This window comes from Streptomyces sp. NPDC013455 (genome assembly GCF_040632975.1).
GTDB lineage: Bacteria > Actinomycetota > Actinomycetes > Streptomycetales > Streptomycetaceae > Streptomyces.
Window position 1 is genome coordinate 399458 of sequence record NZ_JBEYCX010000004.1, and the last position, 46296, is coordinate 445753.

Here is a 46296-nt window from a genome sequence, read left to right on the forward strand (position 1 = left end):
CGCGAACAGGTCCCGGAACTCCCGGTCGATCCCCGGCGTGTCGGGCGCACCCGCGCACAGCACGACCTGGGCGGCGGGATCGATCTCCCGTACCGCGCGCAGCAGGTGGGGCACGCCTTTCTGCCGGGTGATCCGGCCGACGAACAGCACGTACGGGCGGTCGGGGTCGATGCCGTGCCGGGTGAGCGCGTCGGTGCCGTGATCGGGCCGGTAGAGCCGGGTGTCGATGCCGTTGTGCACGACGTGGACCCGTGCCGGGTCCAGCGCCGGGTAGCAAGCGAGGACGTCCTCCCGCATGGCGCCCGACACGGCGATCACCGCGTCCGCGGCCTCGATCGCGGTGCGCTCGGCCCAGCTCGACAGTGCGTACCCGCCGCCCAGTTGCTCGGCCTTCCAGGGCCGCAGCGGCTCCAGCGAGTGGGCGGTGACCACGTGCGGGACGCCGTACAGGAGTTTGGCGACATGCCCGGCGAGGGCGGCGTACCAGGTGTGCGAGTGGACCAGTTCGCGGCCTTCGAGGGCGGCGGCCATGGCGAGGTCCACGGAGAAGGTGCGCAGCGCGTCGTTGGAGCCGTCGAGCACGGACCAGGAGCGGTGGCGTACGACACCGACCCCGCGGCCCTCGCCCCAGCAGTGCACCTCCAGGTCCACCAGGGCGCTCAGCTCGCGGGCGAGGAACTCCACGTGGACACCGGCGCCGCCGTACACGTCCGGGGGGTACTCCCGGGTCAGCAGTCCCACTCGCACCCGACAACCCCTTTGTCCCGGTGGCACGTTCTCCTCATGGTCACCCAGATGCGGCCCGCGGGGAAGAGCGCGGTGGGCGGGTGAGGCAGCAGTCGCCGCAGAGCCCGCCGCCGGGCACCCGGTAGTACAGGCAGCAGCTGCGGCGCCGGAAGGCCGTTCCGGTGCGGGTGCCGGTGGCGACCAGCAGCGGGTGGGCGAACAGTTCGCCGGTGAGGGCGCGGGTGCGGGCCGCCACGTCGCTGCGGCCGTGCGCGCGGGCCCAGCGGCCCAGCTCGCGGGCGGTCGCGGCGAGCGCCGAGCCCGCGTTGCCCCGGAGCAGACCGGCGGCGACGCCGTACCGGGCCCGCAGGGCCGCCGCCAGGGGCTCCAGGTGGCCGTGCAGCACCGCGTCGGCGAGCGTCGCCGCGTCGCCGGGCCGGGGACGCAGCCCGGTGAGCCACAGATCGTCGGGGGCGGCGGCGTGGACGTCCCAGCGCAGCAGGCGCGGGTCCAGGTCGGGCAGCCGGCCGTACAGGACCGCGCAGCCCAGGGCCGCCGACCAGAGCCGGGCGGCGAGCCCCTGCTGGGCGATGGAGGCGGCGACCCGGGGCTCGCGCGTCCCGAGCCGGTCCGCGACGGTGCTCACCCGCACGGTCACCGGATCGCGGTGGCCGCCGCGGGTGTTCCCGTCGTACACCTCCGCGAGGGACGGCAGCCGGCCCGCGCTGCCCCCGGGTCCGGTCGGGGGAGCACCGGCCTGCGCCGCACCGGCGCCGCCGGCCGTGCCGGGGAGTGTGCGCAGCACGAAGAAGCCGCCGAGGGGGCGCAGCGCGGCGAGATCGGGGTCGAGGTCCATGACAGGTACGGGTACCAGGTGCGCCGTCCGGCCGGACGGGCGGGCCCCCGCCTCCGGTTCACCCGTCCCAGGGATGATCGCCCGGCCGGTGTACTCCATCGGCAGTAGGACGCATTGCGTGCTCAGGTACGACGACGCGCAGGGCGCGGGCGGGCAGAGTGTTCGCCATGGAAGCCGACCGTACGCCGCGCCGGGCCCAGGACGCCCGCCGCCCCCGAAGGAGACACCGATGAGCGCCCTGGCGTTGTCCGTGCTCCTGTCGGTCGTCTCCGCCCTCGCCTACGCGGGCGGAGCGATCGCGCAGGAGCAGGTCTCGGTGTCCTCCCCGGACAGCGCGTACCTGCCGCTGCGCCGGCCGGGCTGGTGGGGTGCGCTGGCGCTCAACGGTCTCGGCGGGGTGCTGCACGTCGTGGCGCTGGCCTACGGGCCGCTCAGCCTGGTCCAGCCGCTCGGCGCGCTGACCATCGTCTTCGCGCTGCCCATGGCGGCGCTGTGCGTCGGCCGCAGGGCCGGCGCGACCGCCTGGCGCGGCGCCCTCATGGCCACGGTGGGCCTCGCCGTCCTGCTGTCCCTGGTCGGCTCCTCCGCCGGGCACTCCCTCGACCCGGCCCAGCGGCTCGCGGTCGCCCTGGTCACCGGCGGGGCGGTGGTGGCGCTGGCGTTCGCCGGGCTGGCCGCGCACCGGCACCCGGCGGTGCGCAGCGTGCTGCTCGCCACCGCGTCCGGTATCGCGTTCGGCATGGCGTCGGTGTTCACCAAGACCGTCGCCGTCGACTGGGGCGGGGGCACCGGCCTGGCCGCGCTGTCCTCGCTCGCGGCCATCGGCGTCTTCGCGGCCGCCGGCGTCCTGCTGTCCCAGGCCGCGTACCGGGGCGGCGGCCTCGCGGCCCCGCTGGCCACGCTGACGGTGGTCAACCCGGTGCTGGCCGCCGTGGTCGGCATCCTGATGTTCGGCGAGGTGTTCCGCTACGGCACCACGGGCACCGTGCTCGCCCTGGCCTGCGGAGTGGTCACGGCGGGCGGGCTGATCATGCTGACGACGGAGCGGCTGGAGCAGGAGGTACCGGGACCTGCGGCGGAGCCGGCGGAACGGACGCCGGCGGCACCGGACCCGGCAGGACCGGCACCGGCTGTACTCGGCTTGGCGGTACAGGACTTGGCCGTACCGGACGTGGTCGTACCGGACGTGGTCGTACCGGACGTGGTCGTACCGGACACCGCTGTACCGGAGCCGGCCGTACCGGCCGCGGCCGTGCCCGCTGCAAACGGGCCCGTGTCTCCGTCGCCCGGCCCCTCGGCCGAGGCGCCCACCGCGTCCACCGTGCCCACCCCGCCCGGTACGCCCACCGCCGCCACCGCGGCGCACGCCCTGTCCGACATGCGCCCCGGCGTGCCGCAGCAGCGGCAGGCCGTGGAGGACGCGGTGGGGCGGGCCGCGTTCGCGGAGGCGGACGAGGAAGTGCTGCGGGAGTTGCTCGCACCGGGGCGGGTAGGCGGCGGCGCGGACGCCGGCCGTGGCGAACCGCGGGCCGCCGCCGTGCTTCCCGCGTCGTACACCCCGCTGCCCGTCGGCGTCCATGTGCCGCTGCCGGTCCTGCACAGGCGGCGTACGCGTGTCAGATCCTGACGCCGCCGGCCCGGAGGTAGGCGAGCGGGTCGATGTCCGAGCCGAAACCGGGCCCCGTCCGCACCTCGAAGTGCAGGTGCGGGCCCGTGACGTTGCCGGTGGAACCGGAACGGCCGATGCGCTGGCCCGCGGTGACGTTCTGACCGGCCCGCACCGCGATGGCCGACAGGTGGGCGTACTGGGTGTAGCGGCCGTCGGCGTGCCGGAGCACCACCTGGTAGCCGTACGAGCCGCCCCAGCCCGCGGCCACCACGTGCCCGGCGGCCGCCGCCTTCACGGAGGTGCCGGTCGGGACGAGGAAGTCGACGCCCGTGTGGTAGCCCTTCGACCAGTGGGAGCCGGCGACGTGGTAGCCGGTGCCGACGGAGGCGGACACCGGCGCGACGACCGCGTGCCGGGCCGGTGCCGTCGGGTGGTGCGTGGTCGGATGCTCCGAAGGCGCCTTCTTCTTCGGGGTCTTGGCGGGCCCGGTCCTGGTGGCGGTGGAGTCCAGGGCCAGTCGCTGGCCCGGCACGATGAGGTCGGGGTCGGCACCGATGGTGGTGCGGTTTCCCGCGTACAGCGTCCGCCAGCCGCCGCGTACGTGGTGGTCGCCGGCGATCTCGGAGAGGGTGTCACCGCGCACCACCGTGTACATCTCGGCGCGGCCGGCCCGGGACTGGGGGGTGGTCTGCGGCGCGACGTCCTTGGCGGAACGGGGCTGCGCCGGAGCGGACTTCGTGGCGGCGCTCGCGGCCGGGCGCGTGGCCGCGGAGTCCGGGTGTACGCCGGGACCGCCGCCGCCCCGGGCCAGCCCGGCCCGCGCCGAGCACACCGGCCAGGCGCCGGGCCCCTGCCCGTCGAGCACCCGCTCGGCGACGGCGATCTGCTCGTCCCGGGTGGCCAGGTCGGCGCGCGGCGCGTAGCGGGCCCCGCCGTACGCCTCCCAGGTGGACTGGGTGAACTGGAGTCCGCCGTAGAAGCCGTTGCCCGTGTTGATGCTCCAGTTGCCGCTGGACTCGCAGGCGGCGACCTTGTTCCAGGTCGCCGCGTCGGCGGCGTTCGCGGTGCCGGCGGCGACCAGCGGGAGCGCGAGGCCGGCACCGCCCGCCGTGACGGTGAGTGAGGCGCGGTTGATCCTGTTCGGCTGGTACCGGCGGTGCCGGCCGCGTACGGCCATGTCCGAATTCCCCTCGGCATGCGTCAGGAGGGGAAAACGTAAGCGCGGCGAACAGGCCATGACAAGACTGGGAATCGGCCGCTTGCCAGGGGCAAGTGGCCGGTAACGGACCTTTCTTGGGCGCCCGGCCGACGCGACGTGCCGCTGACTGAGGCGGAGGGCGGCCGCGCTGCGTACACATGCGTGGCGGGTCGGATGTGCGCTCGCCGTAGCGGCACGTCAGGATGGGCGAGGACCCGTACTGACGGAGCCGTAGTCACGAGGCAAGCAGGGAGCGAGCGGTATGAGCACTTCAGCGCAGATCGGTGTCACGGGCCTCGCGGTCATGGGCCGCAACCTCGCCCGGAACTTCGCCCGCAACGGCTACACGGTCGCCGTGCACAACCGTACGGTCTCTCGGACGAAGGCGCTGGTGGAGGAGTTCGGGCACGAGGGGGACTTCGTCGCGGCCGAGACCGCCGAGGAGTTCGTGGCGGCGCTGGAACGCCCGCGCCGCCTGGTGATCATGGTGAAGGCGGGTGAGCCGACGGACGCGGTGATCCAGGAGTTCGCGCCGCTGCTGGAGCCCGGTGACATGATCATCGACGGTGGCAACGCGCACTTCGCCGACACCCGGCGCCGGGAGCGGGAACTGCGCGAGCGGGGCATCCACTTCGTCGGCACGGGCATCTCCGGCGGGGAGGAGGGCGCGCTGCACGGGCCGAGCATCATGCCGGGCGGTTCGAAGGAGTCGTACGAGTCGCTGGGGCCGATGCTGGAGAAGATCTCCGCGAAGGCCGCCGACGGCGCGCCGTGCGTGACGCACGTGGGTCCCGACGGTGCCGGGCACTTCGTGAAGATGGTGCACAACGGCATCGAGTACGCCGACATGCAGCTGATCGGCGAGGCGTACCAGTTGCTGCGCGATGTCGCCGGGTACTCCCCGGCACAGATCGCGGACATCTTCCGCACCTGGAACACCGGCCGGCTGGACTCCTACCTGATCGAGATCACCGCCGAGGTGCTGTCCCACGTGGACGAGGCCACGGGCAAGCCGTTCGTGGACGTGGTGGTGGACCAGGCCGAGCAGAAGGGCACCGGCCGCTGGACGGTGCAGATCGCCCTGGACCTCGGCGTCCCGGTGTCCGGCATCGCCGAGGCGGTCTTCGCCCGTTCGCTGTCCGGTCACGCGGCGCTCCGCGAGGCCTCGCGCGGGCTGGCCGGGCCGACGGCGACGGCCCTGGGCGAGGCGGAGGCGGCGGCCTTCGCGGACCGGGTGGAGCAGGCGCTGTACGCGTCCAAGATCGTGTCGTACACGCAGGGCTTCCACGAGATCGCGGCGGGCAGCGCGGAGTACGACTGGGACATCGACCTCGGCCGGGTCGCCTCCATCTGGCGCGGCGGCTGCATCATCCGCGCGGCCTTCCTCGACCGCATCCGCGCCGCGTACGACGCTCGCGCGGACCTGCCGAGCCTGCTGTCGGACGAGACGTTCGCCCGGGAGATCGCCGCGGCACAGGACGACTGGCGCGAGGTGCTGATCGCCGCGACGCGGCAGGGCGTGCCGACGCCCGGGTTCGCGGCGGCGCTGGCGTACTACGACGCGCTGCGGGCGGAGCGGCTGCCGGCGGCCCTGACGCAGGGGCAGCGGGACTTCTTCGGCGCCCACACGTACCGCCGGGTGGACCGGGACGGCGCGTTCCACACCCTGTGGGGCGGCGACCGGTCGGAGGTGCCGGCCTGAGCCGCTCCTCCTGAAGGGCACGCTCCCGGGGGCGGGCGGGGGCGATTTCGGGCTCGGCGGCGGGGGCGCCTTGGTGCGCTCCCCGGGTTTCGGGCGCGGGGCGCCTTGTCTGCGCCCCCGGGGTCGAGGGCGCAGACCGTGCCGGGGGGAACGCCGGTGCCGGCCGGTGGGGTCAGGTGAGGGGTGGGCCAGGCTCGGGGTTCGGTACGGGTTCCGGCCCCGGGGGGATCGGGGACGGTGACGGTTCCGGCGGGCCCGGAGCCGGGGGCGCCGGCGGCGGGGTCGGGTCCGGGCCCGGCGCGGGCGGGGTGGGCTGCGGGGCCGGTTCCGGTGGCGGGACCGGGGTGGGATAGGGGTCCGGCGGGGTGGGGCCGGGGCCCGGCGCCGGGCCGGGCGGGACCGGATCGGGGTACGGGTTCGTCATGGTGTCCTCCGGGCAGTCACGGGACGTCGCCTCTGGACTACTCCCCCGCCTACCCGATCACCGCGCGGCCACTCACCCGACTCACCCGAGGGCAGCACCCGACGGGTCCAGGGGAGTGGCCGGCGCAGGGGCCGAAGGACAGTGACCGGTGGCAGCGGCTGACCGACAGTGACCGGTGGCAGCGGCTGACCGACAGTGACCGGTGCCAGCGGCCGGCGGCAGCGGCCGTCGGTCAGGCCCCCACGGCCTGCGGGCTGCGCTGCTGGTCCGAGCCGGGCACCGGCTCGGACGGGTCGGCGCCAAGGGACACGATCCGGTTAGCCGCGTCGACGTGCACGACCCGGGGCCGCAGCTGACGCGCCTCGGCGTCGGTGACCTGGGCGTAGCTGATGATGATCACCAGGTCGCCGGGGTGGACGAGATGGGCCGCCGCCCCGTTGATCCCGATGACCCCGGACCCGCGCTCGCCCTCGATGACGTACGTCTCCAGCCGGGCACCGTTGGTGATGTCGACGATGTGCACCAGCTCGCCGGGCAGCAGGTCGGCGGCGTCGAGGAGATCGGCGTCGATGGTCACCGATCCCACGTAGTGCAGGTCGGCCTGGGTGACGGTGGCGCGGTGGATCTTGGACTTGAACATGGTGCGTAGCATGTTGAACTCCTGGAAGACGGCTCCCTGCCTGCTTCGTGCAGGTCAAGGGCGGTCTCGACCTTACACCGACATCCCCGTGAGATGTTTGTGAGCAACATCGCTCCGGTCAGGGAGACGGCTTCCCACCTGGGCTTTCCGTTCGCTCAGGCATCTGTTGGGGACGATCGCCCCAGAACGCGCGGGGACTCATGCTGACCGGATGCTGACTTATCTGGCGAGCTATCAGATATGCGGGAAACCTCTCTGCACACGGACGACGTCTGCCCACCACCACGAGGGTGGTGGAGTAGCGGCGGGACTTGGTGGAGAAGTGGCCGCGGAAGCCGAGCATGTGGGCCCAGGCGCGCAGGCGGAGGTGTTCCAGGTCTTTGCGTGCGCCGAGGGTCCAGGCTGTTCGGATGAGGCGGCGGGCGTGGTCGCTGATGTCGAGTTGGGCGAGTTCGGCGGCGAACTTGAGTGGGCGGTCAAGAGCGCCGGTCGCGGTCTCGGCTCCCTTGGTGGCGTACTTGGCGATGTACGCCGCTACGGCCCGCTCGGTCAGCTCCTGGCCGTCGTTGAAGTCGGCGGAGCGGATGGTTCGGACGTCGAGCTGGCGGCCGAAGGTGAAGGTGTGGGCGCGGTCGTCGATGACCGGGCCGTCGACGCGGACCTTGGCAGCGGCGACGCGGATGGCGTCGGTGAGGAGTTCGGCCGTTGCCCAGGGCGGGGGCGGGGTGTCTCCGCCGCTGGCGCCGTCGAGGCGGATCACGGCGTGGAAGTGGACGGCTCCGCGCTTCTGGTACTCGGCGACCTTGGCGAAGGAGACGCGGGCGTGGTCGCGGAACCGGCGCTGTGACAGGCCCGCGCGCTTGGCGACCTCGCGGCGGAGGTAGGTCGAGAAGCGCCGCCAGAGCTGTCCGGCGTGGGCGTTCCAGAGGACGGCCGTTTCGTAGTCGTAGGTGTCCGGGTTCAGCGGGGTGCCAAGGGTGTCGTCGTCCTGGTCGTGGTGGGTGCCACAGCGGCAGGGGCGGCCGTCGGTGCGTGCGGTTGTGCACCGGGCCGAAGCCGGGGGCGGTGAACGTGGCGAAGACGCGGGGATGGGCGGCGACGTGTTCCGGGGTGCCCTTGCCACCACGCAGTCCGGCGGTGATCAGATGGAAGGTGTCGCGGCGGTAGACCTCGGCGCAGGCCGGGCAGCGGGTGGTGCGGCGGTTCTTGCAGCGCACGAGGAGTTGGCCGGCCGGGAGAGTGGCCGAGTCGAGGTGGTGGAGGACGCGGCCGATCTCACCGGTGGTGGTGTCGACGCCGTACTCGGTGCGGTGGCCGTCGAGGCGGATCGGGTGGGTGCAGCCGCCGAGCCCGGAGAGCTGCCGGAGGATACCGGGCAGGGTGCCGTGTTCGGCCAGCCTTGCGAGTTCCGGGAGCGGGGGCGGGGTGGTGCGGGTGAAGATGGCGGTCTCCTTCTGGCTGGATCGGTCAGGAGGGAGGGGCCCGGGGCGGCCGGATGCTTGGCCGTGTCGTGGCCGCCCAGGGTCAGGCCGGCCGGTCAGCGCCGGTGCTGGTCGCGGACCAGGGTGCGCAGGACGACGGCGGCGACGCCCACGGAAATCGCCGTGATAGCGACGGCCGCCAGAAGCGCGGTGAGGACGACTCCACCGACGAGCACCGCCACGACCGTCTTCTGATCGATGGGGAGCGACGGCAGGCCGCGTCGGACCGGTGCCGGGCCGGTCGGGATGTGGGTGTGGGCGGACGGCGGGGTGGGGTTGTCCGGGTACTTGGGCAGGAACACGGTTGACCTCCTTTTATCTACTCGTCTAGTCATGTGAGCCGTTTACGACGCTCACGCCGGAGCGCGTGCCGGACTCGATGGAGGGGGCGAGGAAGGTGTGCGAGAGCCAGAAGCCGAACAGGGCGATCAGGACGACGATCCAGGTGCGGACGCCGAGGAACTTGATCGCTCCCCAGGCGAAGAAGCCGAGGACGACGACGAGCGGCAGGCTGACGGTCACGGTTGTCCGGGTCCTTTCAGCGGACGGGGCAGCGGTGGGTGCGGGCGGCCAGTTCGGCGGCGGCGCGGCTGTCGTAGTCGGCGGAGAAGCCGCAGCGCGGGGCGGTGCAGGCGGCGGTGTGCTTCTCGCGGCCCCGGCCGTCGTAGGAGGTGCCGACCTGGACGGGGCCGATGCGGGTGACGTTGCGGAAGCTGCGGTTGGCGGACACGCGGTCTCCTCTCAGAGGTGGGCGGCGATGGCCTCGGCCATCGGAACCGGGACGCCGAGGCGGGCGCGGAGGGTCAGAGTGTCGATCGGGGCGCCGGTACGGGCGTGGTGCTCGGCGGCGACCTTGCGGGCGTGGGCGACCAGGGCGGAGGGGACGACGGGTACGGGCGAGTGCTGCGGTGGCCCCTCGGTGACGCGTTGTGCGGGTGGTTCGGGCGCGGTTTCGGGCTCGTCCTCCTGGTCCTCGATGACCTCCGGTTCGGGGTCCGCCTTGGGCGTGCCGTGAGCGAGGAGGGTTCCGCCGAGGAAGGCGACCGCAGGCCAGCCCGCGACGAGGATGCGCAACCAGGCCGGGACGTGGCCGAGGTCGAGGAGGCCGGCGGTGGCGACGTTGGCACCGAGGGAGGCGGCGAGGGCGATGACGAACCAGCACCAGGCCGCCGCTTTGCCATGACCCGAGCGCAGTCGACGCCAGGCGGCCACGAGCAGCAGGTCGACGGAGACGAGGTAGGCCCAGGCCTTCCATCCGTCTTGTCCGGCCGCCACGGCGACGTCGTGCAGGTGGGCGAAGGACAGCGCGGCGGCGATGAGCGCTTGGACGAGCACCGCGTCGACGCGGGCCAGGTGGGCGCGCATGATGCGGCTCCTTCCGGAGTCGGGCGGGGGAAGGTCAGTCGGCTACCGGGTGAGGCAGGACGACCGGGGTCGCGCTCTCGACCGGACGCACGGGCACGTCTGGCCGGAAGGGCCTCAGCGCGGTGAGGTCGGGCACGAGGTTCGCCGCCCTGCGGCAGGTCTTGGCGGCATCGCCCAGGGAGAGGTACGGCGTGCGGATGCGGGACCAGCCGCCGGAGGTGTCACCGGCCACGGCCAGGCCGGGCCGTTCCGGGGCGATGGAACAGGCGGCCACGACCGCTTCGGGGGCGATGTCGCCGAGCGCCATCTTGGCCGAGGATTCGTCGTTGACCCGATGGCAGACGCGGCCGGTGAGCTGGGCGCGGAGCATGGTGGCGCCCTTGCCGAGTTCAGCGCCGAAGCGTTGCCCGCACACCTCCAGGTACATGCCGGCCGCGCGGCCGAGCTGGGCGAGGCGGATGAGCTGCGTGACCATCTCGTCGCGCCGTTCCTCGTCCTCCCTCGTGGCGACCATGAAGAGTTCGGCCACCTCGTCTACGAACAGCACTACCGGCACCGGACGTTCGTGCTCGGGCAGGCCCCAGATGTCGGAGGTGATTTCCTCGTCCGGGGTGCCGGGGGCGATGCCCTGCCGGACCTTGATCAGGTCGTATCGGTCCTCCATTTCCTTGACCAGTACGGGCAGCAGTTCGGCCGCCTGTTGCGGGTCGGTGACGAATGCGGAGAGCCGGGGTGCGAAGGGGGCCAGTTCGACGCCCCGCTTGCAGTCGATCCCGACGAGGGCGACCGGCTGAGGGGCGAGCCCGGCGATGAGGTGGCGCAGGTACATGGACTTGCCGGACAGCGTGGCGCCCAGGGTGAGCTGGTGGGGAATGGTGCGGTAGTCGCGTACGAACGGCATGGCGTCCTCGCGCAGGGCGACCGGCACCTTGAGGAAGCCGCCCGCGACCTTGCGTGGCATTCGCACTCTCCGTAAGACGTCATAGCCGACAAGCCGCAGCTCGACGACCCCCGGCTTGACGGTCGTGACGTACACGGCGTGAACGCCCCAGGCGTGCCGCAGCCGTTCGGCGGAGGCGGCGACGTCGGCGGGTTCCTGGCCTGGCGCCAGGCGGAGGCGTATCCGCAGCCCGGTCGTGGTGGGCCGGATGAGGCCACGGCGCGGCGGTACGGGCCGTACCTCGCGCTGTGTCATGGCCTTCACGGCGAGCACCCGCAGCCGGGAGGGTGCCACCGTCAGGCCGCATGCCTCCATGACCGAGCCGTACGAGCTGAGCAGCCGGATGGTGGACACCGGCAGGCCGACCGTGGACCAGTACGCCGCCGGGTGCTTGGCCCGGGCGTAGGCGGCCCCGCCGCCGAGCGCGGCGACAGGACCACCCACTTCGAGAAGCGTCGTCAGGTCGGACATCAGGCCGCGGCCCCGGAGACGGCCGGGAAGGCGGCCGGGGTCACTGCGGCGGCCCGGTAGGCGATGCCGTGGCGCTGCTGACCGTTGAAGACGGACTCCCACGGCCGGGCGACGAGGCCCGGCAGCGAGACCGGGGCCCCGAGGGTCAGCCCCTCGGAGATGCCGCCTTCCGGAACGGTGACCCTGATCAGCGACGACTCGCCGTCCTCGATGTAGACGACGCCGATGGTCATCAGCGCCTCACCGCTGTTGGCGTCCTTGGCGATCTCGCCGGTCTGCCGGTCGCGGACCTTCAGCTCGGGGGCCTCGGTGAGGAGGATCGTCGCTCCGGAGGTCTCCACGCGGATGGTGCGCAAGGCACATTCCTATCTACTCATCTATACAAGATGGGTTCTGTGAGTCCCTTGATCGGGATCGCGCACTCACCTTGCCGCACAACTTGCCCACTCGTCTATACGAGTAAGCGTGTTGGGGTGTACGAGTTCGGAGAAGCGTCCCCGCGCACCACCGCAAATCATGACGATCAGGTCGCAGGAAGCTGGTACGAGAGGACGTACGCGTCCGCCGCCATCACCGTGTCGCAGACTTCGACGGCCCGCCCCTCGGTGTCGAAGGCCGTCCGGATGAGATGGATGACCGGCACGCCGGCGGCCAGCCGGAGCGTCTTCACCTCTGCGGGCGAGGGCATCCGGGCGCGGATCTCTTCCTCGAAGTGGTCGAGGCGGTGACCCAGCTCTTCCAAGCGGGCGTAGATGCCGCCGGGGCCGGGGTTGGGTTCCGCGATCGGGGTCCCGCGGGCGATGTCGAGCGGGAGGTAGGAGGTGGCGAACTCCACCGGCCGCCCGTCGAGCAGGTACCGGCGCCGACGAGCCAGCACGCGCCGCACCGAGCCCAGCCGGGCGGAGACGTCCTGGCTGGCCTTTTCCTCCTTGACCTCCAGGCTGTCCACCTGGGGATGACTGCCGGCCGCGTCGGCCTCCACGATGAACGCGGACTTGCCCTGCTCCCTGTGTCGCCGGGCGAAGCGGTCCGAGGCGAGCCGCCGCACGGGCGGTCGTGGTCGCACGAAGACTCCCCTGCCGTGCTCGGCGTGCACCAGGCCTTCCCCTTGGAGGATGGAGAAGGCGTTGCGGACCGTCATCCGGGACACCCCGAAGTGGTCGACAAGGTCGGCTTCGGAGGGCAGCTTCTCACCCTCGCGGAATCGCCCACGGTCGATGGCCTCGCGCAGCTGGTCGGCGATCTGCCGGAAGACCGCACGATCGCTCGTGGGGTCGAGATCACCGAGGAGGCCCGAAGGAAGAGGGCTCACGTGAGTACTCCTTTAGGTATCTAGACGAGTGGGCGAGTGTTGTTGCTACGGTGGAGAGCCTAGCCAGCCGAGAGGGCCGAGGAACGTGAGCACTGAACGCCCGCACTCCGTGAGCGTCGCCGGGGTCGTCGTGGACGACCAAGGCCGGGCCCTCCTGATCCAGCGCCGGGACAACGGCCACTGGGAACCGCCGGGCGGCGTCCTCGAACGCGAGGAGACCATCCCGGAAGCCCTCCAGCGCGAAGTCCTCGAAGAGACCGGCATCAAGATCGCTCTTCCGGCGACCCTGACCGGCGTCTACAAGAACATGACGGGCCTGATCGTCTCGCTGGTCTTCCGCTGTGAAGCCGCCGACGGCGTGCCCACCACCGGTGACGAGACCCGCGCACTGCGCTGGGCCACCCGCGAAGAGGTCACCGAGCTTGCCGACGAGGCCTACGCGATCCGCGTCCTGGACGCACTCGACGCGACGACCCCGCCGGCCATCCGCGCCCACGACGGCGTGAAACTCGTCTAGCCCGAACCCGCTGCACATGGCGGCCTACCAGCGTAAAGGAACTTGTATGCACGAGTATACGAGTAAAGCCCGGGTCTGGGGGCTGAGTTGCCCAAAATTCCCCGAAGAGGTGAGCCGGGCCCGTCGATGGACCCGTGACATCCTGCGCGACTTCCCCTTAGCGGAGGACGCCGAACTGATCGTGAGCGAGCTGAGCGCGAACGCGATCCTTCACACGGCGAGCGGCCGGGAGCACGGCAGCTTCCACCTGGCCGTCGCGGTCTCCGCTCAGGTGGTGGCGGTCTCGGTCACGGACGACGGCGGCACGGGGACGGCCCCGAACGTCGAGCCCCAGGACCAGGACGCCGAGCACGGCCGGGGCCTGGGCATGGTCAGCGTCATCGCTCACCGGGTCGTCGTGCACGACAGCGACCAGGGCCACACGGTCACCGCGGAGCTGTACGCGGACGCCCGGCGGGGAGGCCACCCGTGCTGATGAGGCCACCGCAGCGGGGCTACTGGTGCGAGTGCTGGACCGAGGACCTGACTGAACAGCGGGGGCCGGCACTGCTGGGGTCCTTCGATGCTTACTCGGCACCCCAGGCCGACCGTTGGGTGTCGGTCGCACTCCGCACGATCTCACCGGCACTGGACGCGGACGCCTCCGACGAGGCGTGGGAGTGGCTGTACGAGGGCCGCATCGAGACCCGACGAGCCTTGCTGCGCCCCGAACCGTGCACGGTGTCCGTGACCCACGCTGATACCCGCATCACGTGGACGATTCGACCGGTGCTCTTCCTCCCACTCGCGCACCGTCAGGCGACTGAACTTCCGGCGTGTGCACACGACTTCAAGCCCCGCCAGACAGACTGAGTTACAACTTTCTCTACGGGTTCAAGGCGGCTCGCTCCGCTCCCCGCGCGCGGCCCGGCCCCCGGCCGGGCCTGCGCTCCTGTCTCCGCCCCGCTCCAGCCCGGCCGGCGCCCGTGCCGCGCGCACAGCAATCAGCCACCTGACGCCAGAGAAGGGGCACGTCGTGGCTGGGGCGGTCGGCTCCACGGCTTTAGGCAGCCACTTTGGCGCGAGCCTCGCAGATCATGGCCCCAACGTCGTGCTTTACCGGGCAGGTCCACTACCTGCCCGACGCGCCGGAAGCTTACGGGGCCATGATCACTCGCGCCAAAGCAGCTCCAGCCTAAAGCCGCTCCACCGACCTGTTGGCAGAGTTACCGTCGCTTTCGAAGCTTCTTCAACAGCTCACTTGCTTTGGCCTCAAGCCTCTCGGCCTCCTGCGCTTGCCGCGAGACGGCACTGATTCGCTCCTCATCCGTCTGATACGGATAGGTCAGAGACCGCCGCATGTCGCGGTAGTAGGAGGCCACACCCTCCAGTTCGAATCGGAGAAGATCGTCACGGACTAGATGGGCCAGCTCCTTGATTCGGTCGGCCACCGCATCACCGCCAGCCTGAGCGAACCAAGCCTCATCCCTGTAGCCGACGGTGGTGCTCAGGGCGACGTCACGGACTTTGCCGATCAGCGAAATGAGCTCTTCGGGCCCAGCCCTACGCGCACGCCGGTTCTCACGCTGCTGGCTCCACGCTGCCCAAAGGCCAGCCGGGCCACCGATTGCACCGACGATGCCGCCAGTGGCACTCAACCAGTCCGTCGCCGCCGACATCGCCCCTCCAACCGTGCGCGCTACGTGTCCGTCGTACCGGCAAACCGCAGGGATCCAGGGACACGCACGGAACAGTACGACCGCAACCGGCCCCCGACCAAGACTGCTGGTCAGGGGCCGTTTTTACTGCTCTCAACGCGGCGGGTGTGGTATTTGCACCCATGGTGACATCGCTGCCACGATGGTTTTCAAGATCCCATGCGGTTGTCCTCATTGAGCACTGGCGGCCTCACGGCAGTCGGCTCTCGCGGTGAGAGGTCACCCTGCCTGCATCCGCCAAATCAGCCAGCTGACGACTGCGCCGCCGAGCGTGTACGCGGCGCCCTTAAGGGCGTTCATGAGAACGATGCGCAGGTAGCGACGGATGCGGCGGCGCCACCGGGTCGTAGAGTGTGGAGCAGGACGTCCCGTAGAGGGGAGTCCAAGGGAGTGCTTGTTCAACGGGTACTCCGAAAAATCCAGTGATGTGTGCTGGTGATGCCGCACCGCTCCGCCCGGGCGCCAACCACATGCGGAGCGGTGCGGTCTTCATTCCTTCGGGACCGTGCCCGAAGGAACCTCAGTGTCGGCCTGCTCGTCGGGCGTCGGATCTCCGAGACCGCGAGGAGTGAAGGGTGGCAACAAGCCGTACACGGGACGCGAGCCCCGGCCTGATCGAGTCTTGAGGGTGTCGAACCACTCGTCGTCGAGGTGAACGAGGATGCCGTGCTTCCGCAACTCGTTGATGCCCTTGCCGGCAGTGTCGGCCGAGATGCCGTACCACTCGGGCATCCGCTCCTGGGGGAGGGTGAACTCGAGCTTCCTTTGGGTCAAAGCGATCAGGAGAATGGCCTTCCCTGGAAGGGATAGCGTGTTGTGCCAACCCTTTTCCCAGTACTCGTACGGTAGCTGGAAGTAGGGGTCTCCTAGATTTTCACCCGGCGACGTGTACGGCCGCCCAGAGCCGTCTTCGTGCAGTTTCGTGATGGTTGACTTGCCGCCCTCACCGCGAGCTCGTGAGATGAGGTGCAGTTCCTTGAGGACTTTCCACGCGCGAGACACGGCGGTGGTACCTGCTGTCTCATCGAAGATGCCCACCGATCGGGCCCACGTCGTGGACCACTCGGTGACGGAGAAGTCTCCGCCACTAGTCACAGCACTGAGCAACAGATACAGGTCCAAGGGTCGCTTAGCGGAGCGGCGTACTAGATAGGCCAGAGCACCGGGTGACTTTGTGCCGCCCTTGTTCATCCCCCTCTGGAGGAAGGCTCGACGGATCGGCACTGTACGGGTCGGACGTTGAGAACGATCAAGGATGAGCTTGATGGTCTCAGGTTGCCCCAGAGGCGCTTCCCTTGGCGTCTGAGGTGAGTTGAGACCGCGAGGAGGGGTCGTCATGCTGGAAGCATGGCACGAACTTGATGCCTGTCGCCCGGTTGAGAAGACATCTTGGGCGACATCGACTTGCCGTTTCAGCGGATGCCATATGATGCCTGGATCATGTCTCGTAGGACACCTGGTTAGATGACAAGTAACGATGACACGTTACTGTGCCGAGTTGCGGGGCGGCGGCGAACTGGCCAGCTCCCACAGAGAGCTTGACTCGCGACCCACGCGCCGCGAACTTGTCTAAGTTCCGCTGCGCCCGCCCCGCAGGTTCCGCTACAGCACCGTGGAGTGCCGTAGAGCAGTGCTCTCCGAGCGTGGGGCGGTACAGCAGCGAGGTACCGCAACCCCAGTAACCCTCCCTGCCTAGTCGCGACCACGAACGGCCGTAGGGCAGCTGGTATGACCGCCACTGACCGATCCGCATAGAGCTGCCCCATAGAAGCCCCTGCCGGCTTCGCCCTCCCCTGCACACGGCTCATGAACGGAGCCGGTCTATACCGCGACCCCGACAACGGCAACTGGCATACCTCAGAAGGCCAACTGGTCGTGAGGGCCCTGCGAGGCACCAGGCCCACACGGAACGATCAACACACTCCTGGCCCGGCGGGGCTGGCTTACTACGTCTCGAGCAGCTACAGATGCGGATTGTGCTGGGCATGTTTTGGCGAATGTCAGCCCCACAGCAATGACCACCTGCGCACCTGGCGCGAGTACAGCCAGACCGCGCTCCTTACCCTAGATGCAGGCGGGGCTCGCAGCGTCCCGGCTCCTCTCCGAGGTTCGGCGGAACCAGGGACTCTGACTCCCGCGTACGGCCGCTGCCCGGGGTCCGCCCATACCGCAGCCCGGTTTCACCGTGAGCCCACTGCGGGGTATCGCTCGGCTGCCCTGCACATCCGCCGTGCAGGGCAGCCACCCACCGTGGTGGGCCCGGGTTGGAATCTACTGGCTACACCGCATGCTCTCGCTGCAACGGCGGTAGAGGGGCTGGACACGACGACCGCCTCTCAGGCGTTCTCGTCATGGATCCGCGCACCCAGATCCTCCCCTCCGCCCACTCCAGCGCCCACGCCTTGAGTCCTTCGATCTGCCGGGAGGTGAGCCCGTACGCGGTGTAGTCCTCATCCTCGTACCAGTCCGCGCCGATAAGCCGGTCCCTGAGGTCTTCAAGGCTGAACTCGTCGTGGGCGCGAAGGCGGCCCAGGGATTCGAGGTCGGCGTTGGAGCGGCGGCGGGAGGCGGCCTGGACGTCGATGAGGTCACGGACGGTGCCGCGGTCGGCGAGGGTACGGACCTTGGTGCCGATCACGTCGTCGAGGGAAAGAACGGGGCCGTAGGGGGTCTGAGCGGGCGCAGCCCAGAACGCCTCCTTGAGGACGTCGACCTCGCACTCCTCGCCGGTGTCCGGATCGGTGACGAGGAACCGGCCGCTGAGCGGATCAGTCTGGACGTGCGTCGTCCGCCATCCGCGCTCGCTGAGACCCGCTGTGAGTGAGGCGACGATCTCCCGCATCGGAGCGGGGTTCTCGGTGGCGACGTCGCGGCCACGGCTGAAGCGTTCGACCAGGCCGTGGGCCTGCACGGCGTATCCGCCGGTGAGGACCAGGGGGTAAGGGGAGCCGATGTCGAGAATGTCGGCGAGGAGACGCTCGTGGAGATGAGTGAGCTTCACGCGGCGGTCGGGTCGGCCAGAGCGGTGCGGAGCAGCTCAGGGAAAGCGTCCTCCCAGACCTCGCGGATGTAGGGGCTTATCAAGCGCCGCAGCACGGGCCACTGCTCGGTGAGCAGCCGGTAGTGCAGGAGGGCCATCAAATCCTCACGGAGTCCTTCGGCGAGGACGGTCCGGTAGAGCGTCATGCGGGACTTCGGGCGGTCCAGGCTGTAGCTGGTCCGCCCGGACCAGACGATGTGGAGCGGCAGATCCACGTTGCCCTCGACGGGGCCGGCCAGCTCCTGCAGACGCTCGGGCAGTCGGCTGCGGTAGCGGTCTCGCAGCACCTCGGCCCGGGGGGCGGTGATCGTCGGGTCCATGCATCCAGTATCGCTGCTGGGAGGCTGCGGCGTGGCGGATACGGGGCTCCGCTGTCGTACGTACGGGTCGGGCGCCGCCCGCCCCTCCCTCGGACGCGCATCATGGCCTACCCGTGCAGCCCCCCAGGTGGCGCGGCCACCGGCTGCCCTGCCGACCTTGGACCAGCCCCGCTCGCAGCCGCGGGTGATCGTGGCGCAGCAGGTCACGCGGAGGACCGCCGCCATGGAGTCGGCTGCGGCTTCCGTCTCGGCGTCGGGAATGACGACGGTCCCGAGGAGGCCCATGGCGCCGGCGCACTGGACGAGAGGGCACCCGGCGGGCGACGGTCAGGGCATCCCGCTCGCGGTGTCGCTGACCGGCGGTAACCGTGGGCGACGTCACCCAGTTGCCGCCTCTGCTCGACAAGATCCCGCGGGTAGCGGGACCGGTGGGCCGCCCGCGCCGACAGCCTGATGCCCTGCTCGCGGACCGCGGCTACGACCATGACCAGTACCGCCGTCTTGTGCGGGCTCTCGGCATCACACCGGTGATCGCCGAGCGGGCGAGGACCACGGCAGTGGCCTGGACGTCTCCCGGTGGGTGGTCGAGCGCACGATCGCCTCCCTTTTCGACACGACTTCCAGATAGTCCGTTTCTCCGGTCCTCCCTGTCGCGCATGTCGCGTTCCCATGTCGGAGAAGGAAACGGGAAACAGCATCGATCGTCTTGTCCGCCCCGGCCAGACTGCCGCACGCTACGTGCAGCGCCGACTCGGCCGAGGGCGGAAGGGGTTGGAGGTTTCCGTGCCACAGCCGTTCACCGGGTTCGGCGAGGAGTTGAGGAAGCGGCGTCTGGAGGCGGGGCTCAGCCTCACCGCCCTGTCCGGCTCCGTGCACTACAGCAAGGCGCAGTTGAGCAAGGTGGAACGGGGCCTGAAGGCCCCCAACCGTGACCTCGCCCGCCTGTGTGACGCCGCCCTCGGGGCCGACGGGGCCCTGCTGGCCCTGCTCGCACCAGAGACCACCGACCCGCCCGTCGATCCGGCGCCGGGCCATGTCCACGAGGAGGACTGGATCATGCAGTTGTCGCCGGACGGGCCGAACACCTTCCAGCCCTTGAGCCGACGGAAAGTCATGGGTGCCGGTGCCGTCTCGATGATGGCGTGGCGGTCCGACAGCGTGGGCCTGGCCTCGCCAGCCGCGGGCGCGGAAATGCTGGAAGCCTCCCGCTCACTGTTCACCCACTACCGCAGACTCGGCCAGGCGGTGGCGCCCGGTCTGCTCCTGCCCGTTCTGATCGCCCAGACCCATACCCTGCGGGAACTGTCCACCCACTGTGACAGCGGCACCCGTCGCCACCTGCTGGCCCTCGGCTCCCGGTACGCCGAATACGTCGGCTGGCTGGTGCAGGAGACCGGGGACGAGCGGGCGGCTCTGTGGTGGACGCAGCGCGCGGTCGACCTGGCGGCCGCCGGCGGCGACCGGACACTGGCGGGTTACGCGCTGGTCCGCCGGGCCCTGATCACGCTGTACCGGGACGACGCCGAGCAGACGGTCGCTCTGGCCCGTTGCGCGCAGAGCGGGGCCTTGCCCCCGCGCATCCGCGGGCTCGCCGCACAGCGCGAAGCCCAGGGTCACGCCCTTGCGGGTGACCACCGGGCCTGTCTGGAGGCGCTGGACCGCGCGCGTGCAATTCTTGCTCTCCAGGACGAAGGGACTGACGAGCCGGTGATCGGCACCATGCACCTTCCTGATCCGGTCGGCATGGTCACCGGCTGGTGCCTGGTCGATCTCGGGCGGCCGCGCGAGGCGAGCGAGGAACTGGACCGACAACTAGCCCTGGTGGGCGGGGACGCGGTCCGCACCCAAGTCAGGTACGGCGTCCGCCGCGCACTCGCCTATGCGTTGGCCGGCGAGATCGACCACGCCTGCGACCTGGCGGCGCACCTGCTCGACGGGGTGGAGGCCGTGGGTTCCGCCACCGTAACGACAGACCTGAGGCGGCTCGCCCGCGCCCTGGCGCGCCACGCGAACCATTCCTCTGTACGCCGGCTGGGACCGCGACTCGGCACGTTGTCGCGCCCGTCCACCATCTGAAGGAGTCACTGGCATGCCCCACGTGTTCATCAACTACCGCACCGGCGACGGCGAGCGGACCGCGGCCCTCCTCGACCAGGAGCTGTCACGTCGCTTCGGCCAGGACCGCATCTTCCGCGCGTCCAGGTCCATCACCGCAGGGGACGCCTACCCCGAGACTCTCCAGACCGCGTTACGCCACAGCTCTCTGCTGCTGGCCGTCGTAGGACCGGACTGGACGAACTTCCGCAGTCGGCTGCAGGATCCCGACGACTGGGTGCGCAAGGAGATCGAGACCGCGTTCGAGTGGGGGCTCATCGTCGTTCCCGTGCTGGACGGCCGCAAGACCGACCGGCTGAGCAAAGCAGTCCTTCCCCCGGAGCTGGTGCGGCTCGCCGATCTGCAGTCCGTATCGTTCGACAGCACCCACGACACCGAGGCCGGCGTCCGACGTATCGGTGATCTGGTCGCCGAGCTGGTGCCCGAGCTGCGGGACCTGCTCGAGCCCGGCGAGCCGTCGCCGGCGTCGACCACCGTGCACAACACGATCGGGGACGTGAGCGGAACGGCCGTCCAAGCGGGCGACTTCAGCGGTGACGTCGGCGGCACGATCGTGAAGAACTCCCACGGCACAGTCCACACGGGCAGCGGCAGCATCTACAACAACTCACGCCACGTGTCGGGCGACCGCTACATCTCGGGCACCGGGACGACGTACACCGAGGGCGACCACCACGGGGACGTCCACCAGCGGTTCGGGGAGCCGGAGCGGCCCCAGGACGACCGACGGTGAGCACAGAACACACCACCCGGGTCGAGAGCACGCGGGGATTCACGCACACGGGTGACGGCCACATGTTCGTCAACCTCGGCGCCACTGCCCAGGAACCTCGAAAGCCAGTCTTCCGGCACCTCCCCAATGACCAACTTCGCTGGGTTCGACGGGTGTTGGTCGCTCCGGTCAATATGGGAAAAGCCCGGACGACGCTCGAGGAGACGGGCACCGTCATCCTCGACGGTACTCCCGGCAGCGGCCGCTCGGCCACGGCTCGCGTACTGTTGCGCGAACTCCACCATCCCGGCGGGGCCTTCCGTGAACTCCTCCCCGACGAGCTGGACGAGCTGCCGCGGCACGACCCGGCTTTCGTCGACCCAGGCGACCGGCTGCTGCTCGACCTGTCCACCGCGAAGGCCGATCCGTGGGATGCGGCGCGGGGCAACCTGCCCGCCCTGCGCCAGATGGTGCACAAGCGGCGGGCCCATCTCGTCGTCGTCATGCCGCACCACGGGGCCCTCGATCCCGACCTCCAGCACTACCGTGTCGAGATCGGACCGCCGAGCTCCCCCATGGAGGTTCTCAGACGCCACCTGCGCACCCACGGCGTGCCGTGCGAGCAGTTTCTCCGGAACGACGTCACCGTCGACGAGTTGCTGAGTGAACGCAAACCCATGCGGGAGATCGCCGACTTCGCCGACCGCATACGCCGGGCCTGCGAGACGGCCGGGCCCGGCGAGGGGTTCCCCGAGTGGTGTACGGCCGCGAAGCGTGCGCGCGCCGGGCGCCGCGCTGAAGTCGCCGATCACGTCGCCGGTTTGCCCGACGCCTCCCAACGCGCCCTGATGATCGCCGTGTCCATGCTCCACGGCGCGCACGCCGACGTCATCCACCGGGCGGCCGCGCTTCTGCTGAGCACGGTCGGGGCCCCCGAGGAGGAGACTCCGCTCCTCCAGCGCAAGGACCTCGCCCAGCGGCTGTCGGAGATCTCGGCCCGCTCCGGGCCGGACGGTCGCGTGCGGTTCACCGAGCTGGACTACGACTCCGCCGTCCGCGCCCACTTCTGGGACCACATGCCCGACCTGCGACCGCACCTCGGCGCGTGGGCCGCACGGGTCGTCGGGTCGAGCGACCCGCATCTCGTGCCGGACGTCCGTGACGGACTGGTGGCCCGGCTGGCGGGTGAGTACCTGCGGACCGGGCGGACGGACGCGCTCGCCGTGCTCGCCGAGCGGTGGAGCGCACAGGGGGCGGGCAGAGCCGGGTCGGAGGCCGCGGTCCAGGCGCTCACCTGTGGTCTCACGGAGCCCGCCCATGGCAGGGACTTCCGCGAACGGATCTACAACTGGTGCGCGTACGGCCGGCTGACCGATGAGTTCACCCAGGTGCTGGTCCAGGTCTGCGCCGACGTCCTCGCGCTGGACCATCCGGACCACGCCCTGATCCGGCTGCACCATCTCGCCCGGCGTGAGCTCGGCACGGCCCGTGCTCTGCAGTCCCTGTGCGACCTGGTGGCCGGCAGCCGGCGTTTGCTCCGAAGGTTGCTCGACCGGCTGGCACGCGGCAACCTCGCACCGGCCGACCTGGCCATCTTTCTGCGCGTCAGCGATCCGGAGCCCCTCACGGACCGCTCCGTCACCACCCGCGCCCTGGTCGACGAGGACGGGGTACGACACTCCCTGATCACGTGCTGGCGCGCCGTGCTGATCCACGCCGTGTCACGGAAGGACGGGCCACACGTGGCACCACGGGCAGAGATACAGAGCTGGCTGCACTGGGCGGACGAGGGCGCCGGTGACCGGGGGGAGGTCCTCCTCGACCTGCTGGTCGCTGCCGCCGACCGATGCGGGGAGGACCGGGGCGCGGCGTTCGCCGCGTTGTACACGTCCGCGCGCCGGGCGGAGTGCGCTTCTCCGGGCGCCGGCTCCCGCTTCGCCGAGACGACCGACCTGTTGCTCCACAAGATCGGCGTGGCGCAGAACCTCGGCAATGCCGCCCCGCCGGCATCGGCCAGAGGGAGTCGATCATGACGACCGCACGCAGGACGACGACCGTGTTCCTCACTGTTCTGTGTGGCCTGCTGCTCACCATCGTCGGCGTGGTGCAGCGATGGCCCGGCTGGACCTGGCCGGTGCTGGCCGCGCTTCTTCTCGTGTTGCCCGCGGCAACCTTCCGGGTGGCCTCACAGCGCCGCGGCCCGGTGCCAGTCAGCTTCGAGGAGCAGCTCACGGCCGCCCCCGTGGAGCGGACCGAGTACCGCGTCAACCGAGTCGCGCTCCCGAGCCTCTGGGACGACTACCACTTCGTCTTCTCGGCGACCGTTCGATGGTGCTTCACCGACGAGCCGGGGCGCGGCACGGTCGTCAACCCGGCCGGCCTCGCCATCGACGCGGTCCTCAGCCGGGCCCGCGCGATCGCCGAGAAGCGGGCCCCGGCCCACGCCTCGCTCCTTCAGCACGAACTCGGCGGCGCACTCAGCCGCATGTGCCCGGATTCCACGGGCCACCTCCGAGCGATGGCGGAGGATATCAGCCTTACGTTGCCCGACGAGGACCAGGAACGTCTGGACCGGCTCGCCGGCGTGCGCAAGGACGAGGCGGTCTGGGAGCACCAGCGCAAGTACGAGCAGAGCAAGCGCCGGTATCTGGGCGAGGACGTCCTCAAGGACACCGGCAGCGCCGTCGTGTGGTGGCTCACCAAGAACGACGAGCAGGTGGCGAAGACCGTGGCCGACCTCCCCTTGCTGGCGCAGCTGACCTCTGCTGCCAACGACACCGACATCCCCGAGCGCCTGCTCGAGATGCTGCCGAACCGGCCGGGAGGACCCGGGACGCCGGACGTCGGCACGGAGTCTGCCGATCTCCTGGCCCGTGAACCCTCGGCCGCGGACCATCTGTCGGGGTTCTTCGAGGCCATGGGCTTCACGGAGGACGACGACCGGCGGGCGATGCTGGCCCGACAGTTCTCGCAGCTCATCGAGCAGCACAACCGCCACGAGACAGCAGAGGACCTCCTACGCCGGTTCGATCCGCCGCGGCCTCCCACCCCCGAGACGGGAGCGGAACCGGCCCCCGACCCCGGCCCGCCGACCGAGACGGCCTGACCGCCGACCGGGATATTTCATCCCTGCGCATCCTGGAGGACGCGATGGACGCCGAACTGGCCGCGATGGGCATCGGGAGCCGCCAACCTGGTCTCCCTCATGGTCACTGAATCCTGGACTCACGCCCGCGCACTGATGGGCCGGTTCCTGGCACGTGCGGGCGCGGACACCGTCGCGATCACGCGCCTGGACGACGCGCGTGCGCGGCTGCTCCTCACGGGCACCGCGGCGAACGAGCGCGCCGCGTCCGGCATCATGGCCGAGTGGCAGACTCGTCTCTGCGGGCTGGTGGAAGCCGGGGCGCTCACCGGCGAGGAACTGGGTGCTCTCGGGGCGTCGCTGCGCCGACTGGCGGCTGCTGCAGCGGGCCGCCCAGCAACGGTGCACAACACCGTCTCCGGCGGCACCCAGCACGGCCCGATCGTCCAGGCCGGCACCGTCAGCGGCCTGGCCTTCCCGCCCCGGATCCGTCCCCGCGCCGGGAATAGGGCTGAAGACCGGACCGGGTGTCCTGTCGACGCCCGGCTCCCGATCTCTTACGCCGCCCGCCGTATTTCACTGGTGGTCGGTCCGCGAACGGACGGGCCTGCCGCTGGACCCCTACCATTCGCCGAAGGCTGCGTTCGCACATCGGGCGCACCCCCAAAGCGTCACAGGACCCCGGACCGCATGAGGCGTCGACCGCCTCACCGGGCCAGCGCAACCCATCTCTTCCAGCGGCTCCGTGTAGTAGCCGCACGGACCACGCAGTAGATAGCCGTCCTTCGTGGTGCCGTGCATCTCCTCGTAGCGCTCCATCGCTTCTCGCACCGAGCGCGGCAGAGGAACCTCTCGGAACTCCCCCGCCTTGCGGTGCTTCAGCTTCGCCGGCTTGTGCGTGTTCGAGTGGATCTGCTCGTGAACCCGGTAGACGTCGTCCGCCACGACATTATTGATGTTCACCGCGCGGGCTTCCCCGTTTCGCAGGCCGCAGCCCACCATCATCACGATCTCAAGCGAGAGGATGTGATCCGCGACAATCAGCGCTCTCTTCACATAGTCGAGGGAGGGAATGACCACCTTCTCCCGAACGTACTCCGGCTCCTGGACCCCCTTCAGAGGGTCGTCCGCCATGGCACCCTTGCCATAGGCATCCCGCAGGATGACCTTGAGGACACGGAATATGTTCACCTGGTTTCCGCGCCCGACCCCGTCGGTCTCCAACTCATCCGCTCGACCACGATCGGCGTGACCGAGTTCAGCTTTCTTGATCCGAGACGGGGGATGATGTGCACGTTGATGGAGCTGTCGACGTGCCAGCCCGTGGAGTACTCGGTCATCCTCCGCTGCCGGGCCGCCACCGCTTCGCGTATTCCGCGACCGTCTGCTGACCGAGTTCACGGCGGGCCTCAGCAACGGATGGCGCTGTCTTCTTTTTCTCCGCGTAGATCTGCGTCAGTCGCTCGATCGCGTCGTCCTGCGTGCCGAAACCAGCCTCTTCACGCTGTTTACTGAGAGCGTCCCTGAACCGAATCGTGTACGGGTGCGGGCAACGAGTCGGCCTGGAACAACCGCACTCCTTGAAGAAGGAACCCATCCCACGAGCAAGCTGTCGAGCCACGCATCAAGCCTTCCGAGCAGGGCGATGGGCGGCGCAGAAGGCCCCTGCCGTAGACGCAGGTCAGCAAGCCGGACACCGTCCGGCCCGATGCTGACCTTTTGCTGACCTGGAGGCCGCGATCAGGGCTCTGAACTGCGGAAACACCCAAACGCTAGATCTTGGACTTGAACATGGTGCGCAGCATTCAGCACTCCTAGAAGACGGCTCCCTGCCAGCTTTGTGCAGGTCAAGGGCGTCCTTCACTGTACATCGGCATGCCTTCGGCTCGAAGACCCCGAGGAAAATCATGCGTTGCCGTGACCAGGCTTCCCGCCTGCGCGTCTCAGCCGTGTGCGGACGGACACTCGGGAAGTGCGATGTCGCGCACCCCGCCCGGCGGACCCGCGCGGTCGGTGTCTGCCGGCTGTGGCGCGACGGAGGCTTCGCCATCGGCGCCCTGCTCTGCGGCGCCCTCGCCGGCGCCTACGGCCTGACCACCGTCATCCGGGCCGTCGCCGCCCTCACCGCGGCAACCGGACTGCTCGTAGCGGTGCGGATGTACGCAACGCATCCCCACGCCTGCGCCCTCACGGGCCTGGGTACAGCTCGGACGTTGCCCACCATGTCGATCACCGCGATCAGGGTGGAGGATCATCGGGGACAGGGTCTGCAGCCGGACCCTGGCTGTCAGGATGTGCGCGGGGCTACGAGGCCGGATTCGTAGGCGAAGACGACGAGCTGAGCGCGGTCGCGGGCCCGGAGCTTGGTCATGGCCCGGTTGATGTGGGTTTTCGCGGTCATCGGGCTGATCACCATGCGGTCGGCGATCTGGTCGTTGGACAGGCCCTGCGCGACCAGGGTGACGGCCTCGCGTTCGCGGCTGGTCAGCTCTTTCACCTCCGTGCCGGTGTCGGTGGGGAGCGGCTGGGTGACGTACCGGTTGATGAGCTTGCGGGTGATCGAGGGCGCGAGCAGGGCATCGCCGCGCGCGGCGACCCGTACGGCGTGCAGGAGGTCCTCCGGAACGATGTCCTTGACGAGGAATCCGGCGGCGCCGGCGCGCAGCGCGTTGAAGACGTATTCGTCCAGGCCGTAGTTGGTCAGGATGACGACGTGCACCCCGGCCAGATCCGGGTCCGCGGCGATGCGCCGGGTGGCCTCGATGCCGTCGACGACCGGCATCTGGATGTCGATGAGCACGACGTCGGGCAGGTTTTCCCTGGCCAGGACCAGGCCCTCGCTGCCGTCGGCGGCCTCGGCCACCACCTCGATGTCGTCTTCGAGGTCGAGGAGCATGCGGAATCCGCTGCGAATGAGCGGCTGGTCGTCGACCAGCAGAACGCGGATCACGACATCTGCTCCACGGGGAGTTCGGCCTGGACGGTGAAGCCGCGCTCGCTGCGCGGTCCGGCGCGCATCCGGCCGCCGAGGGCCGTGACGCGTTCGCGCATGCCGAGCAGCCCGAGGCCGGGTGTCGGCTCGGTGTCCGGCGCGGCCTTGCCGTCGTCGTCGATGCGTATCGCGAGGGCATCGGGCCGGTAGTCGATCCGGACCGCCGCGGTGGCGGCACCGGCGTGCCGGGCGATGTTGGTGAGCGACTCCTGGACGATCCGGTAGGCGGTCCGGCCCACCGCGGCCGGCACATCGAGCCGCTGTCCTTCGATGGTCAGCGTGGCCTCCAGGCCGGCACTGCCGGCCCGCTCCACCAACTCCGGGATGTGGTCGAGCCCACGAGGCGGGGTGGTGTCGTCGTCGCGCAGCGCTTGCAGGGTCGCGCGCAGTTCGCGGGTCGCCTCGCGTCCGGCCTCCTGGATCGCCAGCAAGGAGTCGGGCACCTGCTCTCCGCGCTTGCGGGCCACGTGGACGGCGACTTCGGACTGCACCTTGATGATCGAGATCTGGTGGGTGAGCGAATCGTGCAACTCGCGCGCGATGTGCAGCCGTTCCTCGTCGGCCCGGCGCCGCGCGGTCTCCTTCCCGGGTGCGCTCGGCTTCGTCCGCCCGCCGCTTGGCCTGCCGTACCGCCTCCCCCGCGGCGAAGGCGGCGATCAGCCAGGCCAGCTCGAGGACGCCGCGGCCCTGCGCCAGCGCCTCGCCCACGGGCCTGTCGTTGACGGCCAACGCAGTGACGGGGAGAGCGACGAGCATGGCCACGGACGCCGCCGCTGTGAGGGCACGGCGCCCGGCCCGCACCGCGCCGTACACCGCGACCAGGTACGAGACGGCGAGCACGTCGAAGCCGGCCGCCTGATACCCCACCGCGCACAGCCCGGTGACGGCAAGCACGGCAAGCGGAGCCCGGCGGCGCGCGGCCAGCGCCAGGCCACCCGCCGCCAGCAGCGCGTAGCCGAGCAGATCGGGCTCCGCGCCGGGGGCCTCCTCGGACCGCCCGGTGCCCAGCAGCAGCGCCGCCACTGCGGCGGCGATCGCCCAGTCTCCGACAGCGGCCGGGACACGGATCCGCCCTTTGTCCATGCGCGCACCTTAGCCGGATGGAGCTGCGGGCGAGTCCCGCTCGTGGACGAGCGGTCGGCTACCGCATCCGTGGTATCTGCGCGGCACCGTGGCAGCCGGGTGCGGCAGCCGCGGCAGCGCAAAGTGCCTGCGTCTGCGGGACGACCGGCGGTGGGTCCTGCCGACATGCTCAGACCCTGGCCAGTTCGCAAGAAGAGAAGGAGAACTTCATGTCAGTCGGATTCGCGCTTGCCGCACCGGCGGCCGCGCATGTCTCGGCCCAGTCGGCCGCCGTCGATGCCTACACCCTGACCACCGGGCGACTCGTGGGCACCGCGGCCGCACTGGTGGCGCTGGCCGGTGTGGTCATCGGCGGGCTGGCTCTGGCCCGCATGGACGGTCGTATCGGCAACGGGAAAGGGAGGGCCGTGGTGTCCCTGGTGGCGGGGCTGACCGGCATGGTCGTCGGCGCGTTGAATCTGGCCGTCGCCGACGGTGGACCCGGCACCGGCAACGGAGTAGTCGGCGGCGCCTCGGCCCTGGTGCTGGGGCTGATCGCCGCAGTCCTCGGCCGGCTGGCTCTGACCCGCGCCAACCGCACCGCCTGACCGCCGCACCGCCTGACCGCCGCACCGCCTGACCGGTTGGCGCAGCGAATACGAGAAGATGCCGCCGAGTACGCGCTGCCGCTGCGGCCGGGAGGGCGAAGACCGAGCAGGTGCGGCGGCTGGCCCAGGGCATGGTGGAGGGCCAGCTCGGTCCCCTTACTGGTCGGCAGCGCGGAAGCGGCGCAGCCGCAGGCTGTTGCCGACGACGAAGACGGAGGAGAAGGCCATGGCCGCTCCCGCGATCATCGGGTTGAGCAGTCCGGCCGCGGCGAGCGGCAGGGCGGCGATGTTGTAGGCGAAGGCCCAGAACAGGTTGGACCGGATCGTGCCCAGGGTCTTGCGTGCGAGGCGGATCGCGTCGGCGGCGACGCGGAGGTCACCGCGGACGAGGGTCAGGTCGCCGGCCTCGATGGCGGCGTCCGTGCCGGTGCCCATAGCGAGTCCCAGGTCGGCCTGGGCGAGGGCCGCGGCGTCGTTGACGCCGTCGCCGACCATGGCGACCGAACGTCCTTCGGCCTGCAGCCGCTTGACGACGTCGACCTTGTCCTGCGGCAGGACCTCGGCGATCACATGCTCAGGCTCGATGCCCACCTCGGCGGCCACCGCCTCGGCCACGGCCTGGTTGTCGCCGGTGAGGAGGATGGGGGTCAGTCCGAGGGCCCGCAGGCGGCGGACGGCCTCGGGGCTGGTCTCCTTGATGGCGTCGGCGACTTCGAGGACCGCGCGGGCCTCGCCGTCCCAGGCGACCGTGATGGCCGTACGGCCGGCCCGCTCGGCGGCGTCCTTGGCTCGGCGCAGCCCGGCGGGCAGGGTCATGGCCCACTCCGTGAGCAGCTGCTCCCGGCCGACGAGGACGGCGTGTCCCTCGACGACGCCCTGGACACCGAGGCCGGGGACGTTGGCGAAGTCCTCCGGAACGGGCAGCGTGCCGACCCGGGCGGCGGCTCCGGCGGCGACGGCCTGGGCGATGGGGTGCTCGGAGGAGTGCTCCAGCGCGCCGGCCAGCCGCAGGACGTCCGTCTCCACCGTGCCCCCGGTCGTGTGCACGGCGAGCAGGGTCATCCGGCCGGTGGTGACCGTGCCGGTCTTGTCCAGGACGATGGTGTCGACCTTGCGCGTGCTCTCCAGCACCTCGGGACCCTTGATGAGGATGCCGAGCTGGGCGCCGCGCCCGGTGCCGTCCATCAGCGCGGTCGGGGTGGCCAGCCCGAGGGCGCACGGGCAGGCGATGATCAGGACGGCGACCGCGGCGGTGAACGCGGCGGTCAGACCGGCTCCGTTGCCGAGCCAAAACCCCAGGGTGGCGAGGGCCAGGGCGATCACGACGGGGACGAAGACGCCGGAGATCGTGTCGGCGAGCCGCTGCGCGGCGGCCTTGCCGTTCTGGGCGTCCTCCACCAGCTTCGCCATACGGGCGAGCTGGGTGTCGGCGCCGACCCGGGTGGCCTCCACCACCAGTCGTCCACCGGCGTTCAGGGTGGCACCGGTGACGCCGTCCCCGACGGTCACCTCGACCGGGACGGACTCGCCGGTGAGCATGGAGGCGTCCACTGCGGAGGAACCCCCGACGACCGTGCCGTCGGTGGCGATCTTCTCGCCGGGCCGGACGAGGAAGCGGTCGCCGACCTTCAACTCCGCGACTGGAACGAGTTCCTCGCGGTCGCCGCGGAGTACGGTGACCTCCTTGGCGCCCAGCTCCAGCAGGGCCTTGAGCGCCGCGCCGGCCTTGCGCTTGGAACGGGCTTCGAAGTACCGGCCGGCCAGGATGAAGGCGGTCACTCCGGCCGCGGCCTCCAGGTAGATGTTCCCGGCGCCGTCGCTGCGGGCGATGGTCAGCTCGAAGGGGTGCGTCATGCCGGGCATACCGGCCGTTCCGAAGAACAGCGCCCACACCGACCACAAGAACGCCGCCGACGTACCGACGGAGATCAACGTGTCCATGGTCGCGGCGCCGTGCCGGGCGTTGGTCCAGGCGGCCTTGTGGAAGGGCCAGGCGGCGTAGGTCACCACGGGCGCCGCCAGGGTCAGCGACAACCACTGCCAGTACTCGAACTGCAGCGCCGGGACCATCGCCATGGCGATCACCGGCAGTGCGAGCACCACCGCGGTGGTCAACCGCTGCCGCAGCGGCCGCAGCTCGTCGGCCTCCTCCCCGGCGGCACCGCTGCCCGGCTCCGGCTCGGTACGGACGGGCTCGGGCGCGGGCTCGCGCGCGGTGTAGCCGGTGGCCTCGACGGCGGCTATCAGGTCCACGACGGCGACGTCCTCGCGGAAGGTGACCTTGGCCTTCTCGGTGGCGTAGTTGACGGTGGCCTCGACGCCGTCCATCCGGTTGAGCTTCTTCTCGATGCGGGCGGCGCAGGAGGCGCAGGTCATGCCGCCGATGGCGAGCTCGACCTCGGCGGCACCGGGCGTGGTGGTGGTCATGTCTGCTCCTCGCAGCTCACGAACGCGGCGGGTGTGATGGTGGGAGGGCGGGAGCCGGGGCCAGGGCGGCCCCCGCCCGGTGGCGGACGGTCAGGCGTCGACGCGGCCGGCAAAGTCGTAACCGGCCTCGTCCACGGTCTGGGCGATCAGCGCGTCGAACGCCTCGTCGGGCGCGGTGGCAGTTGTCACGGTGACGAGCCCCGTGCCGATCTCGACCTCCACGGTGATGACGTCGTCCAACGCGCCCACCGCCTTGGCGACGACACCCTGGCAGTGGGCGCTGCCGACGCCGTCGACCTTGTAGCGGGTCTTGGCCTGGGCATCGGTGTGGCAGCTTCCCTCGGGCGTGCAGCAGCCGGACATCAGTTCCTCCTCGGGACGACCCCAGATACCCGGTGGGGGTATCTGGGGTCTGCATGTATACCCCCCACGGGTATGGGCGCGCAAGAAAATCCGACCCTTGATTCAATACCCCAGGGGGGTATATTGACCTGCATCGAGCCCGCCTGCGGGCAGGACAAGGAGCGACCATGAACACCGGATTGCGGATCACCGTCTTCGCCGCCGCGCTCGCCGCCACGTTCGGCACCGCCTACGGCGTGGGCAGCGGCGTCGGCGAAATCTCCCCCGAGCCTCAGCGTCCAGCACACGAGAAGCACGCGACCGCCCCGCACGGCGAACACCGCGGGGCGAGCCAGGCGCCGGCGGAGCCTCCCGGGGGACTCCAGATATCCGACAGGGGCTACACCCTCGACCTGAAGACCCCGGCCATCGCTGCGGGCAAGGGCACGAACCTGCGCTTCGCGGTCGTACAGGACGCGACCGGGCGCGCGCTCACGGCCTACCAGCAGGAGCACACGAAGGAACTGCACCTGATCATCGCCTCGCGCGACCTGACCGTCTACCGCCACCTGCACCCGGCCCGCGCCGCCGACGGCACCTGGTCCACGCCCGTGAAGCTGCCCAAGGCCGGCGCCTATCGGGTCTTCGCGGACTTCACGCCCCGCGGCGGCGAAGGACTCACCCTCGGTGCCGATCTGACGGCATCAGGCGCGTACGAGTCCGTGCCGCTCCCCGCCCCCGACACCACGGCCGAGGTCGACGGGTACGAGGTGAGTCTCCAGGGCGGCCTGACACCCGCGAAGGGCAGCGAGCTGACGCTGACCGTGACCAGGAACGGCAAGCCGGTACGTGACCTCCAGCCCTACCTCGGCGCCTACGGCCACCTGGTGGCCCTGCGCTCCGGAGACCTGGCCTACCTGCACGTACACCCAGGCGGCGAGCCCGGCGACGGTACGACCCGGCCGGGGCCGGACATCTCGTTCACCGCCACGGCGCCCAGCACCGGCACCTACCGACTGTTCCTGGACTTCAAGCACGCCGGCGAAGTCCACGCCGCCGCGTTCACCGTCCGGGCGGACGAGCCCGCCAAGCGAGCGGACGCCTCCAAAGCAGCCTCTGCTCCGCCGCCGGAGAAGCAGTCCGGACACACGCACTGAGCGGCCGGAGTCCCTCGCCTCCCCCTCCTGGCCCGCCGTCCGGTGGTCATATCCGCACGCCCCCTTGCGGTGGAGCCGTGATCGCCATGCAGCCCGCCCCCAGCACGGCCGGGGCCCGCCACCGGGGCTCAGGCCGGGTCTGCTCGGCCGATGACCTCCCGGAGCTGGTCCGCCGAAGGCAGGCGAAGGGTCGATCATGACCCAGGGCCTGGAGCTCGGTCTCGGACTGCCGCTGTGGCTGGGCTGTCTAGTAGCTGTCGTAGCCGGGCTCACCGTTCGGCCGGTAGACGCCGACGACGGTGCCGCCCTTCGTCGTCGAGACGCTGACCGGTTCCAGCGCAGTGGGGATCGCTCCGTCGGCGAACAGCCGCTTGCCGGTGCCGATGATCACCGGGTGGATGGTCAGCCGGTACTCGTCGACGAGGCCGTGCTGCATGAGGGTCTGGGCGAGTCCGCCGCTGCCGACGACATTGATGTTGCCGCCGTCGGACGCCTTCAGCTTGCGTACGGCATCGACGATGTCTCCCTCCAGCAGCGTGGAGTTCTGCCACTCGACGGACGTCAGGGTCCGAGACGCCACGTACTTGCGCATGCCGTTCATCCGGTCGGTGAACGGGTTGCCGGGATCGGCGGTTGGCCAGTACGACGCGAAGATCTCGTACGTCTTGCGGCCGAGCAGCATCGCGTCGGAGGACTCGTACCAACCGGCGATGGCCGTGCCGACCTCGTCGTCGGCCACCGGTTTCTGCCAGCCGCCGTGCTCGAAGCCGCTCTCGGCGTCCTCGTCCGGACCGCCCGGCGCCTGCATGACACCGTCCAGCGTCAGGAACGTACAAACGATGATCTTGCGCATGGTGCGCTCCCTTCGTCGACGGGTAGACCGCACAGCCGCCGTGAACTCATCGGCGGAACGTCCGCGGCCGACCTCGATCGTGTGGGGAGCGAGCTGAGGTGTGCGCGATTTCGATGACCTTCGATGACCCTGGGAGTGCCGGGGCCTGCCGCGGTGGTCAGCAAGCCGGCGCCGAGCCGAGACCCGCCCGGATCCGTCAGGCGCTCTCGGCGCCGTAGTCTTTCAAATCGCGCGCGAACAGTTCCCAGACCTGGGCGTAGCCGTGGACCAGCTCCGACATCTGGAGCTTGCAGTGGGCGGGGACGCTCTCGACGAAGCGCTGCCGGTCCTGGGCCACCCTGGAGGCGGCGTCGAGCATGCGCAGGATGTGGCGGCCCATCTCGTTGAGCCGCATCGAAGGGTCGCGGCGAAGGGCGTCGAAGACCGACCCGAGTTCCGCGGGTGACCTGGTGCTGTCGGGGCGCTGCTGGGGCGGGCGGGAGGCGGTTCCGTGCGCGGTGTCCTGGTCGGCCGGGTGCCGGCGCCGGCGCGCGGGTACGGGATCCTCGCCGCGCATCACCCTGCTGCGGACGTCCGCGACCGTGGCGGGTGAGATGCCGGCCTGCCGGGCAATGGCCCGCAGTGAGGCGGTGGGGTTCTCCTGGATCAGGCGACCGGCGAGTTCCCGGCCGTGGCTGGAATCCACTGGCCTGGAGCGGCCGTCGAGTCCGATCCTGCGGTCGGCGTGCGGGAGTGTGTCGACCACGTTCTGGCGGATCTCCGAGACCTTACGGGCGGAGAGCCCGGCCACGGCGGCCACGGCCCGGTCGGACCACTGCGGGTGGGAGGCGAAGATGCGTTCGGCGGCGGCGATGCGGTCCTCCAGGGACAGCGGACGGCCGTGCGAGACGTTGAGGGCGACCGCGAGCAGGTCGGCGTCGGTGGCGTCCCCGTCGAAGTAGCGGACCATGATGCAGGTCTGGCCGTTGGCCTGGGCGGCCCGGAGGCGGTGGACTCCGTCGACGACCCGCATGGTGGGGCGGTGGACGAGGATCGGCGGCAGCTCCGACTCGACCTCGGCGAGGGTCTGGGTGTACTCGACGTCCTCACCTCCCGTGCGGGGCGTGGAGACGACGCGCAGTTCGTCGACGTGGACGAGCTCCACCGGTGCGTCGTTGAGGCTCTTGTCGCGCAGCGCAAGCACATAGTCCGAACCGCCGGGCGCGTACGGTGTCTCAAGCTGTTCGGCAGGCACAGCGAAACTCCTGGTCGGCGAGGTCGTCGGAACGGACTGGGAGGATGGAAGTCCTACTGCCATCCTGAGTCCCGCACATCGCCGGCGACGTCCGGGGCTGGTAATTGCCAGCCCGAGTCGCTCTCGCCGTATCCGCCACCCGCATCTGCGGTTGCGGTCAGCCACACTCTCTGAACTCTCGCGTCGGCGGTGACGGCGGTGGTGTCAGCGGCCCACACGGACAAAAGGCCCAGCAATAAGGTACCGGCGGCGACACCGCCGGCGACGATCTGACGGCACATCTCTTTCCCTCTTCCCTCTGGGACTGCCTGCGACGGACATGATTGTTTCTCGCGCCTCCGCGGAAAACGAAGGGTGCGGGGAGCGGGCAAAGCGGCCTTGGCACATTCCGTCCAGGTCCTCCGTCACCAGCCGCCGCCTCCCCGATCCGCTCGGGCGTGAAGAGAGTCAGTCGTCGAGGCCGGGTCGCAGCAGGGGCACCTCCGCGGACTGCAGACGCCACAGCGCGAGGAGCGGATGGGCCAGGACGGCGCGCCCCCAGGCCCGCGCGGCGGCCGCTTCCGCCGCCGCCAGTGTCGCCGCATGGACGTAGACCCCGACGACCGCGCAGGGCCGAGCGGCGGAGTGCAGGGTGACGTGCTCGATGCGCTCCACGTCGGTGGCGGCGCCCTCGGTCATGAGGGCAGCGATACGCGGGGGCAACACGTCGCCTTCGGCATACGGGAGAAGGCGGAGATGGACGAGATACACAGCACACAACCCTTCCCCGAGGGAGGTCGAGCATCGCGCACGAAGAGCACGCAACACAATCACTTCGGTGTTCCTTGAGACGTCACCAGCAGATCGGACTGCGGGCCCTCGTACATCAATGCTCGAGGCGGTGAGCTGTTGACAGCAACGATCGGTGGCTTTGCGTGATCGCATCGTGCGGTTCGGCCGTTCTGGAAGTGGAACAGGGACAGGGCCGCTGCGACGACGCCGATGCGCCATGGGTCGACGCTGACGCGGCGCAGGGCCTCCAAGCGGGTCTTCAGGTCGGCGGCGGCCTAGATGCGGGTACCGTCGAACCAGCGCAGGACCGGCACGGCCTGGCGGAAGGGAACGAGCAGGCGGGTCTTCTGCGCCGGCGGCGCTCACCGGTCGGCGTGGCGGACCAGTTCCCGCCAGGAGCTGCACGCCTGTCCGGAGGCGGGCTCCCGCCGCAACGGCAGGCTCCCTTCAAGCCGCGTCATGGCCTTCTGCTGTCAGCATCTCGGTGGCACAAAGTTGATGATGGAACTCGACCCCTCGGTTAGGCTTGCGAACAACTGATTCGAACTCGCGTACGCGCCGGGAAACACCCGGTTGCGCCCGCCTTGGAATCAACGGGGGCTTCATGCTGATCGATCTCGGGCTCGACGCGGTCGCGGAAATCGTCTACCGGGAGATGCTGGCCCATCCTGGAGACTCTCTTGCCGAACTGGTCAGCCGACTGGGAATGCCGGAGGAGGAGCTGCGGGACGCGTTGAACAGACTCAGCGAGCTCACCCTGATCCGCCCGTCTCCGGAGGACCCCGACCACGTGCACGCGGTCAGCCCGCGCCTCGGCATCGAGATCCTCCTCGCCCGCCAGCAGGCCGAGCTGGCGGCACAGCAGCAGCGCGTCGAGGCGAGCCGCGCGGCGGCCGCGCGGCTCCTCTCCGAGTTCGCGCACAGACAACCCTCCCATTCCGACGCTTCAGTCCATTACGTCGAGGGCTTGGACTCCATACGCGATTACCTCGCCTACCTGAACGACCAGGTCGAGGAAGAATTCCTGACTTTCGCTCCCGGAGGCGCTCAGACACCGGCCAACATGCGGGCTTCACGACCACTCAACAAGCGGCTGCTGGAGCGCGGTGTCCATATGCGCACGATATATCTTGACAGCATCCTCGCCGACCAGGCCACTGCGTCGCACGCGGAGTGGCTCATATCCCACGGTGCGCTTGTCAGGACGGCGCCTTCGCTTCCGAACCGGATGATCATTTGCGACCGGCGGACGGCCATCATCGCCGCCGACAGCAACCACACCGAAGTCGGTGCCATCGTCGTCACCTCGCCTGGGCTCATCTCTTCCCTTTGCGCCCTGTTCGAGAGCGAGTGGCGCAGTGCCCGCCCGCTGAGCGAACCCCGTGCGAAGCAGCCCGGTGAGCTGACTCCACAGCAGGTGACGGCGCTTCATCTGCTGGCGGAGGGAGCCACGGACGAGGCGATCGCCAGAAAGCTCGGGGTCTCGCCGCGTACAGCGCGACGCATCTCGACCGGGCTGCTCAACCATCTCAACGCGCGCAGCCGCTTCCAGGCCGGAGTCCACGCCGTACAGGAAGGCTACCTGCCGGCGACTGCGGAATGACCGGTACGCAGGCGATCAACCACCCTACGGACGACGGATGTTGGCGCAGCGGCCGCGACGCGCTCGCCGCCCACGGCTTCCGGCCCCCGACCCATTCTGGCCGAAATACGACCCGGTGGGGGCCCTGCTCGACCGCCCCTCGCCTCGGTGGAACACGGCCGGGCACGCTCTCAGCCCTCCGCTTGCGGCAGCCCGATTCCTGAACTTCCACTCCGTAACCCCCGTGGAAAATGGACACGTGCGCGTTCCCGAATACTGGCGGTAGTTTCCGCAATGGCCTGGTGACGGACCTTCGGAGGAAATACCCATGCCCGATTGCAGGAACGCATTCGTCGTCGGCACCACCCTGCCGGGACTCGGCCGGGCCGATATCGACCGCGCCGAGCCGCGGCTGGCCGGGAAGGTCGTGCGCACCCCGGTCATACGGTCCGACCAACTGGACGCCCTGTGCGGCGCACGTCTGTGGCTGAAGGCCGAGAACCTGCAGCGCGGCGGCTCGTTCAAGGTGCGTGGGGCGCTTCTCGCCGTCGAGGAGCTGGCCGTAGCGGGCAGCTGCGGGGTGGTCGCCCAGAGCACCGGCAACCACGCGATCGCTGTAGCGCTCGCGGCCCGTGCGCGCGGCCTGCCCACGCTGATCGTGCTGCCATCCGACGCGCCGCCCGCCAAGGTCCGCCGGATTCGGGAGGCCCGCGCCCAGGTCGTGTTCGCCGGTACGACACTCGCCGAGCGGGTGTCCGCCGTCGGGGAGCTCCAGGAGCTGCACGGATACGACGTCGTCGACCCCTACGAGAACCCGCATGTGATCGCGGGTCAGGGCACCGCCACGGCCGAACTGCTCGCCCAGGCCGCGGCGGAGGGCGTCCGCCTCGACACCGTCGTCGTCCCCATCGGCGGAGGCAGCGCGCTCGCGGGTGCCTGCCTGGCCGCCGCCGGGCACGGGGCCGCCGTGGTCGGCGCGGAGCCGGCGGCCGTGCCCGCCTTCACCGCGGCCCTGCGTGCGGGTGAGCCGGTGACGGTCAGCGCGCGCCACACCATCGCCGACGGGCTGCGCCCCGACCGGATCGGTACCCTGCCCTTCTCCATTGCGGCACGCGACGCGGCCCGCGTGCTGACCGCCTCGGAGGAGGCCATCGCCGACGCGCTGCGGGCGGCGCTGCTGCGGAGCCGGCTGCTGGTCGAGCCGGCGGCCGCGACCGCGCTGGCCGGGGCGCTGGAGTACGCGGCCGGGCCTGGGCGCGGCACCGACATAGGCGTCCTGCTCTCCGGTGGCAACGTCGAACCGGGCCTGGTGGCGAGACTGCTGGCCGAGTCGGAGCATGCCCCGCACCCCCTGGCGGGTTGACGGCCCGCTTCCGGCGCACGGATTCCCCCGGACACACCTCGGCCTGAAGACGGTGCGCACCGTCTTCAGGCCGAGGTGTGTCTCCCGTACCGCCGGCCTACTGCCCGGCCATGGCCTCTATGAGGCTCTTCGGGCGCATGTCGGTCCAGGACTTCTCGATGTAGGCGAGGCAGTCCTCGCGGCTCGCCTCGCCGTATACGGAAGTCCAACCTGCGGGCACCTCGACGAAGGTGGGCCACAGGGAGTGCTGTCCCTCGTCGTTGACGAGGACCAGGTAGTTGGCATCGGGGTCGTCGAACGGATTCGTCACCGCATTGTCCTTTCTCAGGTGAGCGTCTCTGATCACGCCGGTGACCACACCAATGGGCCGGGTGCAGGAATTCCACACGTACGCGATCCACAATTCAAGGGTGTTCAACCGTCACCGCGCGCCAGTTGAACACTCGCAACGACGGAATGAGAATCTGCGCTTTTCTTGTCAGGCCAAATGCTGGATGTCCGCCTCCGGCGCCTCCTCGGCGAACTGTGTCCGGTAGAGCGACGCGTACGTGCCGCCCTGCGCCAGCAGTTCCTCGTGTGTGCCGCGTTCGCGGATGCGCCCCGCCTCGACCACCAGGATCTGGTCGGCCTCCCTGATGGTGGACAGCCGGTGGGCGATCACCAAGGACGTACGGCCCGCCAGCGCGCTCTTGAGGGCCCGCTGGATCGAGGCTTCCGAACGCGAGTCCAGATGCGCGGTGGCCTCGTCCAGGACCACGATCGGGGGAGATTTCAGGAGCAGTCGCACCAAGGCGATCCGCTGCTTCTCGCCGCCGGAGAGCCGGTAGCCGCGGTCACCGACGACCGTGTCGAGACCGTTGGGCAGGGCGGAGATGGAGTCCCAGATCAGCGCCGCCTCACACGCTTGGACGAGTTCCCCCTCGGTGGCTTCGGGACATGCGTACAGCAGGTTGGCGCGGATCGTGTCGTGGAACATGTGCGTGTCCTGGCTGACCACGCCCACCGTGTCGCTCAGGGACTGCAGTGTCACGTCCCGTACATCGTGGCCGCCGACCCGGACGGATCCGGAGGTCGCGTCGTACAGCCGGGGCACCAACTGGGTGATGGTGGTCTTGCCGGCGCCGGACGGGCCGACGAGTGCCGTCAGCTTTCCGGCGGGGGCGACGAAGCTCAGCTCCTTGAGGACCCAGGCACCGTCCCCCCGGTCCTTCTCCCGCAGGGCGATCGGCTCCAGCGAGGCGAGTGAGACCTCGTCGGCGGGCGGGTAGCGGAACGACACGTGGTCGAACTCGACGTCCAGGGCTCCCGCCTCGGCATCCGCGCCGGAACCCGTACGCGAGCGGGGCAGCTGACGCGCATCGGGCTTCTCGTCCACGATCGGCTTGAGGTCGAGGACCTCGAAGACCCGGTCGAAGCTGACGAGTACCGTCAGCACCTGAATCTGCAGCCCGGCGAGCTGGTTGATCGGACCGTACATCCGGAACAGCAGCGTCACCATGGCGACGAGCGTGCCGATCCGCAGCTCCCCGCCGATCACCATGCTCCCGCCGAAGCCGTACACGACCGCCGTCGTCATGGAGGTGAGTACCGTGACGACGATGAAGAACATCCGTCCGTGCACGACGCTGAGCACGGTGACGTCCCGGACCCGGCCCGCCCTCTGCTGGAAGAGCGCGGACTCCGCGGCCGGACGGCCGTACAGTTTGACGAGCTCCGCCCCCGAGACGTTGAAGCGCTCGTTCATCATCGAGCCCATCTCACCGTCGAGGTTCATCCGCTCCCTGGTGATTCGCTGGAGCTTGCGCCCGATGATCCGGGCCGGGAAGAGGAACAGCGGCACCATCGCCAGGGCGACGAGGGTGATTTCCCACGACAGGTAGATCATCGTGCCGACGACGATGACCAGGGTCAGCAACGCCGAGACGGCCTGCGTCAGCAGCGAGGTGATCGCCTGCCGGGTGCCGGCGATGTCGGTGTTCAGCCGACTGACCAGCGCTCCCGTCTGCACCCGCGAGAAGAAGGCGAGCGGTTGCCGCTGTATGTTCTCGAAGACCTCGGTCCGCAGGTCGTAGACCAGTCCCTCGCCGATCCTCCCCGAACAGCGGGCCTCGATGTAGAGGACGAACGACTCCATGAGGGCGAGCAGGACGATGCCGAGGGCCAGCAGCACGACGACGTCGTGCTTCTTCGGCACGATGCCGTCGTCGATCATGAATTTGAGCATCAGTGGGCTCGCCGCGGTGATCGCTCCGCAGGCCAGGCTCGCCAGGATGAGCAGCGCCAATGGCCCGCGGTAGCGCACGGCGTAGGGGAGAATGCGCCGCAGTGTTCCCGGCTTGACTCTCTGACGGCTTGTGCCGCCTTCGGCGAACTTGTTTCCCGAGGTGATGCTCGGACCACCTATCAGGGCCATTGCAGATACTCCTCAACCTGTGGATGGAACAGACCGTTCAGCCCGATAGGTGTGTGGACCGGCTCGTTTCCGCCGGGCACGGCTGCCGCCGACCGGTGTCGCCACCGGCCGGCGCCCCTGCCGCGCTGTCAGTCCCGCGGGGCCAGCCAGGCCGCCACCGCGGTCCACACCTCGGCAAGCGTCTCGGGCTTGGCCATGTCGTAGTGGGTGCACGGAAGACCGGTCTCGGAGATCTCACCCGTGATGTAGGGCCGCCAGAGCCGGCCGGTGGGCGCGCCCTCCGCCTTGCTCTGCTCGGCCACGATCAGCAGGGCGTCTCCGTCGAAGCACCCCTGCTCGTGAGCGGCCCGGATCGTCCGGTGGTTCTGGAGGATCCGGGCGAACGTCCGGTACTCCTCGTCGGTGGCCGCGCCGAGGGCGTTGCCCGCTTCCCGGCGTACGACCTCGATCAGCCGGTCGACCTTGGCGTCCACGTCGATCTCGGCCTCGTCGGCGTGGTCGGTGACTCCGCCGTCCGAGCCGTCCTCGCGCTGCCACGGGTACTGGTCGAGGATGACCAGCGCCGAGACCTCCTCGCCCGCCGCCTGCAGCTGGACGGCCATCTCGTGGGCGACCGCCCCTCCGTAGGACCAGCCGAGCAAGCGGTAGGGGCCACTGTGCTGCACGGAGCGGATCCGCTCGATGTAGTCGGCCGCCATCTCCGGTATGGAGCGGGCCAGTTCGGACGTGCCGTCCAGGCCCCGGGACTGCAGCCCGTACAGCGGGATCTCCGCCGGGATGTGCCGGGCCATCGGCATGTAGCACCAGCTCAGGCCGCCCGCGGGGTGGATGAGGAAGAACGGCGGCTCGCTGCCCTGCTCCCGGATCGGCAGCAGCACGTCGAGCGCGTCACGGATCGACGCCAGGCTCATCCGCTTCATCAGCTCGGAGACGCTCGAGGCCGCGAACAGGTCGCGTACCGCGATCGACACCCCGCGCTCACCCAGCGCCTCCACCAGCCGCACCACGAGCAGCGAATGCCCACCGAGCGCGAAGAAGTCGTCCTCGACGCCGACGCTCGCCAGCCCGAGGACCTCGGCGAACGCCTCGCACATGGTCTCCTCGAACGAGGTGACGGCCCAGTTCGCGGCCTCGTCCTGCCCCGTGCCGTCCGGCTCTGGCAGGGCCTTGCGGTCCAGCTTCCCGTTCGGCATCAGCGGCAGCCGGTCGATGACGACCACCGCCGACGGCACCATGTAGCCGGGCAGCCGGTCCTGCGCGAGGGCCCGGACCTCCTGGCCGATCCGGTCGTGGGCGGTGTCCGTCTCCTCCGCCCCCTCGGCGGCCGTGCGGTTCGGCACCACGTACGCCACCAGACGCTGGTCCCCAGGGGTGTCCTCGCGCACGAGGGCGACGGCCTGGCCGACCGAGGGGTGCCCGGCGAGGGCCGCCTCGATCTCCCCCAGCTCGACCCGGAAGCCCCGGATCTTGACCTGGTCGTCGGAGCGACCGACGTACAGCAGGTCGCCGTCGGCGGTCCACCGCACCACGTCGCCCGTGCGGTACATCCGCTCGCCGGCGCCGCCGAACGGGCTGGCCACGAAGCGGCCGGCCGTCAGTTCCGGGCGGCCCAGATATCCGCGTGCCACGCTCTTGCCGCCGATGTACAGCTCTCCCGCCACGCCCGGCGGCACCGGGGCGAGGGCCTTGTCGAGCACATACACCTGGGTGTTGCCGATCGGCCCGCCGATCGACGCCGCGTCGGCGCCCTCCCCCGCCAGCTCCTTGGCGGTCGACCATACGGTGGTCTCGGTCGGACCGTAGAGGTTGGTCAGGGTGGGTGTCCTGGCCAGGAGCGTACGGGCCAGGTCGCTCGGCAGCGCCTCCGCGCCGATCATGGCGCGCACCCCCGTCCAGTCGACCGGGTCGTCGGCGTCGGCGATCAGGCCGCGCCACAGACTCGGCGTCGCATGGACGATGTTGGCTCCGGTGGTACGAATCAGGGAACGCAGCGCCCACGGGTCGAGCACCTGCTCCTGCGAGGCGAGCACCATCCGCGCACCGTTCAGGAACGGCAGATAGAACTCGAAGCCCGCCATGTCGCAGCCGTGTGTGCTGACCGCCAGGAGCCGGTCGTCCGCACCGAGCGCGAACCGGTCCTGCATCGCGGTCAGGAAGTTGACGATCGCCCGGTGCTCCACGAGAACCCCCTTGGGCCGCCCGGTGGACCCCGAGGTGTAGATGACCCACATCGGGTGCTCGGGCCGCAGCGCCGCCGAGCGCTCGCCGTCGGCCAGCGGGCCGTCCGCGAGTCCCGCGAGCGCCTCGGCCACCGCCGCGCCGTCCAGCAGGAGCACGGGCACCTTCGGACGGTGCTCGGGCGCCGCCGGACGTGCGTCCAGCTCCTCACTGGTGAGCACGCACACCGCTCCGGAGTCGCCGATGACGTACGCGATCCGGTCGGCCGGGTAGGCCGGGTCGACCGGCAGGTACGCCGCACCCGCCTTGACCACGCCGAGCAGCGCCACCACCAGGTCGACGGTGCGCTCGAAGACCGCCGCGACGACCGACTCCGGCCCGATGTCCCGGCCGGCCAGGTACCGCGCCAGCCGGTTGGCCCGCGCGTCCAGCTCGGCGTAGGTCAGCTCCACATCACCGTGGACCAGCGCGACGGCGTCGGGTGTGCGGGCCACCTGCGCCTCGAACAGCTCGACAATCGTCGCGTCCGGGACCTCAGCCTCGGTCGCGTTCCACTCGGTGAGGATCCGCAGCCGCTCCTCCCCGCCGAGGACGTCCACCTCGCCGAGGCGGACCCCCGGGTCGGCGGCGAGCGCCGTCAGGCACCGGGTCAGGCGCTCGGCGATCCGCTCGACCGACTCCGGATCGAACAGATCGGCCGCCGCGACCACCGAGCCGCGCATTCCCGCCGGCGCTCCCTCGGCGTCGTGCAGCTCGGCCACGGTGACGTCCAGGTCGAACTTCACGACCGCCTCGGAAGCGACCGGGGAGCCGGACGCCGACCGGGCCGCCGGAGCCCCGCGCCGCGCATCGACGCCCTCCAGGTCCAGCACCGCCTGCTCGTTGTTCTGCAGGAGCAGCATCACCTGGAACAGCGGGTGACGGGCCATCGAGCGGGCCGGGGCCAGCTCCTCCACCAGCCGCTCGAAGGGCACGTCCGGGTGGGCGAACGCGCCGAGCCCGGCTTCCCGTACCCGCCCCAGGACCTCGCGGAAGGTCGGGTCCTGCGACAGGTCGGTGCGCAGGACGAAGGTGTTGACGAAATAGCCGACCAGGTCGTCGAGGGCCTCGTCGGTGCGGCCCGCGATGGCCGAGCCGATCGGGATGTCGGTGCCCGCGCCGATCCGCGAGAGCAGCACGGCCAGGGCGCCGTGCAGCACCATGAACATCGTCACGCCCTCGGCGCGTGCCAGCTCCGCCAGCCTGGCGTGGACGTCCGCCGGGATGTCCAGCTGCACCCGGTGGCCCCGGTGGGAGGCGACCGCCGGACGCGTCCGGTCGAACGGCAGCTCCAGCTCTTCCGGCAGCCCCGCCAGCCTCTCGCGCCAGTAGGTGACCTGCCGGGAGATCAGGCTCTGCGGGTCCTGGATGTCGCCGAGCACCTCGCGCTGCCACAGGGCGTAGTCCGCGTACTGCACCGGCAGCGGCTGCCACGCCGGGGCGCGGCCCGCGCCGCGGGCCTCGTAGGCCACGGACAGGTCTCGGGCCAGCGGCGCCCACGACCAGCCGTCGCCGGCGATGTGGTGGACCACGACCACGAGGACGTGCTCCTCGGGTCCGGACCTGAACAGCCATGCGCGGATGGGGGCTTCGACGGAGAGGTCGAACGCGTACGCCTTCGTTGCGGCCACCGCGTCGGCCAGTCCCTCCGGCTCGACGTCGGCGACGGTCAGCTCCCAGTCCAGGTCGCTGGTGGCGACGATCCGCTGGTACGGTTCACCGTCCGCGACTGCGAAGACGGTCCGCAGGACCTCGTGGCGCGCGAGCAGGTCGCGGAAGGCCGCGCCCATCGCGTCGGCGTCCACCGCTCCGGCCAGCCGGGCGACCACCGGAATGTTGTAGGTGGGGCTCGGCCCGTCCATCTGGTTGATGAACCACAGCCGTCGCTGGCCGTACGAGAGCGGGATCCGCTCGGGGCGTTCCCCGGCCGTCAGCGCGGCCCGTGCCGTACGGGCACCCGCCAGCCGGTCCGCCAGGCCCGCCACCGTCGGCGCCTCGAACAGCGCCCGGATCTCCACCTCGACACCGAGAACCGAACGGATCCGGCTGACCAGCCGCACCGCCAGCAACGAGTGACCGCCCAGCTCGAAGAAGTCGTCGTCGACACCAACCTCGGGCAGGCCCAGGACCTCGGCGAAGGCCAGGCACAGGATCTCCTCCTGCAACGTGCCCGCCCGACGCCCACCCGACGCCAGCGAAGAGGAGTAGTCCGGCGCCGGCAGCGCCCTGCGGTCCAGCTTGCCGTTCCCGGTCAGCGGCAGCACGTCCAGGACCACGACCGCCGACGGAACCATGTGCTCCGGCAGCCGCTGCCCCGCGAACTCCCGCAGCACGCCCGGCAGTGCGTCGTGCGCCCCTTCGACATCCGACGGCACCACATAGGCGACGAGCCTCCGGTCACCCGGGATGTCCTCCCGGGCGACCACCGCCGCCTGGTCCACCAGCGGGTGGCCGGTCAGCACGCCCTGGACCTCGCCCGGCTCGATCCGGAAGCCACGGATCTTGACCTGGTCGTCGGCGCGGCCCAGGAACACCACCTGACCGTCCGCCGTCCACTTCGCCCGGTCACCGGTGCGGTACATCCGCTCACCCGACTCGAACGGACTCGCCACGAACCGCTCGGCGGTCAGGCCCGCGCGCCCCACGTAGCCGCGCGCCAGCCCGGCACCGGACACATACAAATCGGCGACCACCCCCACCGGCACCGGTTGCAGGTACGCGTCGAGAAGATAGAAACGGGTGTTGGCGATCGGCGAACCGATCGGCACCACAGCGCCGGCGATCCGCTCGGCGGTGAGCCGGGTCGTCGCCACGCCGATCGTGGTCTCCGTCGGCCCGTAGTGGTTGTGCACCTCCCGCTCACCGGCTGCCGCGATCAGCTCCGCGACCAGCGCGGGCGACGCGGCCTCCCCACCAAGGACGAGGGAGCGCCCCGGCAGGACGCCTTCCACGCCGACGGCGGCCGACAGAGCGGCCAGGTGCGAGGGCACGGCCTTGACGTGGTCGATCCGGTGCTCGGCCAGATACGCCGCCACCGCCTGCGGATCGGTGACCGCACCCTCCTC

38 protein-coding genes and 4 pseudogenes (1 of these 42 running past the window's edge) are annotated in these 46296 nt (G+C 70.4%); 14 read left to right on the forward strand and 28 right to left on the reverse strand.

Annotated elements, in window-relative coordinates; translation table 11 throughout:
• On the reverse strand, positions 1 to 747 hold the 5' portion of the coding sequence (gene glgA, locus ABZ576_RS10220) for a glycogen synthase (protein WP_360738295.1). It extends 405 nt beyond the left edge of the window; the window shows 747 of its 1152 coding nt (coding positions 1–747); its start codon is at positions 745 to 747; its stop codon lies off the left edge, out of view.
• 40 nt (positions 748 to 787) lie between these two features.
• A complete protein-coding gene (locus ABZ576_RS10225; RefSeq protein WP_360738297.1) occupies positions 788 to 1582 on the reverse strand; it encodes a (2Fe-2S)-binding protein in 795 nt (264 codons plus the stop codon).
• A 229-nt stretch (positions 1583 to 1811) separates the two neighbouring features.
• Here ABZ576_RS10225 and ABZ576_RS10230 point away from each other — a divergent pair, with 229 nt between their 5' ends.
• Complete coding sequence (locus tag ABZ576_RS10230; protein ID WP_360738300.1) at positions 1812 to 3209, forward strand: DMT family transporter; 1398 nt, start codon at positions 1812 to 1814, stop codon at positions 3207 to 3209.
• On the opposite strand, the gene ABZ576_RS10235 is transcribed toward ABZ576_RS10230, so the two are convergent.
• A complete protein-coding gene (locus ABZ576_RS10235; RefSeq protein ID WP_360738302.1) occupies positions 3199 to 4368 on the reverse strand; it encodes a transglycosylase family protein in 1170 nt (389 codons plus the stop codon). The two genes, ABZ576_RS10230 and ABZ576_RS10235, sit on opposite strands and share 11 nt — an antisense overlap.
• 283 nt (positions 4369 to 4651) lie before the next feature.
• Here ABZ576_RS10235 and gndA point away from each other — a divergent pair, with 283 nt between their 5' ends.
• The gene (gene gndA / locus ABZ576_RS10240) at positions 4652 to 6091 is read left to right on the forward strand and encodes an NADP-dependent phosphogluconate dehydrogenase (RefSeq protein WP_360738305.1); all 1440 of its coding nucleotides are present in this window, start codon (positions 4652 to 4654) and stop codon (positions 6089 to 6091) included.
• Between the two features lie 656 nt (positions 6092 to 6747).
• Here gndA and panD read toward each other — a convergent pair.
• The 9 genes and pseudogenes from panD to ABZ576_RS10285 form a co-directional block, all read right to left on the reverse strand.
• Positions 6748 to 7167, reverse strand: coding sequence for an aspartate 1-decarboxylase (gene panD / locus ABZ576_RS10245; RefSeq protein WP_360738308.1), 420 nt, complete (start codon positions 7165 to 7167; stop codon positions 6748 to 6750).
• A 274-nt stretch (positions 7168 to 7441) separates the two neighbouring features.
• Positions 7442 to 8534 (reverse strand): annotated as a pseudogene (locus tag ABZ576_RS10250) (replication initiator); the annotation flags it as partial.
• Between the two features lie 158 nt (positions 8535 to 8692).
• The gene (locus ABZ576_RS10255; RefSeq protein WP_360738311.1) at positions 8693 to 8938 is read right to left on the reverse strand and encodes a SpdD protein; all 246 of its coding nucleotides are present in this window, start codon (positions 8936 to 8938) and stop codon (positions 8693 to 8695) included.
• A 25-nt stretch (positions 8939 to 8963) separates the two neighbouring features.
• On the reverse strand, positions 8964 to 9158 hold the full coding sequence (locus ABZ576_RS10260; RefSeq protein ID WP_360738313.1) for a hypothetical protein: 195 nt from the start codon (positions 9156 to 9158) through the stop codon (positions 8964 to 8966).
• A gap of 16 nt (positions 9159 to 9174) precedes the next feature.
• Positions 9175 to 9366 (reverse strand): mobile element transfer protein, encoded by a 192-nt coding sequence (locus ABZ576_RS10265; RefSeq protein WP_086698316.1) that lies wholly within the window; start codon positions 9364 to 9366, stop codon positions 9175 to 9177.
• An 11-nt stretch (positions 9367 to 9377) separates the two neighbouring features.
• Positions 9378 to 10001: a DUF2637 domain-containing protein gene (locus ABZ576_RS10270; RefSeq protein ID WP_360738316.1), complete on the reverse strand. Its 624-nt coding sequence runs from the start codon at positions 9999 to 10001 to the stop codon at positions 9378 to 9380.
• A gap of 34 nt (positions 10002 to 10035) precedes the next feature.
• The gene (locus ABZ576_RS10275; RefSeq protein ID WP_360738318.1) at positions 10036 to 11412 is read right to left on the reverse strand and encodes an FtsK/SpoIIIE domain-containing protein; all 1377 of its coding nucleotides are present in this window, start codon (positions 11410 to 11412) and stop codon (positions 10036 to 10038) included.
• On the reverse strand, positions 11412 to 11768 hold the full coding sequence (locus tag ABZ576_RS10280) for a hypothetical protein (RefSeq protein WP_360738320.1): 357 nt from the start codon (positions 11766 to 11768) through the stop codon (positions 11412 to 11414). The genes ABZ576_RS10275 and ABZ576_RS10280 overlap by 1 nt, the downstream gene beginning before the upstream one ends.
• A 167-nt stretch (positions 11769 to 11935) precedes the next feature.
• Complete coding sequence (locus tag ABZ576_RS10285) at positions 11936 to 12724, reverse strand: GntR family transcriptional regulator (protein WP_028421051.1); 789 nt, start codon at positions 12722 to 12724, stop codon at positions 11936 to 11938.
• Between the two features lie 109 nt (positions 12725 to 12833).
• Between ABZ576_RS10285 and ABZ576_RS10290 the strand changes: the two genes are divergently transcribed.
• The 3 genes from ABZ576_RS10290 to ABZ576_RS10300 are packed head-to-tail and all read left to right on the forward strand — an operon-like array spanning position 12834 to position 14093.
• Entirely contained in the window at positions 12834 to 13241 is a 408-nt protein-coding gene (locus ABZ576_RS10290) for an NUDIX hydrolase (RefSeq protein ID WP_360738425.1), read from the forward strand.
• A gap of 46 nt (positions 13242 to 13287) precedes the next feature.
• Complete coding sequence (locus ABZ576_RS10295; RefSeq protein ID WP_360738323.1) at positions 13288 to 13716, forward strand: ATP-binding protein; 429 nt, start codon at positions 13288 to 13290, stop codon at positions 13714 to 13716.
• On the forward strand, positions 13716 to 14093 hold the full coding sequence (locus ABZ576_RS10300; RefSeq protein ID WP_360738427.1) for a hypothetical protein: 378 nt from the start codon (positions 13716 to 13718) through the stop codon (positions 14091 to 14093). Before ABZ576_RS10295 ends, ABZ576_RS10300 begins: the two co-directional genes overlap by 1 nt.
• Before the next feature lie 353 nt (positions 14094 to 14446).
• On the opposite strand, the gene ABZ576_RS10305 is transcribed toward ABZ576_RS10300, so the two are convergent.
• From ABZ576_RS10305 to ABZ576_RS10320, 4 genes are all read right to left on the reverse strand, one after another.
• A complete protein-coding gene (locus ABZ576_RS10305; RefSeq protein ID WP_360738325.1) occupies positions 14447 to 14899 on the reverse strand; it encodes a hypothetical protein in 453 nt (150 codons plus the stop codon).
• A gap of 528 nt (positions 14900 to 15427) precedes the next feature.
• Positions 15428 to 16060, reverse strand: a complete 633-nt coding sequence (locus ABZ576_RS10310) for a hypothetical protein (protein ID WP_360738327.1) — start codon at positions 16058 to 16060, stop codon at positions 15428 to 15430.
• A gap of 1156 nt (positions 16061 to 17216) precedes the next feature.
• Positions 17217 to 17939: a nucleotidyl transferase AbiEii/AbiGii toxin family protein gene (locus ABZ576_RS10315; RefSeq protein WP_360738330.1), complete on the reverse strand. Its 723-nt coding sequence runs from the start codon at positions 17937 to 17939 to the stop codon at positions 17217 to 17219.
• Positions 17936 to 18298 (reverse strand): hypothetical protein, encoded by a 363-nt coding sequence (locus ABZ576_RS10320; RefSeq protein WP_360738332.1) that lies wholly within the window; start codon positions 18296 to 18298, stop codon positions 17936 to 17938. The genes ABZ576_RS10315 and ABZ576_RS10320 overlap by 4 nt, the downstream gene beginning before the upstream one ends.
• A 331-nt stretch (positions 18299 to 18629) precedes the next feature.
• Between ABZ576_RS10320 and ABZ576_RS10325 the strand changes: the two are divergent.
• The 5 genes and pseudogenes from ABZ576_RS10325 to ABZ576_RS10345 form a co-directional block, all read left to right on the forward strand.
• A pseudogene (locus ABZ576_RS10325) lies at positions 18630 to 18905 on the forward strand (transposase); the annotation flags it as partial.
• Positions 18906 to 19081: 176 nt separating this feature from the next.
• On the forward strand, positions 19082 to 20374 hold the full coding sequence (locus ABZ576_RS10330; protein ID WP_360738430.1) for a helix-turn-helix transcriptional regulator: 1293 nt from the start codon (positions 19082 to 19084) through the stop codon (positions 20372 to 20374).
• Positions 20375 to 20387: 13 nt separating this feature from the next.
• Positions 20388 to 21146, forward strand: coding sequence for a toll/interleukin-1 receptor domain-containing protein (locus tag ABZ576_RS10335; RefSeq protein WP_360738334.1), 759 nt, complete (start codon positions 20388 to 20390; stop codon positions 21144 to 21146).
• Positions 21147 to 21319: 173 nt separating this feature from the next.
• Complete coding sequence (locus ABZ576_RS10340; protein ID WP_360738336.1) at positions 21320 to 23158, forward strand: hypothetical protein; 1839 nt, start codon at positions 21320 to 21322, stop codon at positions 23156 to 23158.
• Positions 23155 to 24231, forward strand: a complete 1077-nt coding sequence (locus ABZ576_RS10345; RefSeq protein ID WP_360738339.1) for a hypothetical protein — start codon at positions 23155 to 23157, stop codon at positions 24229 to 24231. Before ABZ576_RS10340 ends, ABZ576_RS10345 begins: the two co-directional genes overlap by 4 nt.
• A gap of 600 nt (positions 24232 to 24831) precedes the next feature.
• Here ABZ576_RS10345 and ABZ576_RS10350 read toward each other — a convergent pair.
• The 3 genes and pseudogenes from ABZ576_RS10350 to ABZ576_RS10360 form a co-directional block, all read right to left on the reverse strand.
• A complete protein-coding gene (locus tag ABZ576_RS10350; RefSeq protein WP_360738341.1) occupies positions 24832 to 25401 on the reverse strand; it encodes a hypothetical protein in 570 nt (189 codons plus the stop codon).
• A gap of 1096 nt (positions 25402 to 26497) precedes the next feature.
• Positions 26498 to 27160 (reverse strand): response regulator transcription factor, encoded by a 663-nt coding sequence (locus tag ABZ576_RS10355; protein ID WP_360738344.1) that lies wholly within the window; start codon positions 27158 to 27160, stop codon positions 26498 to 26500.
• Positions 27157 to 28285 (reverse strand): annotated as a pseudogene (locus tag ABZ576_RS10360) (histidine kinase). Before ABZ576_RS10360 ends, ABZ576_RS10355 begins: the two are co-directional and overlap by 4 nt.
• Before the next feature lie 209 nt (positions 28286 to 28494).
• Here ABZ576_RS10360 and ABZ576_RS10365 point away from each other — a divergent pair.
• Entirely contained in the window at positions 28495 to 28872 is a 378-nt protein-coding gene (locus ABZ576_RS10365) for a DUF6223 family protein (RefSeq protein WP_360738346.1), read from the forward strand.
• 156 nt (positions 28873 to 29028) lie between these two features.
• Here ABZ576_RS10365 and ABZ576_RS10370 read toward each other — a convergent pair whose 3' ends face one another.
• Complete coding sequence (locus ABZ576_RS10370; RefSeq protein WP_360738348.1) at positions 29029 to 31299, reverse strand: heavy metal translocating P-type ATPase; 2271 nt, start codon at positions 31297 to 31299, stop codon at positions 29029 to 29031.
• A gap of 90 nt (positions 31300 to 31389) precedes the next feature.
• Positions 31390 to 31662 carry a heavy-metal-associated domain-containing protein gene (locus ABZ576_RS10375; protein WP_360738350.1) on the reverse strand — a complete coding sequence of 91 codons (273 nt, stop codon included), beginning with the start codon at positions 31660 to 31662 and terminating at the stop codon, positions 31390 to 31392.
• 167 nt (positions 31663 to 31829) lie between these two features.
• Between ABZ576_RS10375 and ABZ576_RS10380 the strand changes: the two genes are divergently transcribed.
• Positions 31830 to 32798 (forward strand): hypothetical protein, encoded by a 969-nt coding sequence (locus ABZ576_RS10380; RefSeq protein WP_360738352.1) that lies wholly within the window; start codon positions 31830 to 31832, stop codon positions 32796 to 32798.
• Positions 32799 to 33045: 247 nt separating this feature from the next.
• Here the strand turns inward: ABZ576_RS10380 and ABZ576_RS10385 are convergent, their stop codons facing one another.
• The 4 genes and pseudogenes from ABZ576_RS10385 to ABZ576_RS10400 form a co-directional block, all read right to left on the reverse strand.
• Positions 33046 to 33651 carry a dihydrofolate reductase family protein gene (locus ABZ576_RS10385; RefSeq protein ID WP_360738354.1) on the reverse strand — a complete coding sequence of 202 codons (606 nt, stop codon included), beginning with the start codon at positions 33649 to 33651 and terminating at the stop codon, positions 33046 to 33048.
• Positions 33652 to 33847: 196 nt separating this feature from the next.
• Positions 33848 to 34885 (reverse strand): transcriptional regulator, encoded by a 1038-nt coding sequence (locus ABZ576_RS10390; RefSeq protein WP_360738357.1) that lies wholly within the window; start codon positions 34883 to 34885, stop codon positions 33848 to 33850.
• Between the two features lie 447 nt (positions 34886 to 35332).
• Positions 35333 to 35563 (reverse strand): hypothetical protein, encoded by a 231-nt coding sequence (locus ABZ576_RS10395; RefSeq protein ID WP_360738360.1) that lies wholly within the window; start codon positions 35561 to 35563, stop codon positions 35333 to 35335.
• A gap of 251 nt (positions 35564 to 35814) precedes the next feature.
• Positions 35815 to 35919 (reverse strand): annotated as a pseudogene (locus ABZ576_RS10400) (IS5/IS1182 family transposase); the annotation flags it as partial.
• Between the two features lie 341 nt (positions 35920 to 36260).
• Here ABZ576_RS10400 and ABZ576_RS10405 point away from each other — a divergent pair.
• Positions 36261 to 37259 (forward strand): LuxR C-terminal-related transcriptional regulator, encoded by a 999-nt coding sequence (locus ABZ576_RS10405; protein WP_360738362.1) that lies wholly within the window; start codon positions 36261 to 36263, stop codon positions 37257 to 37259.
• Between the two features lie 307 nt (positions 37260 to 37566).
• Positions 37567 to 38601 (forward strand): pyridoxal-phosphate dependent enzyme, encoded by a 1035-nt coding sequence (locus ABZ576_RS10410; protein WP_360738364.1) that lies wholly within the window; start codon positions 37567 to 37569, stop codon positions 38599 to 38601.
• Between the two features lie 97 nt (positions 38602 to 38698).
• Here the strand turns inward: ABZ576_RS10410 and ABZ576_RS10415 are convergent, their stop codons facing one another.
• The 3 genes from ABZ576_RS10415 to ABZ576_RS10425 all read right to left on the reverse strand — a co-directional run.
• A complete protein-coding gene (locus ABZ576_RS10415) occupies positions 38699 to 38911 on the reverse strand; it encodes an MbtH family protein (RefSeq protein ID WP_360738367.1) in 213 nt (70 codons plus the stop codon).
• 168 nt (positions 38912 to 39079) lie between these two features.
• Complete coding sequence (locus tag ABZ576_RS10420; protein ID WP_360738370.1) at positions 39080 to 40885, reverse strand: ABC transporter ATP-binding protein; 1806 nt, start codon at positions 40883 to 40885, stop codon at positions 39080 to 39082.
• Positions 40886 to 41142: 257 nt separating this feature from the next.
• Positions 41143 to 46296, reverse strand: a 5154-nt coding sequence (locus ABZ576_RS10425; RefSeq protein WP_360738372.1) for an amino acid adenylation domain-containing protein, incomplete at its 5' end; no start/stop codon positions are given.

What these genes read in the sequence shown, in the direction of transcription:
- ABZ576_RS10370 (WP_360738348.1), bottom strand. Translation starts at nt 31,299, where the DNA reads ATGACCACCACCACGCCCGGTGCCGCCGAGGTCGAGCTCGCCATCGGC.
- ABZ576_RS10410 (WP_360738364.1), top strand. Translation starts at nt 37,567, where the DNA reads ATGCCCGATTGCAGGAACGCATTCGTCGTCGGCACCACCCTGCCGGGA.
- ABZ576_RS10395 (WP_360738360.1), bottom strand. Translation starts at nt 35,563, where the DNA reads ATGACCGAGGGCGCCGCCACCGACGTGGAGCGCATCGAGCACGTCACC.
- ABZ576_RS10375 (WP_360738350.1), bottom strand. Translation starts at nt 31,662, where the DNA reads ATGTCCGGCTGCTGCACGCCCGAGGGAAGCTGCCACACCGATGCCCAG.
- ABZ576_RS10405 (WP_360738362.1), top strand. Translation starts at nt 36,261, where the DNA reads ATGCTGATCGATCTCGGGCTCGACGCGGTCGCGGAAATCGTCTACCGG.
- ABZ576_RS10275 (WP_360738318.1), bottom strand. Translation starts at nt 11,412, where the DNA reads ATGTCCGACCTGACGACGCTTCTCGAAGTGGGTGGTCCTGTCGCCGCG.
- ABZ576_RS10295 (WP_360738323.1), top strand. Translation starts at nt 13,288, where the DNA reads ATGCACGAGTATACGAGTAAAGCCCGGGTCTGGGGGCTGAGTTGCCCA.
- ABZ576_RS10345 (WP_360738339.1), top strand. Translation starts at nt 23,155, where the DNA reads ATGACGACCGCACGCAGGACGACGACCGTGTTCCTCACTGTTCTGTGT.
- ABZ576_RS10380 (WP_360738352.1), top strand. Translation starts at nt 31,830, where the DNA reads ATGAACACCGGATTGCGGATCACCGTCTTCGCCGCCGCGCTCGCCGCC.
- ABZ576_RS10225 (WP_360738297.1), bottom strand. Translation starts at nt 1,582, where the DNA reads ATGGACCTCGACCCCGATCTCGCCGCGCTGCGCCCCCTCGGCGGCTTC.
- ABZ576_RS10305 (WP_360738325.1), bottom strand. Translation starts at nt 14,899, where the DNA reads ATGTCGGCGGCGACGGACTGGTTGAGTGCCACTGGCGGCATCGTCGGT.
- ABZ576_RS10385 (WP_360738354.1), bottom strand. Translation starts at nt 33,651, where the DNA reads ATGCGCAAGATCATCGTTTGTACGTTCCTGACGCTGGACGGTGTCATG.
- ABZ576_RS10335 (WP_360738334.1), top strand. Translation starts at nt 20,388, where the DNA reads ATGCCCCACGTGTTCATCAACTACCGCACCGGCGACGGCGAGCGGACC.
- ABZ576_RS10340 (WP_360738336.1), top strand. Translation starts at nt 21,320, where the DNA reads ATGGGAAAAGCCCGGACGACGCTCGAGGAGACGGGCACCGTCATCCTC.
- ABZ576_RS10270 (WP_360738316.1), bottom strand. Translation starts at nt 10,001, where the DNA reads ATGCGCGCCCACCTGGCCCGCGTCGACGCGGTGCTCGTCCAAGCGCTC.
- ABZ576_RS10320 (WP_360738332.1), bottom strand. Translation starts at nt 18,298, where the DNA reads ATGGACCCGACGATCACCGCCCCCCGGGCCGAGGTGCTGCGAGACCGC.
- ABZ576_RS10235 (WP_360738302.1), bottom strand. Translation starts at nt 4,368, where the DNA reads ATGGCCGTACGCGGCCGGCACCGCCGGTACCAGCCGAACAGGATCAAC.
- ABZ576_RS10300 (WP_360738427.1), top strand. Translation starts at nt 13,716, where the DNA reads ATGAGGCCACCGCAGCGGGGCTACTGGTGCGAGTGCTGGACCGAGGAC.
- gndA (WP_360738305.1), top strand. Translation starts at nt 4,652, where the DNA reads ATGAGCACTTCAGCGCAGATCGGTGTCACGGGCCTCGCGGTCATGGGC.
- ABZ576_RS10365 (WP_360738346.1), top strand. Translation starts at nt 28,495, where the DNA reads ATGTCAGTCGGATTCGCGCTTGCCGCACCGGCGGCCGCGCATGTCTCG.
- ABZ576_RS10230 (WP_360738300.1), top strand. Translation starts at nt 1,812, where the DNA reads ATGAGCGCCCTGGCGTTGTCCGTGCTCCTGTCGGTCGTCTCCGCCCTC.
- panD (WP_360738308.1), bottom strand. Translation starts at nt 7,167, where the DNA reads ATGCTACGCACCATGTTCAAGTCCAAGATCCACCGCGCCACCGTCACC.